We start from the raw sequence: 57,671 nt of genomic DNA, 5'->3' as shown, positions 1-57,671 counted from the left end.
GGCTCGGCGGCAACATCGTGGCGCCCCACCCTGGAGGTGCCTGGGTGCAGTTGCCGGACGGTCCGCAGGAACTGCCCAAGACCGGAGTGCTCGGAATCCCCGCGAATCCCTGGGACCCGGAGGTCCGGCGTTCCCTGGGCTTCGCCGGTTCCTTGCGGGCCTCGCTTGACCGCTACCTGCCCGTATCGGTGGGTACTTCCGCCGAGGTCACCAGCGTCTCTTCCTTGGTCCGGGCGCGGATGGGCAAGCGGGTGCTCGAACGGCTTGTGGCACCCGTCGTCGGGGGAGTGCACTCCGCTGATCCCGGATTGCTCGACGTCGACATGGTGGCCCCCGGCCTACGTGCGGCATTGCGTCAGCACGGCTCGTTGGCCGCGGCGGTGGCCAGCCAGCGCAAGGCCGGTTCAGGACAAACTGCTTCAGGGCAAAACGGGACCGAACCGGCGAAGGCCGGATCCGCCGTCGGCGGCTTGAAAGGCGGAATGAACACCCTGGTCTCCGCCCTCGTTGCGGAACTGCGTTCGCAGGGCGTCGCCCTCGTTTCCGGCGCCCTGGTGGATTCGATCACCCGCATTGAAAGCGGTTGGCAGGCTACCGCTGCGGGCACAACGTACGACGCCGGGCGGCTCGTGGTGGCGCTCGACGGTCCGGCCGCGGTCGGGCTGCTGGAGGGGGCACTTCCGGAATTGTCCGCGCTGCGTCCCTCCGCGGGCCCCTTGGTGAGCCTCGTGACGTTGGTGGTGGACGTGCCCGAGCTGGACCGCCGTCCCCGCGGCACAGGCATTCTCGTCGCTCCGCAAACCGCTGGTATCGAGGCGAAAGCGCTCACGCATGCCACGGCAAAGTGGGACTGGCTGGCAGAAGAAGCCGGCCCGGGAACGCACGTACTGCGCTTGTCCTATGGGCGGGGCGAAGGGGTGGATGCCCCTGAATCGGCGGCCGCGCTGGATGACGATGCCTTGTTTGAGGCTGCGCTTCGCGACGCCTCGACTTTGCTGACCGTGCCGATTGTCCGCGAAGACGTGCTCGATTGGGACGTCGTCCGGTGGGCGGGCGCCCTGCCGTTCGCCGCCGTCGGTCACAAACAGCGCGTGGCCGAGGTGCGCCGCATCTGCGCCGAAGCCGACGGCTTGTCCGTTGTGGGCGGCTGGCTCGCCGGAAACGGCCTGGCCGCGGTGGTTGCCGACACTTCTGCGCAAATCGACGCAACATTGTGAAATGCACCACTTCTACGCCTTGTAGAAGTGGTGCATTTCGACTTAGCGCCATACACGGGGCAGACTTGTACCATGAGCCACACTTCTGCCGAATCTGTCACTAAAACTGCCGAATCCGAAGAGCAGTTCTTTACGCTGTGGACCGTGTTCAAGCGGTCGGGCGATGTCCTGCGCAGCGCCGATGCTGTCCAGGATTTCGAGCAGCTGGCTGCCAAGCTCGCCGAGGACGGCGTGGTCCTCCGCGGGAGCTACGATGTCTCCGCAATGCGCTCCGACGCCGACATCATGGTGTGGCTCCACGGGGCCAAGCCCGAGGCCCTGCAGCAGGCCGTCCGCGACATCCGCCGCAGCGCGCTCTTCGCGGGCACTGAGATTGTCTGGTCCGCCATGGGCGTCCACCGCGAAGCCGAATTCGCCAAGAACCACGTTCCGGCCTACGCCCGGGGCGTCGAGCCCAGCACCTGGCTGTGCGTTTACCCGTTCGTCCGCTCCTACGAGTGGTACATCCTGCCGGCCGAAGAGCGTGGCAAGATGCTTCGCGATCACGGCATGCTCGGCCGCGACTTCCCCCAGGTCATCTCCAACACCGTGTCCTCCTTCGCTTTGGGCGACTGGGAGTGGATCCTCGGCCTGGAGGCGCCCGAGCTCGTTGACCTCGTGGACCTCATGCGCCATCTTCGGGCCACGGATGCCCGCAACCACGTCCGCGAGGAAATCCCGTTCTACACCGGCCGCCGCATCAGCGCCGCGGAGATCGCCGAGGTCCTCGCGTGAGCGGCCGCCACTCCACCGGCCCGGCCAGCCTCACCGAGGTCAATGACGTCACCGAGGCTGGACGCATGGCTCCCAAAGAGTACGACGCGGTCCTTCTCGCCTCTTTCGGCGGGCCCGAGGGCCAGGACGACGTCATTCCCTTCCTGCGCAATGTGACCCGTGGGCGCGGCATCCCTGATGAGCGTCTCGAAGAGGTGTCGCACCATTACCGCGCATTTGGTGGGATCAGCCCCATCAACCAGCAAAACAGGAACCTCAAGGCCGCCCTCGAAGCGGAGCTCGCATCGCGTGGCATCAGCCTGCCCGTGCTGTGGGGCAACCGCAACTGGGACCCCTACATCCCCCAAACGCTCCAGGAAGCCTACGACGCCGGCCACCGCAAGTTGCTGATGGTCACCACGAGCGCTTACTCCTGTTACTCCAGCTGCCGCCAGTACCGTGAGGACATCGGCATTGCGCTGACGGAAACCGGCCTTGACGGCAAACTCGAGGTGGACAAGGTCCGCCAGTATTTCGACCACCCTGGCTTCGTCGAACCCTTCGTGGAAGGAACGGCTGCAGGACTTGCGGAGGTCAAGGAGAAACTCGAAGCGGCAGGTCTCCAGGACGCTCCCGTGCACATCCTGTTCGCAACGCACTCCATTCCAACCCGCGACGCCGAGGCTGCCGGGCGTTCGGACGCCGAGCCCCGCGAGTTCGAGCAGGACTCGGCCTACGTGGCACAGCACTTGGCTGCCGGCGCAGAGGTGGTTCGCCGTGTTGAAGCCGAATCCGGGCTGACTGCGCCGTGGTCCTTGGTGTACCAGTCCCGTTCGGGTGCCCCGCATGTTCCGTGGCTTGAGCCGGACATCAACGATGCCATCGAGGAACTGGCCGGCCAGGGGATCAGGGGTGTTGTGATCGTCCCCCTCGGCTTCGTCTCCGACCACATGGAAGTGGCCTGGGACCTGGACACCGAGGCCTTGGAAACGTGCAAGAACCTCGGCGTCGCGGCGACCCGCGTCCCCACGCCCGGTACGCACCGCAAGTTCGTTGCCGGCCTGGTGGACCTTATTTGCGAGCGGACGGTAGCCAACAACATCGCCGATCGCCCCGCCATGACCGGGCTGGGGCCGTGGTACGACATCTGCCGTCCGGGCTGCTGCGCCAACTTCCGCGGCGAGAAGCCCACGATTGCCGGGGCGGACACCACAGTCGGCACCGGACACGATGCCTACCCCGTAGAAGAAAGCGCGAAATGACGGTTCGGATCGGTACCCGCGCGAGCAAACTCGCGCTCACCCAGAGCCAGCAGGCCGCGGACCAGTTGGCCGCCGTCGGTGGCTTCCCCGTCGAACTGGTGCGCATCAAGACCGAAGGCGATGTCCGGACGGGCTCCCTGTCCCAGATGGGCGGCACCGGAGTATTCGTCGCCGCCCTTCGCGACGCGCTGTTGGAGAATGCGTGCGACGTCGCTGTGCACTCCCTGAAGGATCTCCCGACAGGTTCGGCACCGGGACTCACCATTGCCGCAACGCCCAAACGCGTCGACGTCCGGGACGCCCTGTGCGCCCGTGATGGGCTCAAGCTGGCGGACCTTCCGGCCGGCGCCAAGGTCGGCACCGGATCGCCGCGCCGCGCCGCCCAGCTGCGCGCCGCCCGCCCGGATCTCGACGTCGTGGACATCCGCGGCAACGTGGACACCCGGTTGGGCAGGGTTCCGGGGCTCAGGGGAAACATCGAAGACGCGCTGGTTCCCGGAAAGAGTGGCGACCTCGACGCCGTCGTCCTCGCCGCCGCGGGACTGGAACGGATCAGCAGGCTAGATGTCGTGACTGAGTTCTTCGAGACCGACGTCATGCTTCCTGCCCCCGGGCAGGGCTCACTTGCGATCGAGTGCCGCACGGCCGACGCACCCGGGCAGTCCGGCTCGGGTGAAGGTTCCCAGGGCGCACTCGCCCAGGCCCTTGCCGCACTCAATGATGAAGACACCCGTCTGGCCGTCACCGCGGAGCGGGCCGTCCTGGCCCGTCTCGAAGCCGGCTGTGCCGCGCCCGTGGGCGCCTATGCTTACCGCAAGGGCAGCATGCTGTACCTGGAAGCCGTTGTCTGCGCCGTGGATGGGAGCAAGTCCGTGCGCGAGAAAAAGGCCACGGACGGGCTCACTGAGGTGGGCGCCACGTTGCTGGGCATCGAAGTCGCCGAGCTCCTGCTTGCCGCGGGTGCCGCGGACATCACAGATCTTGCAGCTTCCCGATAACCGGAGCCAACAGGAGACCATGGGGCGGCACAGCGCGGTGAAGCCGGGGGAGACCCGGGTCCTTGAAGGCGCCCGGGTCCTTGTGACGCGCAGCCCGGATCGCGCCGCCCCGCTCGTCAGCGCACTGCGCGAGGCCGGAGCCGAGCCGCTCCTGTTGCCCTTGATCGACTTTGAGCGTGCACGCGACCAGCACTCCCTCGAAGTCGCCTTGGACGCCCTCCGCGCGGGAGCGTACGGCTGGCTGGTGGTCAGCAGCATCACCACGGTGCGCGCCCTGAAGGAAAAGGCAGCCGAGCGGCGCTTGGAACTGAAGGAGCTGATTCCGGATTTCGTCCGGATCGCGACGATTGGTCCGTCGAGCCGGCGAGTCCTCGAAGCGGAGGGCATTCCCGTGGACCTCGCGCCGGAGCTTGTCCAGTCTGCCGCTGGACTCGTCAGCGTCTGGCCGACAGGCCCGGCCAACGTACTGTTGCCCCAAGCGGACATCGCCGACGCCGTATTGGCGGCGGGGATTGAAGCCAAGGGAGCCGCGGTCCAGGCAGTGACGGCCTACCACACCGTTGACTACCCGGCCGACCCCGAGCGCCGGCTCGCGGCTGTCCTCGCGGCGGCGAACGGCTGGCAGCCCGGCGACGCATCCCGGGCGCCGGAACTCACTCCGGCAGCCGCCAAAGCCGAGCTCGCAAGCGGCCGGCTCCACGCCGTCGTCGCCGCCTCTCCCAGTGCGGCCCGCCGCATCCACGCCTCGCTGTCGCCGCTTCGGGATTGCCGCTTCATCGCGATCGGGCGCTCGACGGCGGCAGAGGCTGCCGCGCTCGGCATCCCGGTCGCGGCAACCGCCAAGGAACCCACACCCGCCGGCATCGTGGCCGCCCTACGCACCGTATTCGACACCGAAGGGAACGAAAGTTGAGCTTTCCAAACCACCGGCCCCGCCGGCTCCGCACCACCCCCGCCATGCGCCGGATGACCGCAGAACACCGGTTGGCGCCAGCGGACCTCATCCTGCCGGCCTTTATTCGCGAGGGACTCAGCGAACCAGCCCCGATCAGCTCCATGCCCGGCGTCGTGCAGCACACCACGGACTCGCTCAAGCGCGCCGCTGCCGAAGCCGTGGAATTGGGTGTCAGCGGAATCATGCTGTTCGGTGTTCCGGCAGTCCGCGATGCCCGCGGCACAGCCTCCCTGGATCCCGACGGCGTGTTGAACAAGGCCATCCGCGATGTCCGTGCAGAAGTCGGCGATGACCTGGTTGTCATGGGCGATGTGTGCCTCGACGAATTCACTGATCACGGCCACTGCGGTGTCCTGGACGCCAACGGCTACGTGGACAACGACGCCACCCTCGAAATCTACGCCCAAATGGCAGTAGCGCAGGCCGACGCCGGTGCCCACGTCCTGGGGCCGTCCGGGATGATGGATGGCCAGATCGCCGTGATTCGCCAGGCCCTTGAAGAGGCCGGACACCAGAACACCGCGCTCCTGGCGTACGCGGCGAAATACGCCTCCGCCTTCTACGGCCCCTTCCGCGAAGCTGTCGACTCGCAACTCAAGGGTGACCGCCGCACGTACCAAATGGATGCCGCCAACCGCCGGGAAGCCATCATCGAGGTGGAACTCGACCTCGAAGAGGGCGCAGACATGGTGATGGTCAAGCCGGCCATGAGCTACCTCGATATCCTCGCCGACGTCGCCGCCATGAGCCCGGTTCCCGTGGCGGCCTACCAAATCTCCGGTGAATACGCCATGATCGAAGCGGCTGCCGCGAACGGCTGGATCGATCGCCGCGGCGCCATCACAGAATCCGTGCTCGGCATCAAGCGGGCCGGCGCCGACATGGTGCTGACGTACTGGGCCTCCGAGCTTGCCGGCTGGCTTAAGGAGTCCTGATGACCGATACCGCTTCCACTCCCACAGCCCCTGTCGGAGCTACTGAGATCCTCCTGGGACTGAATACTTTCGGCGACGCCGGGGTGGACGCCGACGGCAATCCGAAACCGCACGCCCAGGTTTTGCGGGAGCTGCTGGCGGAAGCGGAACTGGCGGACGCCGTCGGGCTTCATGCCTTTGGGGTGGGGGAGCACCACCGGCGCGACTTCGCCGTCTCGGCGCCCGAAGTGTTCCTCGCGGCCGCCGCCGCCCGGACATCACAGATCAAGCTTGGCTCGGCCGTCACCGTGCTCAGCTCCGACGACCCCATCAGGGTCTTCCAGCGCTTCTCCACTGTTGACGCGCTCTCCAACGGTCGTGCGGAAGTGATGCTGGGCCGCGGCTCCTTCGTGGAGTCGTTCCCATTGTTCGGCCTGGACCTGGCGGACTACGAAGTCCTGTTCGAGGAGAAGCTGGAACTCTTCGACAAGGTCCGGGCGCAGAAGCCGGTGCATTGGGAAGGCCGCACCAGGCCGAACGTGAACGGAATGAGCGTCTTTCCACCGCTGGAACACCACTTGTTGCCAACATGGATCGGTGTGGGCGGCACCCCCGAGTCGGTACTGCGCTGCGCCCAATACGGCTATCCGATCATTTTCGCCATCATCGGCGGGGAACCGCGCCGCTTTGCCCCGCTCGTGGAGCTCTACCGCGAGGCAATGGGAAAATACGGGCACACCATGCAGCAGATTGCCACGCACTCTCCCGGCTACGTCGCCCCCACCGACGAGCAGGCCCGGGAGGAACTGTTTCCGCATTGGCTGGCCCAGCGCAACCGCATCGGCGCGGAACGCGGCTGGGGACCGGCGAGCAGGGGCGAGTTCGACGCCATGTGCGGCCCGGAAGGAGCCCTCTACGTGGGCTCCCCGGAAACGGTCGCCCGGAAGATCGTCTTGCTGAAGCGGAACCTCGGCGTTGACCGTTTCGACCTCAAGTACAGCAACGGGACCTTGCCCCACGAATCGATGATGCGCTGCATCGAACTTTTCGGCACCGTGGTGGCCCCACTGGTGGCCGAGCAGCTTGCCAGCGCCTGAACCGTCTTTGCAGGCGCCTTGCTGTCGCCTGAACCGTCCCGAATCCCTGAAAGAATGGACACCATGACTTCAAACACCCCTGTCTCCGACCAGCTGTTCGACCGTGCCCGCTCCCTGATGCCCGGCGGCGTCAACTCTCCGGTGCGCGCCTTCGGCTCCGTGGGCGGCACCCCGAAGTTCATGGTTTCAGCAAAGGGGCCGTACCTCACCGACGCGGACGGCCGCGAATACGTCGACCTCGTCTGCTCATGGGGCCCGGCGCTGCTGGGTCACGCGCACCCGGCCGTCCTCGACGCCGTCCACGCCGCCGTCGACCGCGGCTTGTCCTTTGGTGCCTCCACACCCGATGAGGCGAACCTCGCCGCGATCGTCAAGGAACGCGTCTCCGCCGTTGAACGCATCCGCATGGTGTCCACCGGAACCGAGGCCACCATGACCGCGGTGCGCTTGGCCCGCGGATTCACTGGGCGCAACCTGATCGTGAAGTTTGCCGGCTGCTACCACGGCCACCTCGATGGACTGCTCGCTGCGGCCGGCTCGGGACTGGCGACCATGGCGCTGCCCGGTTCCGCCGGCGTCACTGAAGCGGCCGCGGCCGAAACGCTCGTCCTGCCGTACAACGACCTCAACGCGGTGGAAGCCGCTTTCGCTGCGCACGGGAACAACATCGCAGCCGTCATCACCGAAGCTGCTCCTGCCAACATGGGCGTCGTCACGCCGGACGAAGGCTTCAACGCAAGGCTGTCACGCATCACCCGTGAACACGGCGCACTCTTGATCCTGGACGAGGTCCTCACCGGCTTCCGCACGGGCTACGCGGGCTACTGGGGCCTCACCGGCCGGCAGGAAGGCTGGGCGCCGGACCTGCTGACCTTCGGCAAGGTCATCGGCGGCGGCATGCCGACGGCGGCCCTCGGCGGGCGTGCCGACGTCATGGATTACCTTGCGCCCCTTGGCCCGGTGTACCAGGCGGGAACCTTGTCCGGGAACCCGGTGGCGATGGCTGCCGGCGTCGCCACCCTGACGCTCGCGACGCCCGAGGTCTACAGCTTCGTGGATGCCCGCTCGCTGGAACTCTCGGCGGCACTCTCATCCGCGCTGGACACCGCCGGCGTGGACCACTCCATCCAGCGAGCGGGGAACCTCTTCTCCGTGGCGTTTGGCACGTCGGCCAACGGCGTGCACAACTACGCCGACGCCCAGGCCCAAGACGTCTTCCGCTACGCGCCCTTCTTCCACTCCATGCTGGACTCCGGCGTCTACTTGCCGCCGTCGGTCTTCGAGGCGTGGTTCCTGTCCGCTGCCCACGACGACGCCGCCATGAACCGGATCTTCGACGCGCTCCCTGCAGCAGCCAAGGCGGCCGCGGAGGCCACTGCCTGATCTACGGCGCTTTTCCGATGTTTTGCAGCCTGCTCCTTGCACGCACTGCCGGGCCGGGAGCAGGCTGTGGGCAACGATCGAATCGACAAGGCGATGATTCATCTGCTCAAGCCGTCCAGAATTTCACTGCTCGTCCTCTTCGCCCTGATGGCCGGGGCATTTGCCGGAATTGCGCATTCTGATAGCGCGGACCGCGGTTTGTTGGCGGGCGGGGACCCTCCCACGACGCTGGGTATTACCCAGGCCGCCCCGCCGCCCAGGCTGTTAAACTCTCCACCGGTGGGATCGCCGAGCGCATCTACAGCGCCGGCCGGGCCTACTGAGCCGCCACCGCCACCGCCTCCGCACCCGACGCCGGAACAGCGGCTCGCGGGCCTGACCCTGGAACAAAGGGTAGGGCAGTTGTTCATGGTGGCAGCCAAGGCCGACGGAAGCGATGCGGGCACCGTGGCCGATCTCCTGAACAACTACGTGGGCAATATCTATTTGGCCGGACGCAGCCAGGCAGGGGTCGCGGCGACGGCCTCAGTCGTGGGAAAGCTGAGGGCGGGCATTTCGCCGGCCTCAAGCCGTGGCTTGCAGCTGTCCGTCGCTACGGACCAGGAAGGCGGCTCCGTTCAAGTCCTCAGGGGACCCGGGTTCCTGCCTATTCCCGCGGCCTTGGACCAAGGGAATTCGAGCCCGGAACAACTTCGCGCCGACGCCCGGAACTGGGGGTCCGAGCTCTTGGAAGCCGGAGTGAATGTTGATCTTGCGCCGGTACTGGACACAGTCCCCAGCCCCGAATTTGCTCCCTCGAACAAGCCCATTGGTGCGTTCAAGCGCGAATATGGCTTCACCCCGGCTGCGGTGTCCGAGCATGGGAACGCAATGGCGGCGGGATTACGGGATGCCGGTGTGGCGCCGGTGGCCAAGCACTTTCCGGGAATGGGGCGCGTAAGCCTGAACACGGACGTCAGCGCGAACGTTCACGATACCGAAACCACCCGGACGGATCCCTACCTAATGCCGTTCAAGGCCGCGATCGACGGCGGACTCCGGTGGGTCATGATTTCCAACGCCTACTACGACAAGATCGATCCCGACCTTCCGGCCCCGTTTTCCCCCGTGATCATGCGCACCATGTTGCGGTCGGACGCAGGGTTCACCGGCATCATCGTGTCCGATGATCTGTGTAACGCCGTGCAGCTGTCGCCTTGGAGCGTGGGGGACAGGGCAACGAATTTCATCGGCGCGGGCGGCACCATGGTTCTGTGCGCAGACACTGCTTCAGTTCCGGCGATGTATGCCCAGGTCCTGCAACGGGCGCAGACCGATCCTGGATTCCGCAACTCAGTGGATGCCGCGGCCTTGACCGTTCTTCAAGTGAAAGCAGGGAAATAGGCTGGACGCGAAAAATCCCCGGCTTCCGGACGGTTCACCACTACGGGTGTTTCGTCCGGAAGCCGGGGATTCCCGTCACAAGGCCTAGAGCACGTCCGAAAGGAAGCCCTTCAGGCGATCGGTCCGCGGCGCGCTAAAGAGTTGCTCCGGCGATCCGGTCTCCACAACGACGCCCGCGTCCATGAACGTCACGGTGTCGGACACGTTCCTTGAGAAGCCCATTTCGTGGGTCACAACCACCATGGTCATGCCGCCCTTGGCCAGATCGGTCATGAGCGCGAGCACGCCCTTGACCAGTTCAGGGTCCAGGGCCGATGTTGCTTCGTCGAAGAACATAACCTCGGGCTTCATGGCAAGCGCGCGGGCAATGGCCACTCGCTGCTGTTGCCCGCCCGACAGGTTCGCTGGCCGGGCGTCGGCCTTGTGCTTAAGTCCCACGAGGTCCAGTTGGGCCAAGGCATCTTCGCGTGCCTGTTCCTTGGACATGCCGCGGAGCTTCCGCAGGGCCAAGGACACGTTCTCCGCCACTGTCTTGTGCGGGAACAAGTTGAACTGCTGGAAGACCATGCCGATCCGCCGGCGCAGTTCATCCGGGTTGTCCTTGAGTACCGAACGGCCATCGAGCAGAATGTCGCCCTGGGCGGGTTCGATCAGCCGGTTCATCACTCTTAGGAGCGTGGATTTCCCTGAGCCGGAAGGGCCGATCACGGAAGCCGTGGTGCCCTTCTCGACGTGCAGGTCTATGCCCCGCAGGACGTGGTTGGACCCGAAAGACAGATGGATATTTTTTGCCGTCAGTGTTCCTGAAGCGAACTCGCTCATGCCTGGGCTCCCTTCCCGACGACGGCCGCTGCCTCGTCCGGTTCCTTCTTTTCCGGCCGGCCTGTCCTTAGGCGGCGGTCAATCCAGTTCACGAAGTGCGTCAATGGAATGGTCATCGCCAGGTAGAAGATTGCTGCCGCTACATAGGGCGACAGATTTCCGCTTGTGGAGGCCGCATCCTTGCCAATCTGGAAGATCTCGCGCTCTGAGGCCAGCAAGCCAAGGAGGAAGACCAACGACGACTCCTTGATCAACGCAATGAATTGGTTGACCAGCGCCGGCAGGACCCGCCGGACGCCCTGGGGAACCACCACAAGCCGCATGGCAGGGCCGTAGCCGAACCCCAGGGCACGTGTTGCCTCTAGTTGGCCTTTGTCGACACTCTGGATACCGGAACGGAAGATCTCGCCGATGTACGCCGCCGACATCAGGGACAGCGCCGCGACGGCCAACGGATACGGACTCGTGGAGCCGCTCAGCTGACGGATGATGGGGCCGAAGCCGAGGCCGATCACGAGGATGGTGAGGACGGGCGGCAGCCCACGAAGGACGTCGGTGTATATGCGGGCTATCCACCGGGCCACGGGGTTCCGGGAGATCCCCATCAAGGCGAGCGCCATGCCGAGCACAGTTCCGATCACGCCCGAGGTGACGGCCAAGACAATGGTATTCGGCAAGCCGACGGCGAACATCTTGGGGATGACTTCGCCTATCGCCTTCCAATCGAGGAAGGTCTCACCGAGTTGCTTGAGGATTTCCTGGAGATCCATGGAACGCCTGGGTTACTTGGCCGGGATCTGGACGGCCTTGCTGCCCGGCTTCCAGCCCTGAGGGGTCTGCTCCGCCTGGGTCGGGCGGTCCTTGTACCACTCGGCCGTCAGCTTGGTCCAGGTACCGTCTGCGATCACGGCGTCAAGGCCGGAGTTGAGGGCGTCGATCAGGGGCTGGTTGTCCTTGTTTACGGCCCAGGCAGTGAAGTTCTGGGTGTTGACGACCTTTTCGGCGATCTTTGTGTTGTCGCCGTCCTTGACCTGGCCGGTTGCCTGCTGCGACGGGGCGACCCAAGCGTCAACCTGGCCGCTCTTCACGTTGGCGTAAACCGTGTTGTAGTCCGGGAAACGGACGGGCTCAAGCTTGAGCGTGTTGGTGACGTAGTCGTCCTGGACGGTGCCCTGGACGACGCCGATGCGCACGTCGGACTTGAGGTCCGCGAAGCCCTTGACCTTGGAGTCGGTCTTGGTCACGACGGCCATGTAGCCGAAGTCGTAACCATTGGTGAAGCCGACGGTCTCGCGGCGCTTGTCCGTGGTGGAGATCGAGGAGGATCCGACGTCGAACTGCTTGTTCTTGACCTGGGAGAGCAGCGCCGAGAAGTCAGTGGAGGCGAACTCGACCTTGAGGCCCAGCTTGGCGCCGACGGCGCGCAGGAGCTCGTTGTCATATCCGGTGAACTTGCCTGAGGGATCGATGAAGATGTTCGGCGGGGCGTCCGAGAGCGTGCCGACGCGCAGGGTGCCGTCGGTGATCAGGCCCAGCTTGGACTTGTCGATCTTGTCCACCGGAGTGACGTCCTTGGTGGTGTACTTGTCCAGCGTCTTCTGGTCGCTGCCCTGGAGGGCGTCGGTCGGCGAGGCGCTGCTGGTGCTGCCCGCTCCGCCACCGCAGGCGGCCAGGGAGACGGCGAGAACTGCAGCCACAGGGACAGCAGAGAACCACTTCAGGGCTTTGATTTTCATCAAGCAAATCACTTTCATCGGGGAACACGCGTTCGTATCGAGACGGGCGGGGAACGCAGCCAAAGCAGGTTTGGGCCGCAATATCAGAACTCGACCCGCCAAACTTAATTATGTCATCCGCCCATTCATCGATAAATTGACGACGATAAGGCGTGCAGTTCCCGGAAACTCCGAATTAAATTCAGCATTGAATGGAATTTGTCGCTGAAGTGCAGCACCCTACGGCGTCGAGGGGAATTCGTGACTGACGTCCAGCTGGCTTTCAGGCAGCAGCTGCCATGTGACGTGCGTCCCATCATGCGGACGCTGGAAAAGCGTCCGGTCCGTGGACGGGCGCTTTGAAAGTCCCGACGCTTTAGAAGTCTCCGCGGCTGGCGTCTTCCGGGGGAAGAACCGGCCAATTGCCTTCGATGACGGCTGTTGGTTTTGTCTTGCGCAGGTAGCTCTGGAAATCGGCGGCCTGTGCAGCGGCCCAATCAACCTGGAGGTGGTGCAGCTTGGAAGCGGGCATCTGCAGCTTCGGGAATTTGCCGGCCATGGCATCAAGGACGCGCAGGGTGGCGAGGGCGTCTGCGGCGGAGGTGTGGGCGTTATCGAGGTTCACGCCGTACTCCTCGCACAGCGCCGTCAGGGTCCGCTTGCCCTTGCGGTATCGGTCGACCTGCTTGTTCATGACGTAGGGGTCAAGCACGGGGAAACGGCTCAGTTGAGGCACGCCGTAGCGGGCGGATTCGGCCGCCAGAACTGTGAAGTCATAGCTGGCATTGAACGCAATGACCGGCACGCCGTCGTCGAACAGTTCCTGGAGCGCTGCCGCGACTTCCCGCGTCACGTCTGCGGCCGGACGGCCCTCGGCCCTGGCCTTTTCCGTGGTGATGCCGTGGATCTCGCTGGCCTCCAAAGGGATCTCCACCCCCGGATCCGCCAACCATTCGATTTCCTTGATGATGCCGCCGTCGTCGTCCACTACCGTGACGGAAGCGGTGACGATCCTCGCGGAACGGGAGTTCCGTCCGGTGGTCTCAAGGTCGAACGCGGCGCGGGGGAGGGTGTTCCAGGAACTCATGCTTCAACGCTACCGGCGCCCTACGACAAGAACCGGAACGACACTCCATCTGCGCCGATCCGGCGGCCCATGCCGATAGGCTGGTGGCATGCGGATGGAGTTTGTGACGGCGGTGCTGGCCGTCGTGGATCTCATGCCGCCCGGCGTTGCCGTGTCCTATGGGGATGTTGCCGAGCTTCTGGGCTCAGGCGGTCCCCGGCAGATCGGATCGGTGATGAGCCATCACGGGAGCACGGTGGCTTGGTGGCGCGTACTTCGTGCAAGCGGCGAGGCGCCCCCAGGCCTTGAATCGGAAGCGCTGCACCACTACTTGGATGAGGGAACGCCGCTGCACGGCGCCTACGCAGAGTATCTGCGGACTGGCGAGGGCCGCTGGCGGGTTGACCTGGCCCTGGCCCGGTGGGCTCCGACGGACCGCGACTTCGACAGTATCGACGCGATCTCTGAGCAACTCGAGCGTCAGCTCCATAAATTGTCGGTACCCGATGATGAAATGACCGTGTGAGTCCAACACCGACACCTCAAGCAACAACGCAGGAAGCAACACAGGCACCGCGGCAGGCACCATCGCGACAGGCACAGTCGCGGCAAACGCCCGCCCGGTTGCGCCTGCTTCCTCCGCGCGAGGTCCACTACGCAGCCCCGGAGTTGTCCGCCGACCAGGCCGCCGTCGTCGGGCTCCCGCACGGATCCGGGCCGCTTCTGGTACCGGGGGCGCCGGGCACCGGCAAGTCCACTGTGCTGGTGGAAACCGCCGTCCGGCGGGTTCAGCGTGACGGCGTGGATCCGGAACGGATCCTGATTCTGGCACCCGGCCGGCATGCGGCTTCGGCGTTGCGGGACACCTTTACAGGGCGGCTGGACCGCAGCTTGAGTACGACGCCGGCGCGCACCTGGGCATCATACGCTTTCGACCTGATCCGGCGAGCCAAGGCCGAGGGCGTGCTGCCGCTGCAGCGGCCGCCCAAATTGCTCTCGGGGCCGGAACAGGACCTCATCATCAAGGAACTGCTGGAGGGGCACGCCCGGCCGGGCTTCGAACTTCCCTGGCCGCAGGACTTGTCGGCCGCGTTGCCAACTCGGGGTTTCCGCCAGGAGATCCGGCAACTCTTCGACCGGATCATCGAATCCGGCCGCACTGCGGACGACCTCACGTCGCTTGCCTATGAATGCGGCAGACCGGACTGGATCGCTGCCGCAGACCTCTATTCGGAGTACCGGGATGTCCTGGACCTGCGCATGCCGGAAGCCTTTGACCCGGCAGGAATCATCACCGCGGCGCGCCAGATCTTCCAGGACTCGCCCGGATTCCTGGCGGCAGAGCGCGAGCGGCTGCAGTTGATCCTGGTGGACGACGTCCAAGAGGCAAATCCCGCCGTGTTTGAACTGCTCGCGGACATTGCAGAAGGAAAGGACGTTTTGGTGGCGTCCTCCCCGGACACCGTGGTCCAAGGGTTCCGCGGTGCCCGTCCTGACCTTGTCGCCGAACTGCCGCGGCTTCTCGGAGGCCTTGCAGGCACGGTGCGGGAGCTTCCGCTATGGCACACCCACCGGCATCGCCCTGTCGTTGCGGAGGCGTGGACCGGCGTGGCTGCGCGTATTTCGCAGCGTGCGGGAGGCCAATTGGCGCGGCGCCTGGACCCGTTGCCTGCATCGGCGGAGGAAACGCGTTCCGGAGGCAGGCAGGGCGCGGGCCGGGTGGAAGCACATGTCCTTCCCTCCACAGTCCACGAATTGCGCTACGTGGCACAACGCATCCTCGAAGCACAGCTGCGCGAGAACCATGAGTTCGGCGACATTGCTGTGATCGTGCGCAACGGTGGTCAACTAGCGCAATTGCAGCGTTATCTGAGCGGCCAAGGCATCCCCGTCCGTGTCCCGGTCGCGGATTCCGCTGTCCGCGACGAAGTGGCTGTTCGTCCCCTGCTTGAGGTGTACGGCGTCGTCCTGGATGCCGCCAAGCTGACGCCTGAGTCTGCCGTCTCGCTTCTCACGTCGAGGATCGGTGGCGCTACCGCCATCGAGTTGCGCCGCCTACGGCAATCCTTGCGCCGGGAGGAGCTGTTGGGCGGCGGTGGACGGTCCAGCGATGCGTTGTTGGTTGAAGCGTTGCTGGAGCCGGGGGCGCTGGGGTCTTTGGGTATCGAGGGTAGCTCGGCACGGCGTTTGGCCCGCATGATCGCGGCGGGACGTTCGGCGGCCGCCGAACCCGGAGCCAACGCGGAGACGGTGTTGTGGGCGTTGTGGCAAGCCACCGGTCTGTCTTCGCGCTGGACGGAAATGGCGCTCGACGGCGGCGCGGCCGGCGCCCGCGCGGACCGGGACCTTGACGCCATGATGGCCCTGTTCCACACTGCCGAGCGCTACGTCGACCAGCTCCCTGGCTCAGGTCCCGAACAGTTCCTGGAATATCTGCTCAGCCAGGAACTCCCCATGGACACCCTTGCCGCCAGGGCGCAGTTGGAGGAAGCGGTGGAGCTCATGACGCCGGCCAGCGCGGCCGGGCGGGAGTGGGCCGTGGTTATCGTCGCGGGCCTGCAGGAGGGAGTCTGGCCCAATACCAGGCTCCGGGGTGAACTCCTCGGCAGTACTTTGTTTGCCGATGCCGTGGAGCATGGAGTTGAACACGCCTTGCAGCGCGGGCCCCTCAGCAGGCTGAGGGATATCCGCTACGACGAACTGCGGAGCTTCTCCACAGCCGTTTCGCGTGCCCGGGAAGTCCTCATATGCACAGCGGTTTCTTCCGAAGACGAGCAGCAATCGGCCTTTCTCGACTACGTGGTGCCTTTGGAACCAGGGCAATACCGGCGCGAGTACACGCCGGTTGGCCGGCCCATGACCCTGCGCGCCTTGGTGGCCGAGTTGAGGCAGCGCGTTCAGCCGGACGACGCCGCGCTTGCCCGCCCGGGCGTGGCCGAGGACGCCGCCGAAGCCGCGCGCGTGCTGGCACACCTCGCCACCGCGGAGCCTGCAGTGCCGGGGGCGCATCCGGATTCCTGGTGGGGATTGGCACCGCTCAGCAGCGAGGAACCGGTGGTCCCGGTGCAAGGCACGGTGTTCGTTTCTCCTTCGAAGGTGGAAACTGTGCACAAATCGCCGCTGGATTGGTTTGTCCAGGCGGCAGGTGGCGAAGCCGCTACCGACTTTGCCCGTAGCCTGGGCACCTTGGTCCATGCGATTGCCCAGGAGTTGCCCGATGCCTCCGGGGCCGAGTATGTCGCGGAGCTTGTGCGTCGCTGGCCGACCCTGGGCATGAAGGACAACTGGGAGGGCAGGCTGGACTTCCAGCGAGCAGAGCAGATGGTCCGGAAACTCGCCCAATACGTCCTTGTCATGCGGAGCGAGGGCCGAAGCCTGGCCGGGGTCGAAGCGGACTTCGAGGTTCCCCTTCCGGAAGTCCGCCTGGGCCACGTTGCCGAGGATTCCGATGCTGTCCGGAACGCCGTGCTTCGGGGACAAGTGGATCGTTTGGAAATAGACACTGAGGGCAGGCTGGTGATTGTTGACCTCAAGACGGGCAAACGCCAGCCAGGCAAAGCCGAGCTCGGTAGGCACCCCCAGCTGGGTGCCTATCAGGCGGCGGTGCTGCACGGGGCATTCCAGGATCTGCCTGTTCCGGGGCTTGTCCCGGGCGGCGCCGTCCTGGCGCAGCTGGGGACCAAGACGAAGACACCGGCGGTCCAAGTGCAAGAGCCCCTGGACCCGGGAGACAACTGGGCGCAGGACCTTGTCAGCGAGGCCGCCGTGCTCATGGCCGGAGCAAGCTTCGAAGCACGTCACGATCCCTCAAAGGGCAGCCATGGAGGCCACGGCTGCCGTCTGCCCGATATTTGCCCATTGTGCGCCAGGGGAAAGCAGGTCACCGAATGACCGTCCAGACACTCGCCGGAATCGAAGCCGGAGAGGCCGCCGAGGTTGCCTCCGTACTGCCGGAACCTCGATTCTCGCCCGGCGCATTGGCCGATATCCTCGGCGAACGGAACCGTCCCACGGAGGAGCAATCCGCCATCATTGCCTCGCCCCTGACTCCCCGGCTGGTCATCGCCGGCGCCGGATCCGGGAAAACCGCAACTATGGCGGACCGGGTGGTGTGGCTCGTCGCGAACGGATGGGTTCGCCCCGAAGAGGTCCTTGGCGTCACCTTCACCCGTAAAGCGGCAGGGGAGCTGGCCAGCCGCATCCGGGCCAAATTGGCCACCTTGCAGCGCATCGCGTCCTCGGACAACGGGCAGTTCGGCTTCCCGGAGGGGGTTGCCGGCTCCGACGAGCTTGAACCCAAAGTGTCCACCTACCACTCCTACGCCAGCGGGATCGTGTCCGATTACGGTCTGCGCCTGGGTATCGAGCGCGATGTGGTGCTGCTCGGCGGCGCCCAGGCCTGGCAGCTTGCGAGTGAAGTGGTCGAAGCTTACGACGGCGACTATGAGCACTTCACCGCTGCCAAGTCAACGTTGGTCAACGCCGTGATGCAATTAGCCGGCGAGTGCGCCGAACACTTGCGCGAACCCGCCGAGGTTCAGCGCTGGTTGATGGAGCGCGTGTCCGAATTCGCGCAGTTGCCCTATATGTCCGCGGCGAAAAAGAACCCAACCCAAGCCGCCGGCGATCTCGGCGCCATGTTGCGGACCAGGGCAAGTGTCGCGGATATGGTGGGGCGTTACCAAGACGCCAAGAGGGACCGCGGCGTCCTGGACTTCGGCGACCTCGTTGCGCTCGCTGCGAAGATTGCCCAGGACATACCCTTGGCGGCCGCCACCGAGCGGGCCCGGTACAAGGTTGTGTTGTTGGATGAATTCCAGGACACCTCGCACGCGCAACTAGTCCTGTTCTCCCGCCTGTTCGGAGGAGGGCACGCCGTGACGGCGGTGGGGGATCCCAACCAATCCATCTATGGGTTCAGGGGTGCATCGGCCGGCCAACTGTTCCACTTTGTCCAGGAATTTCCCGTCCGGGTGGAAGACACCGTCGGAGCGGGATCCCTTGCCACCGCACCTACCTCGTACCTGACCACTGCTTGGCGGAACGGGCGCAACATCCTGGCCACCGCCAATGTCATTTCTGCGCCGCTTAACAAGGCCGGCGCGAGTGAGGGAACCCCGGGCTCGAGGGCCGAAGACAGTGCCGTGGCGGTGCCTCCGCTGCAGCCGAGCCCGGCGGCCGTGGACGGCAACGTTGTTCTCGGACGTTTTGCCACAGATGAAGACGAAGCCGCAGCGATTGCCCGGGACGTCCGCCGCTACCGGCGCACAGTCTTTGAAACCTCTGCGGACGGTACGCCGGTTTCTCCCACCATGGCAGTACTTTGCCGCCGTCGGGCCCAGATGGAGTGCTTGCGGCGTGAATTCGAGGTCCAAGGGATCCCGTACGAAATAGTCGGACTGGGCGGCCTCCTCGATACCCCTGAAGTAGTGGATCTCGTGGCAGCGCTCCGGGTCCTCGCCGATCCCGGCCGTTCCGATGCCCTGATGCGTTTGCTGGCAGGCGCCCGGTGGAGGATCGGAACTGCAGATCTGATGGCATTCCGCGACTGGTCGCAGTTCCTTGCCAGGCGGCGATCCCACGGCGGTGCGGGAGACAGCGGTATGGGGGACGATCCGTCAAGCGCGGATGAAAGCCCGATGGAGACGGTCGTGGAGAGCGACATAACCGATGCAGCCAGCCTTGTTGAAGCGCTGGACTTCCTGCCACGCCCGGGGTGGACCTCCGGCCATGGACGCTCCCTCAGCGTTGCGGCCTTGGACCGTCTCGGCCGCTTGTCTGCAGAGCTTCGGAACCTGCGCGGGTTCATCGGAGACGATCTGACCACGCTAATTGGCGAGGTGGAACGTGCCATGCTGCTGGACATCGAAGTCGCAGCCAAGCCCGGCACGAGTATCCACCAGGCCCGCCGGAACCTGGACGCATTCCATGACGCCGCGGCGGGTTTCCTGCAGACCTCGCAGCGCGTCGATCTATTGGCTTTCCTGGGGTGGCTTGAGGCGGCCGCATCAGAAGAAGGCGGACTGGACATGGCCGACGCCGAGGTGAACCACGAGGCCGTGCAACTGCTGACAGTTCATGCCTCCAAAGGCTTGGAATGGGACGTTGTCTTCGTCCCTGGCCTCAACGCCGGAGCCTTCCCAAGCAACCGGGACTCCCGGTGGAGCAGCGGTACCGCGGCCCTGCCATGGCCCCTCCGTGGCGACCGGGCGGACCTCCCCCAATGGGATCTGGACCAGCCGGACCAAAAGGGCTGGCTGGACGCAGAAAAGGACTTCAAATCGGAAGTCCAGCATCACGGCGAGGCTGAAGAGCGGCGACTCGCCTACGTTGCCTATACCCGTGCAAAGTTCGTCCTGTGGGCATCGAGCGCCGCGTGGAATGGTTCCCGGGCAGGCATTGCGGAGACGTCACCTTTCCTTGCCGAGCTGGCCGGCCTCGCCGGTGGGGCAGGAGACCATTCCGGCGGAGCATCGGCCGCTGCCATTCACCCGCAGTCCCTCAGCGAAGACGCGCTGCCCACTGAGAGCCCCCTGACCGCCGGCACAGAGGTGGCAATCTTCCCCTATGATCCGCTCGAAGGTCCCAGCGACCCTCGTACGGGGGAACGGCTCCGCTTGGTACCGGGGCGGCGGGCCGCCATGGAAGCGGCAGCAACCCGGGTCCGGGACGCTGTTGAGGCACTGCGACCGGATGCGCCGCTGGTCGATGCCACCCTGACCTCCCTCCGCGGGGCGGCAGCCGGCTGGGCCGCCGAAGCGGAGCTGTTGCTGGAACGGCAGTTGCGGCGGAAACCCGTCCAGGACGTCCATTTGCCCGGACACATCTCAGCATCCATGTTCGTCGACCTCGGAGACGATCCGGCTGCGGTCCTGGCCCAGCTCCGGCGTCCGGTGCCCCGGCAGCCCGGGATCTCGGCACGCAAAGGCACCGCGTTCCATTCCTGGGTGGAGGAATACTACGGAACCACAGGCATGCTGGATCTCGACGAAGCGCCCGGTTCTGATTCCCATATCGACGAAGCTTACGGACTCGATAACATGGTGGCGACGTTCACCAATTCAGAATGGGCACACCGGTCCCCGGCTTTCGTCGAAGTTCCCGTGGAAACAAGGATCGGGGACGTCGTGGTGCGCGGACGGATTGACGCAGTTTTCCGCGGCGCGGACGGCACGTGGGAACTGGTGGACTGGAAGACGGGCAAGCGCCCGGCCGGCAGGCAACTCAAGACCCGTGCCGTGCAACTGGCCGTCTACCGGCTGGCATGGGCGCGCCTCAAGGGTGTGCCGTTGGAGCACGTCAGTGCAGCGTTCTACTACGTTGCCGACGACGCTGTCGTGCGGCCCCACGACCTGGGCACAGCCGAAGAACTGGAGAAGATCATCGCTTCCGCGTTAGGCAACCGAAACCACCAGGCAGCCGAAACCACTAGGCAATCGAAACCACGGTAGCTAAGCCGGGACGGACTAGTGGTCCTTGGCGTCCTGGAGCGGCGCGGGCTCCACCACCTGGAGGGCCGTCGTCGACGTGTCGTCTGATTCGGACGGCGCCTCCGGCGTGGAGCCGGTTCCGTTTGCTGAATCTTCCGCAGGCTCCACGGCGGCTTCGTCTGTGGTGGCGACATCCAACGGTTCAACCGTGACCGAGGGCGTTGCGGCGGCCGTCTCCGGGCGAACCTCGGGAACGTCGTCGGGAGCCGGCTCGGGGATGGCTGTAACACTCACCGTGGGCTTCGCTGAGCCGCCCTCCGGGGCCTTGGCTTCCGAAGCAATGACGACTGCCGGTGCCGCCAGCCCGTCGGCAGCGGCAAGCTCCGCAGCGGCGGCCTCTGCCTCCTCGGCTGCCAATGCGTTTTGCTCTTCGATGTCGTCGGCGAGGGATTTGAGCATCGCCTCGGCTTCTGCCGTCATCTCGCTGTGACCGGCTGTCAAGGCCTTGACGAGATACTGGGCCAAGGCGAATTCGGCAAGAAGTGCCGAGCGTCGCAGCAAGTGGCCGTCAGGCGTGTCCCGCCGGGCTTCCGTGTAGTGGCGGAGGACGGACTCAACAAACTTCTGTTCGTTTGACGCCACGAGCCAGGCGAAGTCATCGGCAGGATCGCCGATCCGCAGATCCGTCCAGCCTGTCAGGGCGGTGACGCTGTCGCCGTCGATCAGCAGATTGTCTTCATGGAGATCGCCGTGGACCACGCACGGATTGAAGCGCCACAGCGCCACGTCCTCCAGGGCGTGCTCCCAGCGGCGGAGCAGGGAGGGCGGAATCTTGCCCGTGGTGGCGGCCTGGTCCAGCTCGTTCAACTTGCGCTGGCGGAATTCGTTTGCCGTGTAGCTGGGAAGATCGGCGTTATTGACGAGGGACTGGGGGAGGTCATGGACCGCTGCCAGAGCCGTGCCGATCTCCTTGGCCAAGGCATCATTGCAGGTGGACAGCTCTTCGATGCTGCGCGTGGCCCCCGCCAAGTGTGGGTATACAAAGGTGCTCAGCGCACCCTGGCGAACCGTTCCGGCCACGGTAGGCATCAGAAAGGGCAGCTCGGCCCGGATTGCCGGGGCGAAAGCCCTGAGAATCATGAACTCGGTTTCCAGCCGGGCACTGGCTTCCGGATGGCGTGGTGAACGGACGCGCCAACGCTTGCCCTCCGAATCCAGCAGAAGTGCCGAATCGAAATCGGCAGCATCATCCGGGGCGGAGGCGGCAGCCATCGGCGTCAGGCCGGGCACCGCCGCGGTAGCTACAGCGGCCAGTTCGAACGGTGTTCTTCTCACGTCTTCCACGGTAGATTGACAAGCGCCTCTGGCAGCGATGCAGCGCGGCGAGTCTCGAGATCCGCAGGAAAACAGCATCCAGGGGCGTGCATCGCTGGAGGATCCAAATGTCAATTGTCGGTGCGAGTCAGTACGGTAGGTACATGAGTTTCACCGAGTTCCAGGCGCCGGCAAACCACCTTATCGATACCGTTCTTCCCGTGCGCCCCGCCATGGTTGACCGTGGATCTGCTGAACGCCTGAAACCGGGCATGCTTGACGAAGTGATCTCATCGGGCAAAGCCAAGGCCCTGGTATTGTCGCAGCGCCAAGCCCTCGTAGTGGGCGACAAGCTGTGGCTGGGCGACGCCGCGCCGCTCTTCGAATCCCTCCAAGCCGCAAGCGGACCGCTCACAGCCATTTATCTCGGCCGGACCCTTGCTGCTTCCTCCGTCCCGGAGCAAACACCAATCGTCCTCTTTGTCCCTGCTGAGCCGGTTTCGCCTGGAGCCGCGGGCCTTCCGGCCGATGGCTCGTGGGCGGGATTCCGGGAGGTAGCCGCCCGCCTTGGTGCACTGGACACAGCCTTGTTTGTCGAGGCCAGTGCCATTTCCAATTGGCATGCCACCCATACCCACTGCCCGCAGTGTGGAACTCCCACGGAAATCGAAGCCGGCGGCTGGGTGCGGCGATGCCCGCGGGACAAATCGGAGCACTATCCGAGGACCGATCCGGCCATCATTGTCACCGTGGTCGGTTCCGACGGCAGGCTGCTCCTGGGTGGAGGCGGGCCGCTTGACGCCAAGAACTACTCCACGCTGGCCGGCTTCGTTGAGCCAGGGGAATCGCTTGAACAGGCCGTGGTTCGCGAAATCGGGGAAGAAGTGGGTGTGCGGGTCACCGCTTGCCAGTACCTTGGTTCGCAGTCGTGGCCATTTCCGGCCTCGCTTATGCTCGGGTTTACGGCAACAACGGACGACGTCGAGGCCCGGCCCGACGGCGTCGAGGTCACCCGGGCGCGCTGGTTCAGCCGCGCGGAACTCCAAGCAGCCGTGCTCAGCGGTGAGATCACGATCTCCACGAGGCTTTCGATCGCGCGTTCCCTGATCGAGCACTGGTACGGCGGCGTCATCGAGGACCTCCAGCAGTGACAGGCGGCATTTTCAACGACACCGTTTCACTCGAGGACCGGATTCTCGGCGGCCTCGATGCCGAGCAGCGCGAAGTCGCCAGCAACCTCAACGGGCCAATGTGCGTTCTCGCCGGAGCGGGTACCGGAAAAACCCGGGCCATCACGCACCGCATTGCCTACGGTGTCCACTCCGGGGTCTACAGCCCACAGCGCCTCCTGGCTGTCACCTTCACCTCCCGGGCCGCCGCCGAGATGCGCAGCCGGCTACGGGATCTCGGCGTCGGAAACGTCCAAGCACGCACCTTTCACGCCGCTGCGCTCAGGCAACTGCAGTTCTTCTGGCCGCAGGCGATCGGCGGCGTCCTGCCAAACTTGCTGGACCACAAGGCGAACATGATCGCCGAAGCCGCGCGGCGGCTCCGGCTGAGTACCGATCGGGCTTCCATCCGCGACCTCGCGGCGGAGATCGAGTGGGCCAAGGTATCCATGCTCACGCCGGCCAACTACCTTGAGAACGCGCATGGCCGAGGCACTCCGGGAGGCTTCGACCTCACAGCCGTCGCACGGGTTTTCCAGTCTTACGAGGACGTGAAGACGGACCGCAACGTGATCGACTTCGAGGACGTCCTGCTGATCACGGTGGGCATCCTCCAGGAAGACCCGAAAGTGGCTGCCACAGTCCGCGAGCAGTACCGGCACTTCGTGGTGGACGAGTACCAGGACGTTTCTCCGCTGCAACAACGGCTTTTGGAACTGTGGCTTGGCGGTCGTCACGAACTCTGCGTCGTGGGCGACGCCAGCCAGACCATCTATTCCTTCACGGGAGCCTCTCCTAAGCATCTCCTGGGATTCAAGGGCCATTACCCCTCGGCGACGGTCGTCAAACTGGTCCGTGACTACCGTTCTACGCCCCAAGTGGTGAAGCTGGCCAACGATCTCCTCGGGTCCCGCCGCAGCGGTGGAACTGTTGCCGACGCCGCGTGGGCCAAGCCCCTGCAGTTGGTGGCCCAGCGCCCGGCCGGACCGGAGCCGCGGTTCATGGAATGCCCCGACGACGAGGCCGAGGCGGCGGTGGTTGCAGGCCGGATCCGGGAATTGATCGACGCCGGCACCAAGGCGAGCGAGATTGCCGTGCTGTTCCGCACCAACGGACAATCGGAAGCCTATGAACAAGCACTTGCTTCCGCAGGTATCGGCTACCAGCTGCGAGGCGGTGAGCGGTTCTTCGCGCGCAAGGAAGTCCGGGACGCCATCCTCCAGTTGCGCGCCGCCACACGTGCGGTAGCCGAAGACTCCGCCAAGGAGCCGCTCGGTCAACTGGTCCGGGACATCGTGGCTTCGCTCGGCTACACGGATTCCGCCCCGCATAGCGGCGGCGCCCTCCGCGAGCGCTGGGAGTCCCTCGCAGCGCTCGTGGCGCTCGCGGACGAACTCGCCGTCAGCCGCGGGGCGGAATTCACGTTGATGGAATTCGTCAACGAACTCCAGGAACGTTCGGTGGCCCAGCACGCCCCTACGGTCCAAGGTGTGACGCTCGCATCGCTGCACGCCGCGAAGGGCCTGGAATGGGATGCTGTGTTCCTGGTTGGCCTGAGCGAGGGACTTATGCCTATTTCCTTCGCCGACACTCCCGAGAGCGTGGACGAGGAACGCCGCCTGCTCTACGTCGGAATCACGCGGGCACGCGAGCACCTGACCCTGTCCTGGTCGACGGCACGCACGCCCGGTGGCCGTGCCAACCGCAAGCCTTCACGCTTCCTCGACGGACTCCGCCCCGATTCGGTGCTCGGAGCCAGCGCGCGCAGCCGGGCCACGCCACGGCGCAAGGCGGCAGCACCGGCGTCGTGCAGGGTCTGCGGCACCATGCTCGCCACCGGCGCCGAACGCAAGGTGGGTCGCTGTAGCCAGTGCCCGCCCACATACGAAGAACAGACCTTTGAGGCTTTGCGGCAGTGGCGCAAGGAAGAGGCCCTGAGCAACGAGGTTCCCGCTTATGTGGTCTTCACGGACGCGACGTTGACGGCCATCGCCGAGGCCCGCCCGGCGTCGCTCGAGGAACTGGCAAAACTCGCTGGTGTCGGTCCTTCCAAGCTGGAAAAGTACGGTGAAGCCGTGCTGGCGGTTCTCGTCGAGAACGGGTCCGCCTAGTGCCCCGGGTCGCGGGACAGCCCGCTTTGCCGCTGACCACCGACGACGGCGCACCCGTCGTCGTGCGTCGCTCGGCCCGCCGCCGTCGTACTGTGGCGGCTTTCTGGGAGGACGGGAACGCAGTTGTTGCAATCCCTGCCCACTTCACGAAGGCACAAGAGGGCGAATGGGTCCGGCGGATGCTGGACAAGCTCAAGCGTCAGGGGGAGAGGGGCGCCCAAGGCGCCGGCAGGAGGAGACCCGCGAGCGACGCCGCCCTTGCCGGTCGTGCCGCGGAATTGTCTTCGAGGTATCTGGGCGGGCGTGCCACCCCGACGTCGGTGCGCTGGGTCAGCAACCAGAAGTCACGGTGGGGCTCGGCAACTCCGGCGGACGGGACCATCCGGCTTTCGGACAAGCTTCAGGCCATGCCGCAGTGGGTTGTCGACTACGTGTTGCTCCACGAACTCGCGCATCTGCTCGTGGCCGGGCACAACGCCGCGTTTTGGCGCTTGCTGGAGGCGTACCCCGAAACGCAGCGTGCCAAGGCCTTCCTCGAGGGCGTCGCCTTTGCGACGTCTCGGGGGCTTGGACCCGATGAAGAAGGCGCCGGCGTCCCGGCCGGGGGCTGGGACGCCGACGCCGATTAGGCGTTTTAGGAGCGGCTAAGCCTTGGGCTCTCCGGGCTCAGTGTCGTCAGGGGAATCGCCGTCTTCAGACTTCGGAGCTTCCGGGGTGCCCTCGCCCTTCTCCTCATCGTTCGGAGCGTCGTAGCCGCCTTCAAGGAGCTTCTGCAGCGCATCGTCCACTTCGGTGTCGCTGGCTTCAGCCAGGCGGCGCCGTTCCGTGAAGCCCGCGGGGTCGTCGAGGTCGTGCGCCGTGGGGAGCAAATCGGGGTGCTGCCAGATGGCATCGCGGCCGGCTATTCCACGCTCGTCCTTCAGAGCAGCCCACAGTGTGGCGGCTTCGCGCAGGCGCCGCGGGCGCAGTTCGAGTCCCACCAACGAGGAGAACGCGTGTTCAGCGGGTCCTCCCGTGGCGCGGCGCCTCCGCACCGTCTCGCGGAGCGCGACGGCGGATGGCAGCACGTTCTCGGTGGCGGCGGCAGTCAGTTCGTCCACCCAGCCCTCAACCAGCGCGAGCGCGGTTTCGAGTTTCTCCAGGGCGGCCGATTGTTCGGGAGTGCGCTCGGGCGTGAACACCCCTTGGGAGAGGGCTTCTTGAATGCCCTCTGGGTTGCCGGGATCCAGGTCCCGGGCGAGGTCCTCGACGCGGGACATGTCGATGTGGATTCCCCGGGCGTACGCTTCGATGGCGCCGAGGAGATGGCCTCGCAGCCAGGGAACCTGCACGAAGAGCCGGGCATGAGCGGCTTCGCGGACGGCGAGAAACAGCCGGACGTCGTTCTCCGGGACGCTCAGGCCTTCACCGAATTTCGCCACATTGGCCGGTAGCAATGCCATCTCGAGATCAGCGAGCGGAACTCCGATATCGGTAGAGCTGACCACCTCGGCGGACAGGGCACCGATGGCCTGGCCGAGCTGCATGCCGAAGATGGCTCCGCCCATGTTCTGCAACATGGACGAGGTGCCACCCATCATGGCCTTCATTTCCTCCGGCATCTGCTGTGTCAGCGCGTCCGACAGGGCATTGGCGATGCTGTTGGCCACCGGTTCCGTGAGTCGTTTCCACGTAGAGAGGGTGGCTTCCACCCATTCGGCGCGGGACCAGGCGCGGCCGATGAGGCCCGTCGCCTGAAGATCGGTGACCGGATCCAACCAGAGTTCCGCGAGCCGGAGCGCCTCGTCGACTTCTCGGGCCTGCAGGGCATTCACCGACGGATCCGTGCCCGCAGCGGCAACGCGGCGGGCATTCTCGTGTGCGAGCTGCCAATTGACAGGGCCCTCGGAAGTGGAGCTCATCATGGCCTGCACTTGGGCGAACATCTGCTGCAGCATGTTGGGATCGTTCGGGAGCCCCGCGGCCTTGGCTAATTCGGCGGGGTCGATGTTGCCCATGCCTTGCCCGCCCATCAGGTTCTTCAGCATTTCTGCCAAGGGATCCACAGGGGAATCGTCTCCATTGGAGGGGGTATTGGGGTTGGAGGTCATGGTGCCGCCGATCGTCGGTGTGACTGGTGATCACTTTCAAGGTACCGCGATGCCCGGGGGCTGTCTGCCTCAATAACGCGTCGTTCGCTCTAGGCAAAGCAGGTCTGGCGGGCACAGCGACGTAGGGTGGATCGTTGGTATGTTTACTCGCCTCCACCCTGAGGGAGTCGAAACGGTAGCGTCGGGCACACGGTTCCCGGCGCGGAGAGGTCTTTCATTGACTAGTTTGCCGAGCCCCGGAGCTGCCGGGGAACCCGGACAGCCTCTCGGCCCCTCCAACCCCCAGGGCGTCCCGACGTCGCCCGGCCATTCCCCGGCACAGGATGCTGCAGCATCGCAGGAGCCAGGGCAGGAACCGCCCCGCGCGCCCCAAGCGGCACAGCGCCGCGACGGACGGTACATCGCGATGCTCGTCTCCGGCGCCCTGACCATTGTGTTGGGAATCGCCGCGGCTGTTCTCCCTGTTCCTTACGTCGTGGAGTCTCCCGGGCCGACGTTCAACACCTTGGGCACGGACCACAACAAACCGGTCATCAGCATCACCGGGCACGCGACGTATCCTGCCAAGGGCAACCTGGACCTGACCACCGTCTACATCAACGGCGGTCCCAACGGACCCGTCAACATTTTCGAGGCCTTCCAAGCCTGGCTGGACGGTTCCAAGGCTGTGTACCCCGAAGAACTTCTCTACCCCAAGGGCACCACCAAGCAGCAATCCGAACAGGAAAGCGCGCTTGCCATGACCACGTCCCAGGAGAACGCTGTTGCCTCGGCCCTGCAGGAAGAGAACATTCCGTACGGGCAGAAGCTTGAAGTCGCGGGGTTGTCTGACGGCTCCGCCTCTGCAGGCAAACTCCAAACAGGAGATGTCTTCACGTCGATCAACGGCAAGGCGATTACGTCCCTGAACGTCGTCCAAACCGCACTGGCCGACGGCGCGGGCGCGCCCGCCGTCGTCGTCGTCGACCGGAATGGCAAGCCCGTGACGGTGAGCATCACCCCGGGCAAGGGCTCAAACGGCAAGTACATCCTGGGCGTGCTGCTGCAGTACAAGTTCACGTTCCCGTTTGACGTCAAGATCTCCCTGGACCAGGTGGGCGGACCGAGCGCCGGCATGATGTTCGCGCTGGGCATCATCGACAGCATCACCCCCGGCGACCTCACGGGGGGCAAGCATGTGGCCGGTACCGGGACCATTTCGCCGGACGGCACCGTGGGACCTATTGGCGGGATCGCCCAGAAAATGCGCGGAGCCCGCAACGGCGGCGCCACGCTTTTCCTCGCGCCTGCCGCCAATTGCGACGAGGTAGTAGGACACATTCCGGACGGGCTGCAGGTAGTCAAAGTGGACACTCTGGCGGACGCAAAATCAGCCGTGGAGCGACTCGCCTCGGGCCAGGATATGTCCCGCCTCCCGACATGCTCCAACAACTAGACTGATGATGGAACTTAGCTCCACTGCCACTCGTGGCACTAGTGACGGCCTCCGCCATTAGCACCCGGCACCGGGGCCGACGAACACACGCACTGATGACCGTTAACTGACGACCAGCGATGAGGTATCGAGTTTGTCCCGTCCAGCCAGCACCAGCCCGCCCGGAAGACCGCAGCGGAGACGGGGTGCCCTCACTCCAACTTTGATCATCGTCGCCGTCGCGGTGGTGGGATTCATTTTCTTCGCCAATGTGTGGACAGACGTCCTCTGGTATCAGCAGCTGGGCTTCTTCGAAGTTTATTTCAAGGAAAACCTTGCCCGGATACTAATTTTCCTCGCGGGCTTCGTCCTGATGTCCGTGCCGATCTTCTACGCAATCCGCGTTGCTTACCATGCGCGGCCTGTCTATGCCCCGGATGCCGAGGTCAGGGACAACCTGAACCGGTACCAGGCCCAGCTGGAACCCGTGCGACGCGTGGTCATGATCGGCATCCCCGTGCTGTTCGGCCTGTTCGCCGGCAGCGCGGCCGCGAGCCAGTGGCAAGCGGTGCTTTTGTTCTTCAACCAGGTACCGTTCGGCCAGACCGATCCCCAGTTTGGCCTGGACATCAGTTTCTACCTCATGACGTTGCCGTTCCTTGGCTTTGTCACGGGTTTCCTCATGAGCGTTGTGGTGATTGCCGGAATCGCGGGAATCCTCACCCACTACCTCTACGGCAGTATCCGGCTCATGGAGCGGGGGATCTTCACCAGCCGGGCCGCCCAAATCCACCTGGCCGTGACCGGGGCTGTTTTCCTGCTGCTGCTTGGAGCCAACTTCTGGCTTGACGTCTACAGCACCGTCCAAAACAACGGCGGACACTGGGCAGGCGCCCTCTACACCGACGTCAATGCGGTGATCCCGACGAAGACCATCCTGGCCGTTGCCGCGGGTCTGGTAGCCATCCTCTTCATTGTGGCCGCCGTGATTGGCCGTTGGCGCTTGCCCGTCATCGGCACGGCCATGCTGATCATCACGTCCATCCTCGCTGGCGGTGTCTACCCATGGGTCATCCAGCAGTTCCAAGTCCGCCCCTCGGAGCAGACGCTGGAAAACAAGTACATTGACCGCAACATTGCCATGACCCGGTCCGCCTACGGTTTGGACAAGATCAAGGTTTCTCCGTACAACGCCACCACGGACGCCAAGACCGGGGCGCTTGCCAAGGACGCCCAGACGGCCGCCAATATCCGGCTGTTGGACCCGAACCTGGTTTCCTCGGCGTTCTCCCAGCTGGAGCAGTACCGTCCGTACTACCAGTTCCCCAAGTCTCTCAACGTCGACCGTTACACCGTGGACGGCAAGACCCAGGACACCGTGATCGCTGTCCGCGAATTGAACCAGGACGGGCTGAACGCCAGCCAGCAGACCTGGGTCAACCGGCACATCGTCTACACCCACGGTTACGGCGTCGTCGCCGCCAAGGGCAATACCTTCACGGTTGATGGCAAACCGGACTTCCTGCTGTCCGGAATTCCATCCATGGGTACGCTTGGCAGCGATGCGAGCTACCAGCCCCGCATCTACTTCGGTGAAGATTCGCCGGACTACTCAGTGGTCGGTGCCCCGGATGGCGCTCCGCACCGTGAACAGGACCGTCCGGCCGGCAAGGACACCTCCACCGAAACGCAATACACCTTTACCGGCAACGGTGGCCCCAGCGTGGGCAACTGGTTCAACCGACTCCTGTACTCCATCAAGTTCCAGTCCTCGGACCTGCTGCTCTCTGACGGCGTCAACGAGAAGTCGCAGATACTATACGACCGCACTCCGCGTGAGCGCGTGGAAAAGGTTGCTCCCTACCTGACGGTGGACGGCAGCGCTTACCCCGCAGTGGTCGACGGCCGGGTGAAGTGGATCGTGGACGGCTACACTACCAGCCAGTACTTCCCCTACTCCCAGCAGCAGCAACTGGGAAACGCTACGGCCGATTCGCAGACCACCTCCGGGCGCACTGCGGCCCTGCCGAACAGCACGGTCAACTACATCAGGAACTCGGTCAAGGCCACTGTTGACGCCTATGACGGCTCGGTCACGCTGTACGCCTGGGATGACCAGGACCCCATCCTGAAGTCGTGGGAGAAGATCTTCCCGACCACCGTCAAGCCGTACTCGGAGATGTCGGGACAGCTGATGAGCCACGTACGCTACCCGGAGGACTTGTTCAAGGTCCAGCGTGAGTTGCTTGGGCGTTACCACGTGACCAATGCGGACAGCTTCTACCAGAACAACGACGCGTGGAGCGTTCCGAACGACCCCACGGTCACGGATCCCGTGCGGCAGCCTCCGTTCTACATGTCCCTGCAGATGCCTGACCAGACCAAGCCGGCCTTCCAGCTGACATCGTCGTTCATCCCGCAGGTGGTCAACGGCGCCGCCCGGAACATCCTGTACGGCTTCCTCGCGGCCGATTCCGACGCCGGTAGCCAGAAGGGGGTGAAGGCCGACACCTATGGCCAGTTGCGATTACTCCAATTGCCAACGGATACCCAGGTACCGGGCCCCGGCCAGGCCCAGAACAAGTTCAACTCCGATCCTGAAGTGTCGCGGGAACTCAACCTGCTCAGGCAGGGAGCATCTGATGTGCTCAATGGCAACCTCTTGACGTTGCCGGTGGGCGGAGGCCTGCTCTATGTCCAACCGGTCTATCTGAAGTCCACTGGTGAGACGTCATATCCGACGCTTCAGCGCGTGCTCGTGGCCTTTGGCGACAAGGTCGGCTTTGCCCCCACGCTCGACGGTGCGTTGAAGATCCTCTTCGGCGGTGACTCAGGAGCATCGGCAGGGGACTCGGCCAATAACGGCCAGACTCCCACTCCGCCGGGGACAACGACGCCACCGGCTGCAGCGGATGCGCAGGCCCAGCTGAAGGCTGCACTGGATCAGGCCAACAAGGCCATCCAGGATGGCCAGGCTGCACTGGCCAAGGGCGACTTCGCCGGATACGGTGCCCAGCAGAGCATCCTGTCCGCGGCGATACAGAAAGCGCTCGACGCCGAGTCCCGGCTTGGTGTCACTCCGGCTCCGTCGGCAAGTGCCAGCCCTTCGGCGAGCCCGTCGCCGTCGTCGTCCTCGTCGCCTTCGCCGAGCAAGTAGGCAATTCTCCAGCAGGCTGATTTCGGCTTGGCTGGGGTTTCGAAAGACCGGGCCAGCCCTCAGACGAGGGCTGGCCCGGTTTTCTCTTGATCTGGCTTCTGATCTGGCGGCCCGTGAGAGGTGGCCGCTGGACAGGGGAGACGGAGGTCACGTCGTTTGGATTTGGCCTGACATTCACCTGCAGGTAAAGTAGTTCTTGCGACGCGGGGTGGAGCAGTTCGGTAGCTCGCTGGGCTCATAACCCAGAGGTCACAGGTTCAAATCCTGTCCCCGCAACTGGAGAAAAGATCCGGCACAGTGGAAACACTGTGCCGGATCTTTTTGTTTTCCACCAATTTGTGGAGGGGGATGGGTAGATCGTGTCCCCCGTGTGGGCGTGCAGACTCCGTCCTGACCTTCTTTGCGCCGCCTCGACGCCGATATGACGCGACTCGCCGTGTCGCAAGCGCTTTCCCAAAGCAAAGAAGGTCAGGATGGCGCCAAGCCCCCGAGAATAGCCCCCTCAAGGGCTGTCACTGCGCCCGAAGGTCCTCCAGATCCCATCGTGCTGCAGCGCACATCTGAATGGTCAGGGGCGCCCTCGAATATGCGGTAGAGTTGATTCTGCGACGCGGGGTGGAGCAGTTCGGTAGCTCGCTGGGCTCATAACCCAGAGGTCACAGGTTCAAATCCTGTCCCCGCAACCAAATAAACGAAAGAGTCCGCCCGTCTGGGCGGACTCTTTCGTTTAACTCCTGTTTTGCAGCCCTCTCGATCCCGGGGTCATAGGACAAAACGTGTGTAAATCCCTGATGCGTCATGTCCGTCCCGGGATCGTCTTCGCTGGGATGTCAGATTCTGCTCAATCATTCGAATCGACAAATTCCGGGCCCGCGGAATCACGGGACGGGCAACCTCAGCGAAGCGAATGATCTAGCAGAATCCAGCGGTGTGCGCAGATCCTGTCGATCTGGATCTGGTCTTGGACACGGATTTAGACGGCTTATGCGGGCCGATCCGGGTGAAACGTTTTTTCACACGTAGAAGGGCCGAGGTCCACACTGAGATTGCCCAAAAACACACTGATTTTTGGCAAATCTGTACGGATTTTGACCACTTCGACCGCTGAGAGGCGAAATATCGCGCTAGTTTCTTGGGCGGGGGAACAAAGCTTCATCATGGGATTTCCCCGCAGCCAGTCAAGAAGCTAGGAGGAAATCGATGCAAAAACTCTCAACGCTATTGCTCACGGCTCCCGCACTAATCCCACAACAAGCCGCGGACGCGATGGCCCGTCGTAAGAACGACGTCGGATTTCTGATCGTGATCCCGATTGTAGCCGTCATCGTCATGGGCTTCGTTGCCGCTTGGTTCTGGTATTGCCAGCAGCGTGGCGCTTGGCCGGCAGTGGATATGCCGAGTTGGGAATCCGGGGGAACGTGGAAGCTCTACTGCCGGGTCTAGATCGACGCAACGGTGAATGAACCATTGAAATCTGTGCATTTCACCTGCAGGGTCGAGGAGCTCGGAAAGGACTATGGAACGGTACAAGCGGTGCGGGACATCTCGTTCGAGCTTGTACCCGGAGAAGTATTCGGACTCCTCGGCCCGAACGGGTCCGGAAAGACAACCACCCTTCACATCCTGACTGGTTTGCTTGATGCGAGCCGGGGCAGTGTTGAAGTCAACGGCATTCCTATTGGCCACAAGGAGTCCCGGCAATGGATCGGGTTCGCGCCCGATGACTTGCCGTTGCCTTTGTCGTTGACGGGCACTGAATACCTGGATCTCCATCACCGGCTCCGGAAGCGTGACGACGGGGACGTTGCCGCCCGGTTGGCCGACGTGCTTGGTCTGACGACGGCCCTGGAACGATCCATCATTGGCTACTCCCATGGCATGAAGCGGAAGTTGCAGCTGATCGCCGCCGTCATGCATTCTCCGGAACTCCTCGTCCTCGACGAACCGTTTCGCGGGCTCGATCCGGAAGCTGCGGCTGTGCTTCGGGATTTGCTGGCGATGTTCGCCGGGGCTGGCGGTTCGGTGCTGATAGCCACACATGACATGCTTCGGGCCGAGCGCGATTGTGATCGGGTGATGATCCTCCATAACGGTCAACAGGCCGCATTGGGCAGCCCCTCCGGACTTCGCGAAGCCTACGGAGGGCTCGCATCGCTTGAGGCCGTGTTCCTTCAAGCAACGAATCTTGACGAGTTCCAGGCGGAGCGTCGGGAACAACTACAGGCGGCGCTCCGCGTTGGCCGGCTCGAGGAGGGACCTCAATGAACACGACGTCGAAAATAGTTGGTGCTGTCCTGGGTGGTATGGCCGGGGGACTGGCGCTTTCGTTCATTCTATTCGTGGCCACGAGCGTGATCGCCATTTCGACGGGCTCCCCGGCGACCCTGCCGGGCCTTTTTACCGCCACGGCCGGAACCGAAAACGGGGCATTGGCCTTGGAATTCCAGCCCAACTTCGCCGGAATCCTTGTGGTCATAGCGTTGTCGGTGCTTGTCAGCGTGTTGATGGCGGTGCGAAGCAGCAATGCGTCCCCGGGACCCTCAGGACGCAACTAGTGGGCGCCGCAGCGACGGTCGCCCGCACTACGCTCACAGCTTGGACGAGAGAGACGGCGGGACAGCTCCGGCTCTCTGTAACTACAATCAGGGCTTTCACGTTGACGGCAGTTGCCACCGCCATGGCCTTCGGGACGATCCTGGCTTTGCTGGTCGGGAGCGCAGAAGGAACACAACAGATCACGCTCACACCCGGATTGCTATCCTTTATGTTGGCCGGCCCGTTCCTGACAATGGTGTTTCTGACCGCTTTGTTCTCGATACTAGGCCCGTCCAGGAACTCCCTTGCGACTCTGCTGGAGATGCTCCCGGTTTCCCGGAGGGCGGTTTTCGCGGGGCTGCAGATGCCGGTGCTGGCTTTGTCTTTCATTTTGGCCTTCGGCCTCTGCATTCCTTCACTCGCCGCCCTTTGGCGCACCAGCGTTGACGGTTGGGCTGCTGCGGTTGCGTCAATTCTGTTTGTGGCCTTCCTTGCCTCTGCCCAGTTGCTGGTCCTGGCCATGTTCCAAACCCTGGGCTACGTGTACCGGCGTTGGCTTAAGTTACCGCGCTACTACGCCCTGACGTTCGCCGGGGTTTCTTGCTTCATCATCAGCACACTGCTCGTCTGGACAGATGTCCTGCCGCTGCCGGAGAGCATGGCCGATACTGTCGAGGGTCCACGGAACTTCGCCATGCACCGTCTGTGGGGGCGTGCACTGGCGCCGTTGTGGACTGGCGCCCCTGCTCCGTGGCAGGACCTCGTGATGGGTGTTATCTGGCTGGCGGTTCCTTTGGGCCTGATGTTTCTTGTGGCTCGCGTGGACATCGACAACCACGCGGACGTAACGCTCCGGCTCTTCGCCAACGCCCCACTTCCCCGGAACAGGCTGCTTGCTGCCGCGTACATCGACGGGATACAACTCTTGCGCAGCCACCAGTTCACCGTGTTGGTATTTCTGTTGGCGATAGGGCTTGGCGGCATCGTTGCCTTGTCCACCCACCCTGAGTTCGAGTTCCTCGCAGCGGCCGTAGCGCCCAGCTTGGCTGTGGCACCTTGTATGGTTGGCATGCAATCCTACGGGCTGACAAGCAGGACCCACTGGGTCCAGCGTCACCTCATTGGACGCGCCACTTCCTGGGTTGCACCCAAACTCATCGCCTGCGCAATGATCTCGTTGGTGATTGGTGCTGTTTTCGTCGGATCGTTGGTCGCTGCGGGTCTCCTCACCGCGGATCATTGGGCCCGACTTATTCCTGATGCTGTCCTGGCTTGGGCTGCAGGCATGATCGGTGGAGTGCTCGTGCCATTCAGCCGCGAGCAGCCTTTGGCCAGCGGTGCCACTGGCTTCACGGTCTTTCTGATCTATGGCGCTTCGTCTTCGGCGTCGCGCTGGACGGGAACGCAGCTCGGGAAGTTTTTTGGCGATGCTTCGTACCTCGGGGAGATTCTCTCCAGCGCAGTCTTGACTGTCCTCCTTGCATCGGCACTTGGTCTCCTTGTACTCCGGGTGTCCAAAGATGGATGACGAAGCGGCCGGAGGAACCGAGCTTTATCCGGTTGAGGGTGTTGTCCAGCAAGACGGGAAATGGGCCTACACTCCGCTGGGGATATCCATCTTGGCTCCGCGGCCGATTATCAGACCAGGCGACAGCCCCGAAGACTTCGTGCGTGCTCGCGAGCCTCGACAGCGGGCTGGCTTCAGCCCGGCACGTCGGGCACCGAAGTTTCCTCAACAAACTGCTGTGCGCTGCTCCCTTGCCCGCCACTGCATCGGCAGCTCTGCTACCGGGTGGGGTACGCGCCCAAGCCCAATCCTTGACGATGATGCTCAGAAAGCTGGGCTGGCCCCTGGCGCTCGTCACTGGAGCTTGGTGGGGGACGGAATCCACTGGCCTGCTTATCCTTGGCCTTCTCAGCGCGATGGTCTTCCTCGTCCTGGTGTCGTTGATTCTGCACGAACTGGGACACGTGGCCACCTTCAGGATCTTTGCGCCATCTGCGCCGGCTTTGTTCAGTGTCCGTGCAGGGAGGTTGCGACTGGTTCGTTGCTGCCTGCCAAAACATCAGGACCTTGCCGTCACTATTGCCGGCCCCGCTGCACCGCTTATTCTCCCAGTGGTGCTATGGCTCTTCTATGCATCGTTGCCCGTCCTATTCTGGACTTCAGCAGTAGTCGCAGGTTCGCATCTTGCTTTGCTGCTTCGCGATGACGGCGATGGGCGTATGCTCCGCCTGGCCCTGAGGCAAGGTCCGGCCAGGTGACCCATTCGATCCGAGCCCTTAAAGCGTTGACAGTCCAGCTCCTGGAGGAAGACACTTGGGCCGAATGGCCCGTTCATCCTGACGGAATGGGCCGCCCTGAGGAGGCCCGAGATGATCAGTGCGACGATGGTAGTGGCGACGATTCCGGTCACCGATCTGGAGCGGGCGAAAGAATTCTATGGCGGCATCCTGGGGTTGACCTTCCTCTGGGAGACTCCGGTCGGCGTGCGGTATCGTTGCGGATCCGTCAGCGAGATCTCAGTCTTCAAGCGTCCGCCTACCGCTACAGAGCACACCCTTGCCCACTTCGAAGTGGACGACATTGAGGCCGTGGTCGGCGACTTGGCCGCCAAGGGCGTGGAGTTCCTCGACTACACAGAGGGTCCCCTTGCCACAACAGGGCACATCGCTCAGCTCGGCCCCGCCCGTGGCGCATGGTTCCGTGATCCCGACGGGAACACCCTCGGCATTCGCCAGGGCTAGATCGATCGCTTCGAAAGAAGGCCTGCAACCTGCTGCCGGCCCGAATCCCCATGCCCGGCGCGGAGAATCCCGGCAGAATCAATAGGAGTTCCTAGCATTCCGTCCTTCGCTCCATGGTAAATACTAGGAGTTCCTAGTATTCTCGATTCCAAGCGTCAGCCATTTGCATCGAGGGAGCTGTTGAATGAAGATCGTCGTGCTCGTCAAACAAGTGCCGGATACGGCCGAGGAACGGAAGCTCGACCTGGCAACGGGCCGGCTCGACCGTGAGGCTGCCGACTCCGTGGTCGATGAAATCAACGAGCGCGCCCTCGAAGCCGCGCTGCGCATCAAGGATGCCAACAAAGGCACCGAGGTTGTGGCAATGACCATGTGTCCTGACGACGCCACGCAGTCCTTGCGCAAGGCCCTCTCCATGGGAGCCGATTCAGGGGTTCACATTGTGGATGATTCCCTGGCCGGCGCCGACACCGGTCGAACGGCCGCAACGCTGGCGGCTGCACTGAGGTCTACTGGGTTCGACGTGGTGATGGCCGGCAACGAATCGACGGATGGCCGCGCCGGCGTCGTGCCCGCCATGATTGCCGAACATCTCCAACTGCCACTGTTGGGTTCATTGATCTCCGCGGAAATCGCCGACGACGGCGTGAGCGGCGTTCGCCAGGGTGAGGGTGGAACCCTCAATGTCCGTGCCGGACTGCCCGCCATCATCACTGTGACCGAGCGTTTCCCGGAGGCCCGGTTTCCCAACTTCAAGGGCATCCTGACGGCCAAGCGCAAACCCGTCACCACGTTGTCCGCCGCCGAGCTTGGCGTCCCGACGGGCGCCAGCCACACCGTAGTGGTCTCCACCGTTGAGCGGCCGCCGCGCGCGGCCGGACGAAAACTCATAGATGACGGGACCGCGGCCGACGAGCTGGCCGAGTTCCTCGTTGCGAACCGCCTGGTCTGACGGAGGAAAAGAAATGTCGAACGTCTTGGTGCTCATTGAAATTTCCCACCGCGGCGGGATTGCCGCTTCGGCCCGCGGGCTGCTGGCTGCCGCAGCCACGCTGGGCTCACCGGTCGCCGTCGTCGTGTCGCCTGCACCGCTGGCGGGCGACGACGTCGCGCGCCTGGGTGAGCTCGGCGCGGCAAGGATCTACTCGGCTGTGACAGCTGCCGCCGGCACTGTTTTGGTGGCACCCGCCGTGGATGCCCTGAGCGCGGCCGTCGACGCCTATGGGCCGGCTGCCGTACTCACGGCAAATTCGGTGGACGGCCGCGAAGCTGCCGCCCGGCTTGCCGTGCGGGCAAGCGGGAGCGTGCTCGCCGACGTCGTGCAGGTGCGCAGCGACAACGGAACCGTTGTTGCCCAGCATTCGGTGTTTGGCGGGGCCTACACCGTCGAGTCCGTGGTGGAAGGCGGGCTGCCCATCCTCACCATCCGGCAGGGGGCGATCGAAGGCCAGGCTCCCGCAGCCACGGCAGACCTGCAGACGGTGTCCCTCGATGCTCGAGAAGAAGGTGCCGCAGTCATTGACCGGTTCAACGACGACGTCGCCGTCTCCGTCCGGCCTGAGCTACGGAGTGCCGCCACGGTGGTTTCGGGCGGGCGGGGTTTGGGCTCGTCCGAGAACTTTGTCCTGGTTGAACAGCTCGCCGACACGCTGGGGGCGGCGATCGGTGCGTCACGCGCCGCCGTCGACGCCGGGTACGTTTCCCAGACGGCCCAGGTAGGCCAGACCGGTGTGAGCGTGTCCCCGCAGCTGTACATCGCATTGGGAATTTCCGGAGCCATCCAGCACCGCGCGGGCATGCAGACCGCGAAGACCATTGTGGCCATTAACAAAGACGAGGACGCGCCCATTTTCGAGGTGGCCGACTTCGGAATCGTGGGCGATATTTTCACGGTGGTTCCGAAACTCATCGAGGCCGTCAAAGCCCGTTCCAACTGACGGCGTAACAGGCTTTGGCCGCTTCGGTCCAAAGCCTGTTAGCTTGATGCGTCCCTGATTGCAAAGTTCTTCCGAGAGGTGTCCAAGAAGATGTCCACCCCCGCCAAAAAGTCGACAGCAGCCAAGAGCAAATGGTCCCAACCCCTCTGGGTGGTTCCAGGCGTGCTGCTTGCACTTTTGCTCATCGTCTTGTTGGCCAAATGGTTGACGGGCCTGTCGGGTGTGCAGTCGTTCTTGCACGACTTCCCGGGCGCATCCAGCCTCCCGGAGAGTGCCCCTGTAGGTTTCCCGGCATGGCTCGGGTGGCAGCATTTCCTCAATGTCTTCTTCATGGTGCTTATCGTCCGATCCGGTTGGCAGGTCCGCACAGCCAAGAGGCCGCCAGCCCAATGGACCCGCAACAACAAAGGATTCATCCGGACCAAGAATGCGCCGACCAAGATCAGCCTGGACCTGTGGTTCCACCTGACCCTGGATGCCCTGTGGGTGCTGAACGGCATCGTCTTCATCATCGTGATCTTTGCCACCGGTCAATGGATGCGGATCATCCCCACCAGCTGGGATGTCTTCCCGAACGCCATTTCCGCTGCCCTCCAGTACGCTTCCCTGAACTGGCCAACTGAGGACGGATGGGTGAACTACAACGCCCTGCAGTTGCTGACGTACTTCGTCACGGTATTCATCGCCGCCCCGCTTGCCATCATCACTGGCCTGCGCACGTCTTCGGCGTGGCCGAAGAAAGCCGGCACGGTGAACAAGATCTATCCCATCGAACTGGCCCGGGCAGTGCATTTCCCAGTGATGGTGTACTTCGTGCTCTTCACCATCGTGCACGTCACCTTGGTCCTCGCCACAGGGGCGCTGCGCAACCTGAACCACATGTACGGCAGCAGCGACGATATCAACTGGGTTGGTTTCGGCATTTTCGCCGTATCCCTCTTGGTGATTGTGGGCGCGTGGTTCCTCGCGAGGCCGCTGTTCCTTCGCCCCGTCGCTTCGCTGATGGGCAAAGTCAGCAAATAAACCGCTACCAATAGCCGGACAACCCGGGAAAAGGAGTGCCAATGTTTGAGCTCACAGAGGACCAGCAAGCGGTGGTGGAGATGGTTCGCGACTTCGCCACAACGGCCATTGCGCCGCACGCCGCAGAATGGGACGAGACCAAGCATTTCCCTGTGGATGTCCTGCGTGAAGCGGGGACACTTGGCATGGGAGGCATCTATGTCCGGGAAGAATTCGGCGGCTCGGGGCTATCCCGCACGGATGCGGCGCTGATCTTCGAGGAGCTGTCCAAGGCAGACCCCACCATCGCGGCCTACATCTCGATCCACAACATGGTGGTCTGGATGATCGACGCTTTCGGCAACGATGAGCAGCGTGCCCAATGGGTGCCGCAGCTCGCGTCCATGGAAGCGCTGGGCAGCTATTGCCTCACGGAGCCGGGAGCCGGCTCGGACGCCGCCGCGCTGAGCACCAAGGCAGTGCTCGACGGCGACAGTTACGTTCTTAACGGCACCAAACAGTTCATATCGGGCGCCGGAGTTTCCAGTGTCTATGTGGTCATGGCACGGACCGCGGACACGGGCAGCCAAGGCATCACCGCAATAGTTGTGCCTGCGGACGCGGCAGGCCTGTCCTTCGGCCCGAATGAAAAGAAAATGGGATGGAATGCCCAGCCCACCCGGCAGGTCATCTTCGAGAACGTACGGGTCCCTGTGACGAACCGGCTTGGCGAGGAAGGCAGCGGATTCGGCATCGCCATGAAGGGCCTCAACGGAGGCCGGGTCAACATGGGCGCTTGTTCGCTGGGAGGTGGCCAGGCGGCCCTCGAGAAGTCCATCGCCTACCTCAAGTCACGCTCGGCTTTTGGTGGCCCGCTTATCAACCAGCAGTCCCTGCTGTTTGACATCGCCGACATGGATACGGAACTCGAAACCGCCAGGACCTTGGTCCTCCGGGCCGCGGACGCCTTGGATCGTGGAGCCCCGGACACCGTGAGATTGTGCGCAATGGCGAAGCGCGTAGCTACAGACGCCGGTTTCAACGTGGCAAACAAGGCCATCCAGCTGCATGGCGGCTACGGCTACTTGTCGGAATACGGCCTCGAGAAGATTGCCAGGGACCTGCGAGTCCACCAGATCCTGGAAGGCAGCAACGAAATCATGCGGCTCATTGTTGGACGGCTCGCCGTCGGGGCTTAAAGCACCGAGCAAGCACGAATGGCCGGGCCTCACGTGTGAAGTGAAGGCCCGGCCATTCGTTTGGCGGGACTAGAGCTTGTCGAAGTCGGCTTCGTCCACTGTGTCATCTTCCTGCGCAGTGGCGCCGGCGCCGATAGCAGCCTTCGATCCGCCGGACTTCAAGGCCGCAAGGCGGGCCTCGATTTCCGTCTGCTCTCCGAGGTCCTCAAGCTGGTTGAACTGTGCGTCCAGGCTGGAGGCTGCCAGCTCCTGCTGCCCGAGGACCTTGGCCTCTTCGCGGCGGATCTTCTCTTCGAAGCGGCCCACCTCGCTGGTGGGGTCCATGATGTCGATGCTCTTGAGGGCGTCGTGCACCTGGGTCTGGGCAGCAACCGTCTTGGAGCGGGCAACCAGCTCGTTGCGCTTGCTCGTGAGCTCGTTGAGCTTGCCCTTCATCTGGTCAAGGCCGCTCTTGAGCTTGTCCACGACCTCCGACTGGGACGCGATGTTGGGCTCCGCTGCCTTGGCCTCGTTCTCGGCCGACATCTGGCGCTGGATGGCTACCTTGGCAAGGTTGTCGAACTTCACGGCGTCGGCCGCGTTGCCGGCTGCACGGTACTCGTCCGCCTTGCGGGAGGCTGCGAGGGCCTTGTTGCCCCAGTCCTGGGCGTTCTTGATGTCCTCGTTGTAGTCAGCCTGCAGCATGCGGAGGTTGCCGATGGTCTGCGCCACGGCGGACTCGGCCTCGGCGATGTTGTTCGAGTAGTCGCGGACCATCTGGTCCAGCATCTTCTGCGGGTCCTCAGCCTGGTCGAGCAAGGCATTGATGTTCGCCTTGGCGAGCTGTGCGATCCGCCCGAAAATGGACTGCTTAACCATGGTGTTGCCTTTCGTCCTGCTCAGTGGTGCCCACTGAATCCAGTGATCAGTTCTTGTACCGCTCTACGTGGGGAACAGGCCCCCACCTAGTCTTTGGGAGCTAGAAACTACCGGAGTCGCCGCCGCCGAAGTCGCCTCCACCCCCACCTCCGCCGTCGCCGCCGAAGAAGCCTCCGCCCCCACCGCCGTCGCCGCCGAAGAAACCTCCGCCTCCGCCGTCGTTGTTTCCGCCGCCCCAGCCGCCTCCGCCGCCATGGAGGATGGAGTTGATGAGGATGCCGCCGAGGATCGCTCCGCCGAGGCCGCCACCACTGCCTCCACCACCGAACATGCCGCCGCGGCCGTAGCCTTGGTTGGCGAAGCCGCCGAACTGATCGACGTCGGACTGGGCCAGTTGCGCGGCTTGTGCAGCGAGGGACTGGGCCTGCTGGGCGTACGTCAGTGCGGTGACTGGGTCATTGGGGGAAATGGACAGGGCGTAGTCGAGATTCCGTTGCGCTTCGGCCAAACGGGTACGGGCCTCGGGCCCAACGCCGCCGCGTCGCGCCGCGATGTAGTCCGAGGTAGCGCTGATCTGGGACTGGGCAGCCATGATGGTCTGCTGGAGCGCGGCTTGCGCGCGCCTTGCCTGTTCCTGCTGGTCACGGATTCCCGTGAGGGACTGGTCCAAGGCTTGGTGTGCCTTCTCCACCCGGTCCAGGGTGGCAATGGGATCGATCTTTCCGCCCTGGATTTCAGCCTTGACCTGCGCCAGTGCGGCTTCGACGCCGGCTACGGGGCCAGCCAGCTCCGGGTGTTCGCCGGACTGGATCATCGCCTTGGCCTGGGCCAGGTCTTGGCTAGTCTCCACCACGGCGCCCTCCAGCGAATTCCGGGCTTCGGCGAGGTTGCCCGCCACCTTGGAGATCGCGTCGATCAGCACGTTGGTCTGGTGCAGACCTTCTTCTGCGGCGCGGACGGCCACAGCGGCGAGGCTCCTCTCACCTGCGGCGAGCTTTTCCTGCGCCGTCGTTGTTGCGTTTTGAACGAAGGCAAGCCGGTCCTTGGCCTGGGTGATGTTGTCGCTCACGTGGCCAAGTGCGCTGTCTGCGTACTTCTCGCGCAGGCCGTTGAGCGATTGCTCCGCGCTGCTGATCTTTGCCTCGGCTTCGTTGGCGCCGGCGGCAACAGTGGCCAAAGCCTGCGGCGCGTTCTTCTCGAGCTCGCGCAGGGAGTCGAAATCTGCTTTCTGCTCCCGGAGCGACTCAAGGGCCGCGTCCGAGCGCCGGATGATTTCGCCAAGCCAACTGCGCTGCTGCTCTTCGGTGTCCGGGATGTGGTCATCGAGCTGTTGCTGCAGCTTGAAGGACTCGGTCATGTGGTTCTTTGCTTCCAGCAAGGCCTTGGTGAAGTTCCCGACGGCGGCATCGCCGTATTGCGCCTGGGCGAAGCCGAGTTCCTGCTCGCTGGACTTGATGGTGTCGTCCGCTTCGATGAGCAGGGAGCCGGCTTTGCGCCGCAAGTCCGGGATGCTCAAGGATGCGAGAGGATCGAGCTGTTCCCCTTGCGGGCCATAGCTGACGCTGGATGCCTGGCTCTTCTTGCGTCGGTTGCGGAAGTACAGGTACGTGCCCACACCGCCGGCCGCGACAACGCCGGCGCCGATCAAAACGACTGCACCCGAGTTGCCGCTCGGAACCGTGCCGCTGCCTCCGCTGGCGGCGTCGCCGACGGCGGCCGCGGTGTCGATGGCCGCCTGGGCAAAGTCACGCTTGCCTGCGCCCAGGTTGGCCGCGATGGCATTGGACGAAATGGTTGACCGCTTGGAATAGATCGCACTGGCCGAATTGGGTGCGAAATAGTACTGACCGGCCGTGGAGATGGCCAGAATGACGTCAGCCTTGCCCATACCCTTCTTGTTGGCCACTGCCGTGGCCCAGGCTGCGGGCGATGAGGGGTTGTCGAAGGAATCCACTGTGACCACATACAAGTTGTATTTGTGGTCCTTCAGGAGCTTCTGGATTGCATCCTGGACCTCGCCCTTGCGGTTGCCCAGGACGTTCGCGTTGTCCACGATGTTCTGGCCGGACGGAATGGTCACCGGGTCTGCGGCCCAGGCTGCGGTGGCCGGGAAGACCAGCAATCCGGCCAGGCCGATGACGGCGAGTACACGTTTCAACATTGACCGCATGTGCAACCCTTCAGCACGTCTGCGACTGGTCCGGGCCGGAGCAATCGAAACAGAATGCATCAGCGCCCCCACGCATGGTTGTCAAGCGGCAGGTCGCTGTGGCAATTCCACTTGATACTATGGTGCACCTTTTGGAGCGTCCACAGCGGTAAATATGCCGCCAGCGAAACGGGGAGAGATCTGCCCTTCTCCAGCGTTGAGGGGCTAGTCGGCGCCATTCGACGGCACAGCGCCAATCCGATGACGGCGTTCAGCAAGCTCCCAGCGAACGTCGACTCTTGATCCAGCAAGAGCGACGATAGTTAAGGGGACGAGGAAGAAAGGAAGTCCCATGACGGAGAACCCAGCACAGGGCGCCGAGCCTGAGAACAATGGCCCCGAGAACCATGGTCCTGAGGGCACCGGCAAGGCGGAGGCGGACAAGCAAGCCAATTCCCAGCCTACGGCCCCGCTGCCGGCATACCAGCCGGGTCAGGATTTCACGGCGAAGCCCGAATACACTGCGCCGACCCCGGTAGCCCCCGCCCCCTGGGCCCAGGGCCCGGCCGAAAACGCTACCGAGCAGATCCATGCCCAGCACGGCGCGCCCCAACACGGCGCGGGACAGCAGCACCCTTACCCGCAGCACCAGCCTTTCTACGGGGGACCGAACCCGGCGCAGCACTATCCCACGCAGCAGTTCCCGGCTCACCCGGGCGGCCCGGCGGCCAGCCCGAAGCGCAAGCCGGTCTTCGGCGTCGGGACCTTGGTGGCCTGCATCCTGGCAGCCGGTCTCGTGGGCGGAGGCGTGGTGGCCGCCAGCGATCAATTGCTCAGCAACCGGGCTCCGGCGGCGGCCAGCAGCGGCCAGACGGGAACCGTGATTGTCAACAACACGGACAATGTCAACGCGATCACCGCAGCCGCGGCCAAGGCTACGCCGAGCGTCGTGACCATCATGGCCTCAAGCGGAAGCCAGGGCGGCACCGGTTCGGGCATCATCCTCGACGACCAGGGCCACATCCTGACCAACACCCACGTGGTGACCCTTGACGGTGCCAGCGCAAACGCTGCGATTGAAGTGCGGCTGAGCGATGGACGCGTCCTGAAGGCGACGGTAGTGGGTACGGACCCGCTGTCGGATCTCGCCATTATCAAGGTGGACAACGCTTCCGGCCTCGTGCCGGCTACCCTGGGTGATTCCAGCAAGATCAACGTCGGGGACAATGCGATCGCGATCGGCGCTCCGCTTGGCCTGCCCGGCACGGTCACCGACGGTATCGTGTCCACTCTCAACCGCACCATCAGCGTGGCGTCCTCGGCTGTTCCCAACGGCGGCTCGGACAATTCGCAAAACGGCGGCCAGGGCGGATTCCAATTCGCCCCTCCAGGCGGTGGCCAGAGCCAGAGCAGTGCGGGCCAGGGCACCGTTTCGCTCAACGTGATCCAGACCGACGCGCCGATCAACCCGGGCAACTCCGGTGGAGCGCTCGTCAACACCAAGGGCGAGATCATCGGCGTCAACGTGGCAATCGCTTCTGCCGGCAGCAGCAGTTCCTCGTCTTCGTCCAGCGGCAACATTGGTGTGGGCTTCAGCATCCCGATCAACAACGCGAAGCGTATTGCGCAGGAACTCATCAAGAACGGCAAGGCCACCCACGGGCAGTTCGGCGTCAGTGTTCAGCCTAAGTCGGCAACAGGCAGCAGCTCCGGGTTCTCGGTCGGCGCCCAGGTCGCGGCTGTTACCAAGGGCTCTGCAGCTGAGAAGGCCGGGCTCAAGGTGGGCGACGTCGTGACCAAGTTCGCCGGTATAGACATCACCGATCCAGAACAGCTCACTGCGGCTGTCCGGGAGCAGCCGGCAGGCGCAACGGTCAAGGTGACCGTTCAGCGTAGCGGCCAGTCGCAGGAGCTCGACGTGACCTTGGACGCTGCTCCGTAACAGCTGCCCTGTAATAGCCATGCAGTAGCGGCGGATTCCAGCCGAGCAAGCAGTTAGCAGTCGACGACGGCGGGCGGCACCAAGGGTGCGGCCCGCCGCCGTCGTATGTCCTTGCTGCTGTATGCGCAGGCGATCTACGCAACAGGAGTTAACGCGGCGCCGTTGTCCGACATGTCCCGCAATATGCTTAGCTAGGACGAGCCCGTACGCCGGGCACTCTTGGCCATGCGCCTAGTTGCTGGCCATCCCCGAGTATGGAAGGCTGCCTCGAACACAGTGGGAGATACATTGAAGATTGTTGTTCTGGTCAAGCACGTCCCGGACGCGCAGTTCGACCGACACCTCACCGGCCCAGGCAACACCACGGACCGCGACGAGAGCATCCTGTCCGAACTGGACGAGTATGCGCTTGAAGCAGCGCTGCAGCTCAGCGAGGCCCGCGGCGGTGCGAAGGCCGGCAACGAGGTCATCGCCTTGAGCATGGGTCCCGCCGGTGCCGTGAACGCCGTCAAGAAGTCCTTGCAGATCGGTGCCTCCTCGGGAGCGCATTTGAGCGACGACGCCTTGGCCGGTTCCGACGCCGCCGCGACCTCGCTGGCTCTCGCCGCGGCAATCCGGTACCTCGGCGCCGATTCGCCAGTGGACCTCGTCCTGACGGGAATGGCCTCGACCGACGGCGAAACGTCCTTGGTTCCGGCGCAACTCGCCGAGCGGCTCGGACTTCCGCAAGTCACTTTTGCTTCCTCCCTGGAGGTCAATGGCGAACACGTCGTCGCGCGCCGTGACGGTGACGCCCACGCGGACACCGTGGAAGCAACCTTGCCCGCGCTGGTATCCGTGACGGACCAGATCAACGAACCGCGTTACCCCAACTTCAAGGGCATCCTTGCAGCGAAGAAGAAGAAAATCACGGCACTTACACTGGCCGACATCGGCGTCGATGCCGCGCAAGTGGGCGCCGCGGGTTCGCTGACTGCTGTCGAGACCGCGGAGGCGCGGCCGCCGCGCACTGCCGGTACCATCATCACCGACGAAGGCGACGCCGGCATCAAGCTGGTTGAGTTCCTGGCCGCCCAGAAGCTGCTCTAAGAGGATCCCGCACATGGCAAAAGCACTTGTATTCATTGACAACCCGGGCGCGGCGCTCAAGAAGAGCAGCCTGGAACTCCTGGCGATCGCCAATTCCCTCGGGCAAGCGGTGGTCGCCGTCAACGGCGAACTGCACGACGACGTCGCAGCCGCCTTGGGGGCGCACGGAGCCACGGTTCTCTACCGTCCGTCCGCCACGGACCTGGACGACTATCTGGTTGCCCCGAAAGCCGCGTATCTTGCCGCGGTAGTTGCGGCCTCCGGGGCCGAGACCGTCCTGCTCGAGAACACAGCCGACGGCAAGGAAATCGCGGCCCGTCTTGGCGTGAAGCTCAACGCCGGCGTCATCACCGATGTCGTGGGCGTCGACGCTGACGGCACGGCCCACAAATCGGTCCTTGCAGGTTCGTACACGACCACGGCCAAGGCGCGCACCGCCGTCGCCGTGCTCACGGTCAAGCCGAACAGTGTCGACGTCGAGGCCCCGGCCGCGGCGGGGACCCCTGAGGCCGTCACTATCGACGTCCCGGCCGATGCGACCGCGAATGCCGCACGGGTCACCGGGCGTGCGGAAAAGCCGGCCAGCGGGCGTCCTGAGCTCACGGAAGCCCGGATCGTGGTTGCCGGTGGACGCGGCGTCGACGGCGACTTCGGTCCCTTGGAAGAACTTGCCGACGCGTTGGGCGGTGCGCTCGGGGCTTCCCGTGCCGCCACGGACGCAGGCTGGATCGGCCATGACTACCAGGTTGGCCAGACGGGCAAGACCGTATCCCCGCAGCTCTACATCTCGGCGGGCATCTCCGGAGCGATCCAGCAGAAGGCCGGGATGCAGACCTCCAAGGTCATCGTCGCGATCAACAAGGATGCGGAATCGCCGATCTTCGAAATCGCGGACTTCGGCATCATCGGCGACCTCTTCAAGGTTGTTCCGCAGGCCACCGAAGAGATCAAAAAGCGGAAAGGCTGATCCCTTTGTCTTCTGACGCTACGTCAGCAAAGAGCCCGTTCAACGCCTCCACGGAGCGCGTTGAACGGGTGCTTTGTTTTACCGCCCACCCGGACGACATCGACTTTGGCGCGGCTGGCACCATCGCTGCCTGGACCGCTGCCGGCGTCGAGGTCAGCTACTGCGTCATGACCGACGGCGACGCCGGAGGCTTCGATCCGGCCCACCGCGAAGAGATCGTCGCCATGCGCGCAGAGGAGCAGCGGCAGGCTGCTGCCCTCGTCGGCGTGACCGATGTGCACTACCTCCATGAGCGCGATGGCTACCTTGAACCGACGCATGAGGTCATCAAGCAAGTGGTGAAGCTCATCCGCGAAATACGCCCCGACGTCGTCCTGGCCATGCACCCGGAACGCAATTGGGACAGGATCCAGAAGAGTCATCCCGACCACCTCGCAGTGGGGGAGATCGTGACCCGGGCGGTGTACCCCGCGCTTGAGAACCCCTTCGCTTACCCGGAACTGGCGGAAGGTGGTCTCGAGGCCTTCAAACTGCCATGGCTGTGGCTCTTCGCCGGTCCAGAAGCCCGTGAGAACTATTTCGTGGATGTCACTGACCACATAGACGCGAAACTGGCCGCGATCCGGATCCACGCGAGCCAGCACCCCGATCTGGAAGGCATGGAACGGGCCGTCCGGGGCATGCTCCGGCATAATGGCTCGCGCGCCGGCATGCCCGACGGGCGCAGCGCCGAGGCTTTCCATGTGGTGGAAGTCAACGGATCCCAAACCATCGCCGGTTTCTGAAATTGCTGATGTGTTACCTGTGTCATATGCTTAGTCTCGTTTAAATCATATTTAATTGAGGAAGGCAGACTTTGATGGCGAAGACTGCACAGCAACCGGTATTGGTAATCATGGGCGTGTCCGGTTCCGGTAAATCGACAGTGGCCGGCGTCTTGGCCGGCCGGCTGGGTTGGGACCTCGCCGAAGGCGACGACCTGCACCCGGAAGCGAACGTGGCAAAGATGCAGGCAGGACAGGCACTCAGCGATGAGGACCGTTGGCCCTGGCTGGACATCATTGCCGATTGGATCAGGGAGCGCACCGCAGAAGGAAAGCCCGGCATCATCACGTGCTCGGCCTTGAAGAAGCGCTACCGGGATGTCCTGCGCGGCGAGGGCGTCGTGTTCGTCTTCCTCCAGGGGAGCAAGGACAAGATTTCCGACCGGCTGGCTTCACGCCACGGGCACTTCATGCCTGCCTCGCTGCTGGAATCCCAGTTCGATGCACTCGAGGCGCCCACCGAGGATGAGAACCACATCTCGCTGTGCGTCTCCGCTTCTCCGGCCGAAGAGGCAGACGAAATCATCGAACGGCTCGGCCTTGAGGCACAGCAGGCCCACCCGGTCGGTGGCGCTGCGTGAACTGGACCGCGCACGATACCCAACTCCTCGTGGTCGCGGCCATCGGCATTGCGCTGATCGTCCTGCTGATCGCCAAATTCAAGGTCCACCCCTTCCTCTCCTTGGTACTCGGCTCGGCCTTCGTCGGCCTGGCATCCGGAGTCGGGCTCGACAAGGTCGTTAGCAACTTCGAAGACGGAGTGGGCGGCGTCCTCAAGGAGGTCGGCCTCCTGATTGCGCTCGGCGCCATGCTGGGCAAGCTCCTGGCGGACTCCGGCGGCGCAAACCGGGTAGTCGATACCCTGCTTGAAAAGGCCAAGGGCAACAAGGTGGTCTGGATGATCACCTTGGTTGCGGTCATCATCGGCCTCCCGATGTTCTTCGAGATCGGCCTCGTCCTGCTGCTTCCGGTGATCGTCCTGGTCACCCAGCGCTCGCAGATGAAGCTCATGCGCATTGCCATTCCGGCGCTCGCAGGGCTGTCTGTGTTGCACGGCTTGATCCCGCCGCACCCCGGGCCGCTCATCGCCGTCAGTGCAGTGAAGGCTGAACTGGGCACCACCCTGGCGTTGGGGCTCCTGGTTGCCGTCCCCACCGTGATCATTTGCGGACCGCTGTTTTCCCGTCTGGCCGCGCGCTGGGTTCCCGTGGATGCCCCCGCGGTGGCCGGTGGCGTGGACACCAAGCACGCCGTCGACCTCAGCGAGGTCAAGCGCCAGCCGACCTTCCTCGTCACGTTGCTGACCATCATTTTCCCGGTCGTGCTCATGCTGCTGAAGGCCGTCGCGGACATTGTCTGGCCCGACGCCGCTCACGCTCCCATGATCCGCACCGTCCTGGACTTCGTTGGCCAGCCCCTCGTGGCGATGACCTTGGCAGTGCTCGCGGCCATGGTGACCTTCGGCTACGCCGTCGGCTTCACCGGCAGCAAGATCACCGCAAAGCTCGGCAACAGCCTCGGCCCCATCGCCGCGATCCTGCTGATCGTCGGTGCAGGCGGCGGCTTCAAGCAGACCCTCATCGGTGCAGGCGTCGGTGACGCCGTCAAGAAATGGGCCGAGGGCGCCAATATGTCCGTGCTGGTCCTGGGCTTCATTGTGGCTGTGGCGCTCCGCCTGGCCACAGGTTCGGCAACTGTCGCCACAGTGACGGCGGCCGGCATCGTGGCTCCGTTGGCGAGCAGCCTGAGCCCGACACACGCGGCACTCCTTGCCTTGGCCATCGGTGCCGGCTCGCTCTTCCTGTCCCACGTCAACGACGCCGGATTCTGGCTCGTGAAGGAACTCTTCGGGCTGACGGTCGGGCAGACGTTCAAGACCTGGTCAGTGATGGAGACGCTCATCTCGGTGGTCGCCTTCGCCTTCATCATGGTGCTCTCGCTGATTATTTAGCGGGGCCGCTTAGCAGCCAGTACGACGGCGGCCCGTCCCCTATGTTTCCAGTGGGGACGGGCCGCCGTCGTGCTTTTCAGGAGGAACGGCCTAACTGAGGTTTTCCGCTGCGTAGACCTTGATGCCTTCCAGCAGGTAGGGCGCCAGACCGACCCGGACCTTGTCGTAATTGGCGGTGAACCGGGGGTCGTCCACGTACATCTGTCCCAGGCCTACGTAGGATTCGGCGTTTGGCGTCCAACTGGCGCAGATCCACTTGTAATGCCGGCCGACGGCTGCCTGGACGTCCGGGTGGTCCGCCGGAAGGGCCGCGTCGAAGCAGCGGGCGAGATCCTGGTTCAGGTCCGCGTACTCCTCCATGAAGGCCTGTTTTTGGGCCGTTGTCATGGCCGAATGCCGGGCCTTGCTCTCCTCGACGGCCCGATCGCCCCAGCGCTCGCGCGCCTCGGCTTCGTAGGGGTTGCTGTCGAAATCCTTGAAGATGTTCTCCGCGGTCATGGTTTCTCCTTGGCGTAGTGCTGCGATAGTGGCGTCGACCGTCCGGGACATCCGGTCCAGTCGGTCGCGCTCGGCCAGCAGCCAGTTCCTGTGCACGGCAAGTGCCTCCACAGGATCGGCCTGGCCATCCAGAACTTCGCCGATGGTCTCGAGCCCAAGGCCAAGTTCACGAAGCAGAAGGATCCGCTGCAGGCGCAGCAGCTCAGGCTGGCCGTAGTACCGGTAGCCGTTGTGTCCCGTGTGGGCAGGCTCCAAGAGCCCGAGCTGGTCATAGTGGCGCAAGGTCCGCGAGGAAACCTTGCTGGCCTTGGCCAGCTCGGAAATGGTCCAGGTATCTGCCTTGTCCTGCTTCATGTATCCAGCGTATAAGTTGACGTTACGTCAAGGTCAAGCCCCGCCGTCAGGAACCCCTTGGCCGGACACGGTCCCGTTGCTGCTACGTGAGAGGCGCTGCTGCGACCGTCGGGAGTGTCGGTTTCTTGGAGCCGCCCACGGGTTCCACCGTGATGCCTATGGCCGCCGCGCTGGAAATGCCGGAGACAACCGCCGGATGGCTCAAGGCCTGGGCGTCCATGAGTCCCTGTGATACAGGGTCGGAGCCGTCCTTGGGAATAAGCCACATCTGATAGACCTTGCCGGCAGGGGGAGCGGGAACTCCGTTCATACGGACCACCACAGCGTTCTTCGAGCTGGAGATGGACACGGTGGCGGTACCGCCGCCGTTGACATCGACGGTGGCTTGCCGGACATCGCTGGCTTGCAGTACTTGGTTCACAGGATCGTTCTGCCCGGCTACGTAGACGCCCACGCCTACACCGCCAAGCGCAATGACCGCGGCCGCTGCAGCGGCTGCCACCCAACCACGGACGCCGCCGAAGCGTCGGCGATCCCGTCGGCTCCGTGCCGCGGCAAGGTCAACGACGTCGGGGGTAACTTCCATAGTGGCACTGGCAGGCAGTTCGGGAACCGACGATGGCGCGGACACTGCGCCGGCTTGTGCGAGTGGTTGTTCCGGGAGCTGCCTCAGGATGTCCTGCAAGAGCCCGGGCCGCGGTTCGGCCTCGTCGGCGAAGGAAGTGGCGAGGGCTTCGCGTGACTGCCGGACCCGCTCGAGGAACGCCGAGCGTTCAGGCGCCGTGGCAATGTAGTTGTCGATTTCCGCCCGCTCGGTGTCGCTCAAGGCGTCGAGGGCATAGATCTCGGCAAGCTCCAGGACGCGGCCTTCGGCAAGGTCAGTGGCTATATCGCCGGCGAACATCCTCCGGAGGCCTTCCTTCCCGAAGTCCTGCTTGTTGTCATCGTGTTCGGTCATGTCAGCTCACCCCCAGACAGGTCTTGAGTCGGAGAAGTCCATCGCGGATGCGGGACTTGATGGTCGGAATCGCGGCCCCGAGTTGTTCGGCGACTTCCCGGTACGTAAGCCCGCCATAGTAGGCGAGCCGCACGGATTCCAATTGTGTTTCCGTCAGGGTGCCAAGGCAACGGGTGACCGCCTCGGCCTCAAGCCGGCTGTTGGCTTCTTCTTCCACTGAATCGTGGTCAAGGAGTTGGCTCGCGGCACCATATTTCGCCTCGCGATCCGTGGCGGACTGGGCCGAGCGGACGCGGTCGATCGCGCGCCGGTGGGTGATCGTCATGAGCCACGCGAGCGGGCTGCCCGCCTCGGGATCGAATTTGGCCGCGTTCTGCCAGACCTGGATGAAAACTTCCTGGGTGGTGTCCTCGCTCAGGCCCGCATCCACCAAGACACGCTTGGCCATACCGAAGACACGCCGCGCCGTGAGCCGGTAGAACTCGCTGAAAGCGCCGCGGTCGCCGTCGGCCATCAAGCCCAGCAATTCCGCAAGCTGCGCGTTCGAGCCGGCAATCAGGCCGGGGGCCTCGGGGCCTCGCACATTCGGTGTATCCATCACCGTCCAGCTTAGGTTGCCCGTGACCTTCGCAGTACCAGAAGCACCGCGCGTCTTGAGAGTGGTCACCTGCGCCCCTTCCGCGGCCGTCGCTGCACCGGCCCCCTTGCTTCACAGGCCAGATGCCTGCCCAGGCTGTTGGTGCCTGCACAGGGTATTCGGAGGAGGGGGAGCGTTGGATGGGTGATCCGCCGAGGTGACCATGCGGATGTCCGGGCTGTCAGGCCGGGCTGCTAGAGCTTCGCGCCCGCAAAACCGTGTTGGCGCCAGGCCTCGTACACCGCGATGGAGGCGGCATTGGCAAGGTTCAGCGAGCGGAGGGACGGCAGCATGGGGAGCCGAACGCGGGCCGTGACGTGCGGGTCCTGCTTCAGCCAGTCGGGAAGCCCGACGGACTCGGGTCCGAACATCAGGACGTCGCCCTCCTCGTAAGCAATGTCCGTATAGGAGGATTCGCCGTCGGACGTGAATGCGAAGACGCGCTCGGGCTGCAAAGCCGCCCAGGCAGCCTCGATGTCCTTGTGCACCGTGACCACCGCGAGGTCGTGGTAGTCGAGCCCCGCGCGGCGCAGCTTTGCGTCGGAGAAGTCGAAGCCCAGCGGCTCCACGAGATGGAGCTCCGCGCCTGTGATGGCGGCGAGCCGGATGGCGTTTCCCGTGTTGCCCGGGATTTCAGGGGTGTGGAAGAGGATGCGGAACACGTATCAATCCTAGCCAGCGAAAATACAGGGTTGTTCCTGCAGGCTCAGTGCATGCCGCGCAGAAGCCGGGCCAGGACCGGGACAACTACGGTGTTGGGCACGGGGCCTGAACTCAGGAACTGCTTGAGGCCGCGGGCCAGCCCGGAGGCATTGACGATCTGGACCGAACCGAAGTCGACGTCCGTGCGCCGGTAGTGGTCGATGACCGGCTCGTGCGGGTTGCCGTCCGGGCTGTGGACTACTACCCAACCCGTCACATTCAGTTCCGGGAAGATCTCCTGCATGTGGCGCACGATCAGCTCGAGCTGGGGTGGCGGTACCGAACGGCCGCCGTGCTTGAGCGCCACGCCGTCCCAGGCATAGGCGCCCTTGGGCAGCAGCATGGAACCGATGAGCGCCAGGCGGTAGCCGGCAAGCAGGGCATGATCGATGTGGCTGTCGTCCGAGGGGGAGCGGAGCCCGTTGATGAGCCGGGCTGAGGGGATGGCAGGCAGGATTTGGCGGCTGATGAGCTGGACAGTCCGCATTTCGCGCTGAATGCGGGCTTCGGCGCCGAAGATCCCACGCTTCCGGGGAATCCCGTGGATCTGCAAGGCGGCCTCGCCCTTGGAGAGCAGCGGCACCTCGTGGGGATCATCGAAGGGCGGCACATAGACGGGGGCGTCGCCGGCCGTGTTGCGCGGGGCATTCGGCCTGTGGACCCCGGCACGGGTTTCCGGCCCGGGAGCGCCGGTGCCGCCGTAGTCCGGCCTTTGCGTAGGGAAGGGGTTCGCCCTGCCGGAGGTGCCGCTCGCATAGCGACGGTCGTACTCCGCGCGTCGCTTGGGATCAATCAGGGTCTCGTACGCGAGCGTGACCTCCCGAAAGACCTCAGGATCCCCGCCATGGTCCGGGTGGGCGTTCCTCGCGGCCTTCCGGTAGGCCACTTTGATCTCCTTGTCCGTCGCAGTGACGGGGACCCGGAGGATCTGATAGTGGGAACTGCTGCCCTGAGCCAACCATGGGCCTTTCTCTGGGATTCTGAAAATTCCTGCCGTCCCGGTGCGGAGCGGCGGTCTTGGCAAGTCTAGCTAGCCCACCATGAGAACGACGGCGGCCCAGGCTTTAGTTCCGCTGATCCCGCGCCTGCCGGTGGCATGATTCATGCTGTGAACTCCCCGGCCGGCTCCGATCATCACCCAGACCCACCCAGACCCGGCCCACCCAGCCCCGGCCCCGAACGGTTGAACGGATCGCCACGCGGAACGATCGTGCTGGCGGTCAATCCCGCCGCAGCGTTTGGCCGGCATGCCCTAGCCGGGGACGAAGCCGCCCGCTTCCTTCGCGCCGAGGGTCTCGACGTCGTCGTACTTCGGCGCAACAGCATGGACGCCTTGCGGGAAGCGGTAGACGAAGCCCTTCGCGCAGGCGCCGAAGCCTTGGTGGTGGTTGGCGGCGACGGCATGGTCCATTTGGGCGTCAACTCACTTGGCAGGACCGGGTTGCCGCTCGGGATTGTGCCCGTGGGTACGGGGAACGACGTAGCCCGGATGCTTGGACTGCCTTTGCAGGATGTCGAGGGCTCCTGTGCCCGTGTGGTTTCGGCGCTCGCCGACGGTGGGCGGGTGCTCGACGCCGGCCGCATCACCACCGGCGGGCGCACTATTTGGTTTGCTGGAGCCGTATCCGCGGGATTCGACGCTGCCGTCAACGAACGGGCAAACTCCTGGAGGTGGCCCCGCGGAGCACTCCGCTACACCCTGGCGATGCTCCGGGAGCTCGGATCGTTCCGGGCGATCAACTACACGGTGACGGCCGACGGCGTGACGTCGCGGGAAGGTGCCATGCTGATTTCAGTGGCCAACGCCCAATCGATCGGCGGCGGGATGCGCATCGTCCCGGATGCCGCGCCCGACGACGGGTTGCTGGATCTGTTTATCGTCAAGCCGCTGTCCCGGCTGGCCCTCCTCGCGGTCTTCCCGAAGGTCTTTTCCGGCCGGCACACCTCGCACCCGGCGGTTGAAATCCGCCGGGTGCGTTCAGTGCGGCTTGCCGCCGAGAACGTGGTGGCCTACGCCGACGGTGAGCGGATCGGCTTCCTTCCCTTGGACGTCGACGTGGTTCCGGGCGCCCTGCGGGTATTGGCCTGACCGGCCGGTCAGTGACGCGAGGCGACGGCCAGGCGGTTGAGCGCGAGTGCGCCCACGAGCAGGCCGAAGTCGCGAAGGGCGACGTCGAAGAAGTTGCCGAGCACCAGCAGGTTCACGATGATGCCCAGAAGCCACACGGCTACCAGGAGCGAGCCAAAGCGTGGCCGGACTGCCACTGCGACGCCGGCGACAATCTCCACGACGCCCACGATGTACATGAAGGTCTGGGCCGGGACCGGAATCACAGAAGTGGCCACGGGCGCCAGGTAGATCGTCCAGTGGGTCAGCAGGTTGGTGAACTTGTCCAGGCCGAAAATGATCGGCGCCACGGTGAACACGGTCCGGAGGAGCAGGAATGCCTGCCGCTGGGGATCGAGGGCCATGCGCGATCCGGTTTTCGCTTGGGCCGGGGATGATGCGATGTTCATGATGCCTTCTTTCTAAAAGTTGATAGTTTGATTTTAGAAAGCCCGAAAGGATTAAGCAATGAGTGTTGATTTTAGAGTTAAGCTGGTTGCATGACCGGACTTCCTTGGCTGCGTCGGCTTTCCGCGCTGGCATCACTCGACGACGGCAACCGCCGCCGCTTGTACGAGCACGTCTGCGGCGCAAGCGACGCGGTCAGCCGCGACGACGCCGCGATGGCTCTTGGGCTTCCCCGCAGCACGGCCTCCTTTCACCTGGACCGGCTGGTCCGTGACGGGCTCCTCAGTGTTGAATTCCGCAAGCTTGGCGGCAAGGTCGGTCCGGGTTCCGGGCGCCCTGCGAAGCTGTACGCGCCTGTCATTGAAGAGATCGGCGCCTCGGTTCCGGAGCGCCATTATGATCTCGCCGGGGAAGTGATGGCCTCTGCCATCCAGGACTTGATGGCGAAGGGTGGCTCGCCCCGCGAAGCTCTCCTCGAAACCGCCTACGCCCGGGGCCGCGAAGCCGGCAGCGCGGAGCCGCATTTCGAAGATGTCCTGGCGAACTATGGTTACAG

At 64.2% G+C, this 57,671-nt stretch carries 48 protein-coding genes and 2 tRNA genes (2 of these 50 cut by a window edge); 36 read left to right on the top strand and 14 right to left on the bottom strand.

The window, feature by feature from the left end; translation table 11 throughout:
• The 9 genes from hemG to AC1DJW_RS00445 all read left to right on the top strand — a co-directional run.
• A protein-coding gene (gene hemG, locus AC1DJW_RS00485) for a protoporphyrinogen oxidase (protein ID WP_459341190.1) crosses the window boundary here: on the top strand, window positions 1-1,217 show its 3' portion. Its footprint begins 283 nt before the window's first position; the window shows 1,217 of its 1,500 coding nt (coding positions 284-1,500); the start codon falls outside the window, past its left edge; the stop codon is at window positions 1,215-1,217.
• Between the two features lie 72 nt (window positions 1,218-1,289).
• Entirely contained in the window at window positions 1,290-1,991 is a 702-nt protein-coding gene (gene hemQ / locus AC1DJW_RS00480) for a hydrogen peroxide-dependent heme synthase (RefSeq protein WP_284751593.1), read from the top strand.
• 65 nt (window positions 1,992-2,056) lie between these two features.
• On the top strand, window positions 2,057-3,232 hold the full coding sequence (locus AC1DJW_RS00475) for a ferrochelatase (RefSeq protein WP_390279360.1): 1,176 nt from the start codon (window positions 2,057-2,059) through the stop codon (window positions 3,230-3,232).
• A complete protein-coding gene (hemC, locus tag AC1DJW_RS00470; RefSeq protein WP_390279290.1) occupies window positions 3,229-4,230 on the top strand; it encodes a hydroxymethylbilane synthase in 1,002 nt (333 codons plus the stop codon). The genes AC1DJW_RS00475 and hemC overlap by 4 nt, the downstream gene beginning before the upstream one ends.
• 19 nt (window positions 4,231-4,249) lie before the next feature.
• Window positions 4,250-5,143 carry a uroporphyrinogen-III synthase gene (locus tag AC1DJW_RS00465; RefSeq protein ID WP_476900487.1) on the top strand — a complete coding sequence of 298 codons (894 nt, stop codon included), beginning with the start codon at window positions 4,250-4,252 and terminating at the stop codon, window positions 5,141-5,143.
• On the top strand, window positions 5,140-6,120 hold the full coding sequence (gene hemB, locus AC1DJW_RS00460; protein WP_284751590.1) for a porphobilinogen synthase: 981 nt from the start codon (window positions 5,140-5,142) through the stop codon (window positions 6,118-6,120). The genes AC1DJW_RS00465 and hemB overlap by 4 nt, the downstream gene beginning before the upstream one ends.
• On the top strand, window positions 6,120-7,196 hold the full coding sequence (locus tag AC1DJW_RS00455; protein WP_459341187.1) for an LLM class flavin-dependent oxidoreductase: 1,077 nt from the start codon (window positions 6,120-6,122) through the stop codon (window positions 7,194-7,196). The genes hemB and AC1DJW_RS00455 overlap by 1 nt, the downstream gene beginning before the upstream one ends.
• 63 nt (window positions 7,197-7,259) lie before the next feature.
• Window positions 7,260-8,579 (top strand): glutamate-1-semialdehyde 2,1-aminomutase, encoded by a 1,320-nt coding sequence (gene hemL / locus AC1DJW_RS00450; RefSeq protein WP_476900486.1) that lies wholly within the window; start codon window positions 7,260-7,262, stop codon window positions 8,577-8,579.
• Window positions 8,580-8,645: 66 nt separating this feature from the next.
• Window positions 8,646-9,962 (top strand): glycoside hydrolase family 3 N-terminal domain-containing protein, encoded by a 1,317-nt coding sequence (locus tag AC1DJW_RS00445; RefSeq protein WP_476900485.1) that lies wholly within the window; start codon window positions 8,646-8,648, stop codon window positions 9,960-9,962.
• Between the two features lie 84 nt (window positions 9,963-10,046).
• Here the strand turns inward: AC1DJW_RS00445 and AC1DJW_RS00440 are convergent, their stop codons facing one another.
• The 4 genes from AC1DJW_RS00440 to AC1DJW_RS00425 all read right to left on the bottom strand — a co-directional run bounded on the left by AC1DJW_RS00440 (window position 10,047) and on the right by AC1DJW_RS00425 (window position 13,586).
• On the bottom strand, window positions 10,047-10,784 hold the full coding sequence (locus AC1DJW_RS00440; RefSeq protein WP_284751586.1) for an amino acid ABC transporter ATP-binding protein: 738 nt from the start codon (window positions 10,782-10,784) through the stop codon (window positions 10,047-10,049).
• A complete protein-coding gene (locus tag AC1DJW_RS00435) occupies window positions 10,781-11,554 on the bottom strand; it encodes an amino acid ABC transporter permease (protein ID WP_284751585.1) in 774 nt (257 codons plus the stop codon). Before AC1DJW_RS00435 ends, AC1DJW_RS00440 begins: the two co-directional genes overlap by 4 nt.
• 12 nt (window positions 11,555-11,566) lie before the next feature.
• The gene (locus tag AC1DJW_RS00430; protein WP_284751584.1) at window positions 11,567-12,520 is read right to left on the bottom strand and encodes an ABC transporter substrate-binding protein; all 954 of its coding nucleotides are present in this window, start codon (window positions 12,518-12,520) and stop codon (window positions 11,567-11,569) included.
• Between the two features lie 355 nt (window positions 12,521-12,875).
• Complete coding sequence (locus AC1DJW_RS00425) at window positions 12,876-13,586, bottom strand: exonuclease domain-containing protein (protein ID WP_476900484.1); 711 nt, start codon at window positions 13,584-13,586, stop codon at window positions 12,876-12,878.
• Window positions 13,587-13,674: 88 nt separating this feature from the next.
• On the opposite strand from AC1DJW_RS00425, the gene AC1DJW_RS00420 reads away from it, so the two are divergent.
• The 3 genes from AC1DJW_RS00420 to AC1DJW_RS00410 all read left to right on the top strand — a co-directional run bounded on the left by AC1DJW_RS00420 (window position 13,675) and on the right by AC1DJW_RS00410 (window position 21,016).
• On the top strand, window positions 13,675-14,091 hold the full coding sequence (locus tag AC1DJW_RS00420) for an MGMT family protein (RefSeq protein WP_476900483.1): 417 nt from the start codon (window positions 13,675-13,677) through the stop codon (window positions 14,089-14,091).
• Between the two features lie 98 nt (window positions 14,092-14,189).
• Entirely contained in the window at window positions 14,190-17,456 is a 3,267-nt protein-coding gene (locus AC1DJW_RS00415; RefSeq protein WP_476900580.1) for an ATP-dependent helicase, read from the top strand.
• Window positions 17,453-21,016, top strand: a complete 3,564-nt coding sequence (locus AC1DJW_RS00410; protein ID WP_476900482.1) for an ATP-dependent helicase — start codon at window positions 17,453-17,455, stop codon at window positions 21,014-21,016. The genes AC1DJW_RS00415 and AC1DJW_RS00410 overlap by 4 nt, the downstream gene beginning before the upstream one ends.
• 15 nt (window positions 21,017-21,031) lie before the next feature.
• Here AC1DJW_RS00410 and AC1DJW_RS00405 read toward each other — a convergent pair whose 3' ends face one another.
• Entirely contained in the window at window positions 21,032-22,330 is a 1,299-nt protein-coding gene (locus tag AC1DJW_RS00405; RefSeq protein ID WP_459341183.1) for a macrolide 2'-phosphotransferase, read from the bottom strand.
• Between the two features lie 143 nt (window positions 22,331-22,473).
• On the opposite strand from AC1DJW_RS00405, the gene nudC reads away from it, so the two are divergent.
• Genes nudC through AC1DJW_RS00390 form a run of 3 tightly spaced genes read left to right on the top strand, consistent with a single transcriptional unit; the run spans window position 22,474 to window position 26,218 of the window.
• The gene (nudC, locus tag AC1DJW_RS00400; RefSeq protein WP_284751579.1) at window positions 22,474-23,460 is read left to right on the top strand and encodes an NAD(+) diphosphatase; all 987 of its coding nucleotides are present in this window, start codon (window positions 22,474-22,476) and stop codon (window positions 23,458-23,460) included.
• Window positions 23,457-25,589 (top strand): ATP-dependent DNA helicase UvrD2, encoded by a 2,133-nt coding sequence (locus tag AC1DJW_RS00395; protein WP_476900481.1) that lies wholly within the window; start codon window positions 23,457-23,459, stop codon window positions 25,587-25,589. Before nudC ends, AC1DJW_RS00395 begins: the two co-directional genes overlap by 4 nt.
• On the top strand, window positions 25,589-26,218 hold the full coding sequence (locus tag AC1DJW_RS00390; protein WP_459341181.1) for a M48 metallopeptidase family protein: 630 nt from the start codon (window positions 25,589-25,591) through the stop codon (window positions 26,216-26,218). Before AC1DJW_RS00395 ends, AC1DJW_RS00390 begins: the two co-directional genes overlap by 1 nt.
• A 15-nt stretch (window positions 26,219-26,233) precedes the next feature.
• On the opposite strand, the gene AC1DJW_RS00385 is transcribed toward AC1DJW_RS00390, so the two are convergent.
• On the bottom strand, window positions 26,234-27,679 hold the full coding sequence (locus AC1DJW_RS00385) for a zinc-dependent metalloprotease (protein ID WP_459341180.1): 1,446 nt from the start codon (window positions 27,677-27,679) through the stop codon (window positions 26,234-26,236).
• 217 nt (window positions 27,680-27,896) lie between these two features.
• Here AC1DJW_RS00385 and AC1DJW_RS00380 point away from each other — a divergent pair, with 217 nt between their 5' ends.
• The 13 genes from AC1DJW_RS00380 (at window position 27,897) to AC1DJW_RS00320 (ending at window position 41,671) form a co-directional block, all read left to right on the top strand.
• Entirely contained in the window at window positions 27,897-29,114 is a 1,218-nt protein-coding gene (locus AC1DJW_RS00380; protein ID WP_390279270.1) for a YlbL family protein, read from the top strand.
• Between the two features lie 133 nt (window positions 29,115-29,247).
• The gene (locus AC1DJW_RS00375; protein WP_284751575.1) at window positions 29,248-32,250 is read left to right on the top strand and encodes a UPF0182 family membrane protein; all 3,003 of its coding nucleotides are present in this window, start codon (window positions 29,248-29,250) and stop codon (window positions 32,248-32,250) included.
• 202 nt (window positions 32,251-32,452) lie between these two features.
• Window positions 32,453-32,526 (top strand) — tRNA-Met (locus AC1DJW_RS00370).
• Between the two features lie 333 nt (window positions 32,527-32,859).
• Window positions 32,860-32,936: transfer RNA gene (locus AC1DJW_RS00365), tRNA-Met, on the top strand.
• A 514-nt stretch (window positions 32,937-33,450) separates the two neighbouring features.
• The gene (locus AC1DJW_RS00360) at window positions 33,451-33,693 is read left to right on the top strand and encodes a hypothetical protein (RefSeq protein WP_459341178.1); all 243 of its coding nucleotides are present in this window, start codon (window positions 33,451-33,453) and stop codon (window positions 33,691-33,693) included.
• Window positions 33,694-33,726: 33 nt separating this feature from the next.
• Entirely contained in the window at window positions 33,727-34,515 is a 789-nt protein-coding gene (locus tag AC1DJW_RS00355) for an ABC transporter ATP-binding protein (RefSeq protein ID WP_476900579.1), read from the top strand.
• Window positions 34,512-34,805, top strand: coding sequence for a hypothetical protein (locus AC1DJW_RS00350; RefSeq protein ID WP_390279266.1), 294 nt, complete (start codon window positions 34,512-34,514; stop codon window positions 34,803-34,805). The genes AC1DJW_RS00355 and AC1DJW_RS00350 overlap by 4 nt, the downstream gene beginning before the upstream one ends.
• A gap of 101 nt (window positions 34,806-34,906) precedes the next feature.
• Entirely contained in the window at window positions 34,907-36,313 is a 1,407-nt protein-coding gene (locus tag AC1DJW_RS00345) for a hypothetical protein (RefSeq protein ID WP_476900480.1), read from the top strand.
• An 848-nt stretch (window positions 36,314-37,161) separates the two neighbouring features.
• Window positions 37,162-37,533 carry a VOC family protein gene (locus AC1DJW_RS00340; protein WP_059387516.1) on the top strand — a complete coding sequence of 124 codons (372 nt, stop codon included), beginning with the start codon at window positions 37,162-37,164 and terminating at the stop codon, window positions 37,531-37,533.
• Window positions 37,534-37,717: 184 nt separating this feature from the next.
• Window positions 37,718-38,485: an electron transfer flavoprotein subunit beta/FixA family protein gene (locus tag AC1DJW_RS00335; RefSeq protein WP_476900479.1), complete on the top strand. Its 768-nt coding sequence runs from the start codon at window positions 37,718-37,720 to the stop codon at window positions 38,483-38,485.
• Between the two features lie 13 nt (window positions 38,486-38,498).
• The gene (locus tag AC1DJW_RS00330; RefSeq protein WP_476900478.1) at window positions 38,499-39,470 is read left to right on the top strand and encodes an electron transfer flavoprotein subunit alpha/FixB family protein; all 972 of its coding nucleotides are present in this window, start codon (window positions 38,499-38,501) and stop codon (window positions 39,468-39,470) included.
• Window positions 39,471-39,560: 90 nt separating this feature from the next.
• The gene (locus tag AC1DJW_RS00325; protein ID WP_284754773.1) at window positions 39,561-40,493 is read left to right on the top strand and encodes a cytochrome b/b6 domain-containing protein; all 933 of its coding nucleotides are present in this window, start codon (window positions 39,561-39,563) and stop codon (window positions 40,491-40,493) included.
• Window positions 40,494-40,534: 41 nt separating this feature from the next.
• Window positions 40,535-41,671 carry an acyl-CoA dehydrogenase family protein gene (locus AC1DJW_RS00320; protein WP_284754772.1) on the top strand — a complete coding sequence of 379 codons (1,137 nt, stop codon included), beginning with the start codon at window positions 40,535-40,537 and terminating at the stop codon, window positions 41,669-41,671.
• A gap of 69 nt (window positions 41,672-41,740) precedes the next feature.
• Here AC1DJW_RS00320 and AC1DJW_RS00315 read toward each other — a convergent pair whose 3' ends face one another.
• Window positions 41,741-42,529: a PspA/IM30 family protein gene (locus AC1DJW_RS00315; protein WP_284754771.1), complete on the bottom strand. Its 789-nt coding sequence runs from the start codon at window positions 42,527-42,529 to the stop codon at window positions 41,741-41,743.
• Window positions 42,530-42,629: 100 nt separating this feature from the next.
• Window positions 42,630-44,699 carry a TPM domain-containing protein gene (locus tag AC1DJW_RS00310; RefSeq protein ID WP_476900477.1) on the bottom strand — a complete coding sequence of 690 codons (2,070 nt, stop codon included), beginning with the start codon at window positions 44,697-44,699 and terminating at the stop codon, window positions 42,630-42,632.
• Between the two features lie 331 nt (window positions 44,700-45,030).
• Here AC1DJW_RS00310 and AC1DJW_RS00305 point away from each other — a divergent pair, with 331 nt between their 5' ends.
• The 6 genes from AC1DJW_RS00305 (at window position 45,031) to AC1DJW_RS00280 (ending at window position 51,451) form a co-directional block, all read left to right on the top strand.
• The gene (locus tag AC1DJW_RS00305; RefSeq protein WP_390279253.1) at window positions 45,031-46,620 is read left to right on the top strand and encodes a S1C family serine protease; all 1,590 of its coding nucleotides are present in this window, start codon (window positions 45,031-45,033) and stop codon (window positions 46,618-46,620) included.
• A gap of 288 nt (window positions 46,621-46,908) precedes the next feature.
• A complete protein-coding gene (locus tag AC1DJW_RS00300) occupies window positions 46,909-47,709 on the top strand; it encodes an electron transfer flavoprotein subunit beta/FixA family protein (RefSeq protein WP_269992800.1) in 801 nt (266 codons plus the stop codon).
• A 13-nt stretch (window positions 47,710-47,722) separates the two neighbouring features.
• Window positions 47,723-48,676 (top strand): electron transfer flavoprotein subunit alpha/FixB family protein, encoded by a 954-nt coding sequence (locus AC1DJW_RS00295; RefSeq protein WP_476900476.1) that lies wholly within the window; start codon window positions 47,723-47,725, stop codon window positions 48,674-48,676.
• 5 nt (window positions 48,677-48,681) lie between these two features.
• Entirely contained in the window at window positions 48,682-49,461 is a 780-nt protein-coding gene (locus AC1DJW_RS00290; protein WP_284754767.1) for a PIG-L deacetylase family protein, read from the top strand.
• Between the two features lie 74 nt (window positions 49,462-49,535).
• Window positions 49,536-50,081 (top strand): gluconokinase, encoded by a 546-nt coding sequence (locus AC1DJW_RS00285; RefSeq protein ID WP_284754766.1) that lies wholly within the window; start codon window positions 49,536-49,538, stop codon window positions 50,079-50,081.
• Window positions 50,078-51,451, top strand: a complete 1,374-nt coding sequence (locus tag AC1DJW_RS00280) for a GntT/GntP/DsdX family permease (RefSeq protein ID WP_284754765.1) — start codon at window positions 50,078-50,080, stop codon at window positions 51,449-51,451. The genes AC1DJW_RS00285 and AC1DJW_RS00280 overlap by 4 nt, the downstream gene beginning before the upstream one ends.
• Before the next feature lie 90 nt (window positions 51,452-51,541).
• Here AC1DJW_RS00280 and AC1DJW_RS00275 read toward each other — a convergent pair whose 3' ends face one another.
• From AC1DJW_RS00275 to AC1DJW_RS00255, 5 genes are all read right to left on the bottom strand, one after another.
• A complete protein-coding gene (locus AC1DJW_RS00275) occupies window positions 51,542-52,303 on the bottom strand; it encodes a MerR family transcriptional regulator (protein WP_390279246.1) in 762 nt (253 codons plus the stop codon).
• 82 nt (window positions 52,304-52,385) lie between these two features.
• Window positions 52,386-53,261 carry an anti-sigma factor gene (locus AC1DJW_RS00270; RefSeq protein ID WP_476900475.1) on the bottom strand — a complete coding sequence of 292 codons (876 nt, stop codon included), beginning with the start codon at window positions 53,259-53,261 and terminating at the stop codon, window positions 52,386-52,388.
• Window position 53,262: 1 nt separating this feature from the next.
• On the bottom strand, window positions 53,263-53,859 hold the full coding sequence (gene sigK, locus AC1DJW_RS00265) for an ECF RNA polymerase sigma factor SigK (protein ID WP_390279352.1): 597 nt from the start codon (window positions 53,857-53,859) through the stop codon (window positions 53,263-53,265).
• 233 nt (window positions 53,860-54,092) lie between these two features.
• Complete coding sequence (locus AC1DJW_RS00260; protein WP_059387528.1) at window positions 54,093-54,560, bottom strand: tRNA (cytidine(34)-2'-O)-methyltransferase; 468 nt, start codon at window positions 54,558-54,560, stop codon at window positions 54,093-54,095.
• Between the two features lie 44 nt (window positions 54,561-54,604).
• On the bottom strand, window positions 54,605-55,558 hold the full coding sequence (locus AC1DJW_RS00255; protein WP_284754761.1) for a J domain-containing protein: 954 nt from the start codon (window positions 55,556-55,558) through the stop codon (window positions 54,605-54,607).
• A gap of 252 nt (window positions 55,559-55,810) precedes the next feature.
• Here AC1DJW_RS00255 and AC1DJW_RS00250 point away from each other — a divergent pair, with 252 nt between their 5' ends.
• A complete protein-coding gene (locus AC1DJW_RS00250) occupies window positions 55,811-56,689 on the top strand; it encodes a diacylglycerol/lipid kinase family protein (protein WP_459341171.1) in 879 nt (292 codons plus the stop codon).
• An 8-nt stretch (window positions 56,690-56,697) separates the two neighbouring features.
• Here the strand turns inward: AC1DJW_RS00250 and AC1DJW_RS00245 are convergent, their stop codons facing one another.
• Complete coding sequence (locus tag AC1DJW_RS00245) at window positions 56,698-57,117, bottom strand: hypothetical protein (RefSeq protein ID WP_390279240.1); 420 nt, start codon at window positions 57,115-57,117, stop codon at window positions 56,698-56,700.
• A gap of 90 nt (window positions 57,118-57,207) precedes the next feature.
• Here AC1DJW_RS00245 and AC1DJW_RS00240 point away from each other — a divergent pair, with 90 nt between their 5' ends.
• On the top strand, window positions 57,208-57,671 hold the 5' portion of the coding sequence (locus tag AC1DJW_RS00240) for a helix-turn-helix transcriptional regulator (protein ID WP_284754758.1). It continues 202 nt past the right edge of the window; only the first 464 of its 666 coding nucleotides appear in the window; its start codon is at window positions 57,208-57,210; the stop codon falls past the right edge of the window.

The sequence above is a fragment of the Arthrobacter sp. 05L417 genome (genome assembly GCF_056397865.1).
The sequence above is the reverse complement of the archived record's forward strand: the minus strand, read 5'-3'. Positions and strand labels throughout refer to the sequence as shown.

Coding starts and splice junctions, on each gene's coding strand:
- AC1DJW_RS00285 (WP_284754766.1), top strand. CDS start 49,536: ATGGCGAAGACTGCACAGCAACCGGTATTGGTAATCATGGGCGTGTCC.
- AC1DJW_RS00455 (WP_459341187.1), top strand. CDS start 6,120: ATGACCGATACCGCTTCCACTCCCACAGCCCCTGTCGGAGCTACTGAG.
- AC1DJW_RS00435 (WP_284751585.1), bottom strand. CDS start 11,554: ATGGATCTCCAGGAAATCCTCAAGCAACTCGGTGAGACCTTCCTCGAT.
- AC1DJW_RS00385 (WP_459341180.1), bottom strand. CDS start 27,679: ATGACCTCCAACCCCAATACCCCCTCCAATGGAGACGATTCCCCTGTG.
- AC1DJW_RS00315 (WP_284754771.1), bottom strand. CDS start 42,529: ATGGTTAAGCAGTCCATTTTCGGGCGGATCGCACAGCTCGCCAAGGCG.
- AC1DJW_RS00325 (WP_284754773.1), top strand. CDS start 39,561: ATGTCCACCCCCGCCAAAAAGTCGACAGCAGCCAAGAGCAAATGGTCC.
- AC1DJW_RS00320 (WP_284754772.1), top strand. CDS start 40,535: ATGTTTGAGCTCACAGAGGACCAGCAAGCGGTGGTGGAGATGGTTCGC.
- AC1DJW_RS00440 (WP_284751586.1), bottom strand. CDS start 10,784: ATGAGCGAGTTCGCTTCAGGAACACTGACGGCAAAAAATATCCATCTG.
- AC1DJW_RS00360 (WP_459341178.1), top strand. CDS start 33,451: ATGCAAAAACTCTCAACGCTATTGCTCACGGCTCCCGCACTAATCCCA.
- AC1DJW_RS00340 (WP_059387516.1), top strand. CDS start 37,162: ATGATCAGTGCGACGATGGTAGTGGCGACGATTCCGGTCACCGATCTG.
- AC1DJW_RS00275 (WP_390279246.1), bottom strand. CDS start 52,303: ATGAAGCAGGACAAGGCAGATACCTGGACCATTTCCGAGCTGGCCAAG.
- AC1DJW_RS00350 (WP_390279266.1), top strand. CDS start 34,512: ATGAACACGACGTCGAAAATAGTTGGTGCTGTCCTGGGTGGTATGGCC.
- AC1DJW_RS00410 (WP_476900482.1), top strand. CDS start 17,453: ATGACCGTCCAGACACTCGCCGGAATCGAAGCCGGAGAGGCCGCCGAG.
- AC1DJW_RS00430 (WP_284751584.1), bottom strand. CDS start 12,520: ATGAAAATCAAAGCCCTGAAGTGGTTCTCTGCTGTCCCTGTGGCTGCA.
- AC1DJW_RS00245 (WP_390279240.1), bottom strand. CDS start 57,117: ATGAACATCGCATCATCCCCGGCCCAAGCGAAAACCGGATCGCGCATG.
- hemC (WP_390279290.1), top strand. CDS start 3,229: ATGACGGTTCGGATCGGTACCCGCGCGAGCAAACTCGCGCTCACCCAG.
- AC1DJW_RS00295 (WP_476900476.1), top strand. CDS start 47,723: ATGGCAAAAGCACTTGTATTCATTGACAACCCGGGCGCGGCGCTCAAG.
- AC1DJW_RS00310 (WP_476900477.1), bottom strand. CDS start 44,699: ATGCGGTCAATGTTGAAACGTGTACTCGCCGTCATCGGCCTGGCCGGA.
- AC1DJW_RS00475 (WP_390279360.1), top strand. CDS start 2,057: ATGGCTCCCAAAGAGTACGACGCGGTCCTTCTCGCCTCTTTCGGCGGG.
- AC1DJW_RS00270 (WP_476900475.1), bottom strand. CDS start 53,261: ATGACCGAACACGATGACAACAAGCAGGACTTCGGGAAGGAAGGCCTC.
- AC1DJW_RS00335 (WP_476900479.1), top strand. CDS start 37,718: ATGAAGATCGTCGTGCTCGTCAAACAAGTGCCGGATACGGCCGAGGAA.
- AC1DJW_RS00330 (WP_476900478.1), top strand. CDS start 38,499: ATGTCGAACGTCTTGGTGCTCATTGAAATTTCCCACCGCGGCGGGATT.
- AC1DJW_RS00420 (WP_476900483.1), top strand. CDS start 13,675: ATGCGGATGGAGTTTGTGACGGCGGTGCTGGCCGTCGTGGATCTCATG.
- hemL (WP_476900486.1), top strand. CDS start 7,260: ATGACTTCAAACACCCCTGTCTCCGACCAGCTGTTCGACCGTGCCCGC.
- nudC (WP_284751579.1), top strand. CDS start 22,474: ATGAGTTTCACCGAGTTCCAGGCGCCGGCAAACCACCTTATCGATACC.
- hemQ (WP_284751593.1), top strand. CDS start 1,290: ATGAGCCACACTTCTGCCGAATCTGTCACTAAAACTGCCGAATCCGAA.
- AC1DJW_RS00425 (WP_476900484.1), bottom strand. CDS start 13,586: ATGAGTTCCTGGAACACCCTCCCCCGCGCCGCGTTCGACCTTGAGACC.
- AC1DJW_RS00305 (WP_390279253.1), top strand. CDS start 45,031: ATGACGGAGAACCCAGCACAGGGCGCCGAGCCTGAGAACAATGGCCCC.
- sigK (WP_390279352.1), bottom strand. CDS start 53,859: ATGGATACACCGAATGTGCGAGGCCCCGAGGCCCCCGGCCTGATTGCC.
- AC1DJW_RS00465 (WP_476900487.1), top strand. CDS start 4,250: ATGGGGCGGCACAGCGCGGTGAAGCCGGGGGAGACCCGGGTCCTTGAA.